Here is a 57,671-nt window from a genome sequence, read left to right on the forward strand (position 1 = left end):
GTCTCGCGAGCAGCTACCACCAGCTGGGGAGGATCGCGCAGGAACGGGGGGACTATGCGACGGCCGAGCGGTACTACCGGGACTCGCTGGCCATCAAGGAGGAGGTGGGTGACCGCGCCGGTCTCGCGAGCAGCTACCACCAGCTGGGGAGGATCGCGCAGGAACGGGGGGACTATGCGACGGCCGAGCGGTACTACCGGGACTCGCTGGCCATCGAGGAGGAGCTGGGTAACCGCGCCGGTCTCGCCAGTACATTGAGCCAGATCGGCATTCTACGCACTGAACAGGATCGTCCTGCAGAAGGCGTGACCTCCCAAGTGCAGGCACTCGCCCTGCGTCTCGACATCGGAGACCGAGTCCAGACTGACCTTTACTGGCTTCGCCAACAACGTGCCTTGCTGGGGGATGAGGCATTCCGGGCCATCCTCCGCGACATGCTTAGCGACGACGACAGTGTGGGCGTGATCATGGATGCCACTCAGCACCGAGGTGATGCCACACCTGAGTCTCCATCGCCAGACTCGGGCGGTCAGTGAAGCAAAGAGAGCCGTAGACCCTGGAAGAGAAACAAGACTGGCTGAAGGTGACGGCCAACCGTGGGCGTTCCAATGTGGTGAGTGGGAGGAGATCGGGCCGGGCAACTGCCGGCTGCTGATCCTCTGGGTAGGGTTAGCACCGTCCGCTGTGATCATGAAAGCGAGTGGAAGAGGTTCCGGAATGGTGCGCGCCCCGAAGAGCGTGGGTGTAAGACTGAATCTGCATGTGCTGGAGATCGCGGGCACCTGGGAGCCAAACGATGCGGAGCGCCGCGCCGCCTGGGAACTGTACGTGGAGCTGGTGACCCGGGTCTCGGTAGTGCCGCTACGCGCTGATGAGGGACTGCTCCGAGAGGCACTGACCAGCCTGTACTCGCTGTTCGCCACCACACGGGAGGTGCTGCGGAAGCATGGTCCAGACGTTGCAGAGCCGAAGCGCAACGGACAGTACAACTTCGGCTATCTCGCGGTGGCGATGCTGAACTTCGGCGTCCGGCCTCTACTCGCGCGCTGGCACCCGGCGCTGGAGGACTGGGAGAACCAGCGCCCCACCGACCGGTCCCGCCGCGATCACGAACAGGCATGGCCCCAGGCCGCCGAACTGCGTCAAGCCCTGCAGGATACCCGCAGCATCCTCAGCGCCTACGCCGACTTGCTCGCCAGCGCCTGCGGCGTGCCCAACCTCCTCGATGCCGTTCCCACTACCGACTAACAACTCGCTAGCCTGACCACACCGCATCCGCGCCCGGCGGGGTCACCGGACGTATCGGCAGCACATCGACCAGTGCGGGTGCTGGGTGGGGGATAGATGCATGTTCGAACATGCGTTCCGTTCTGTCCCTTTCGACTCTGGAGTGCCGATCAGCCAGGCGGCTGATCGGCACTCGGTGTGGCTTGGGTGGTGGCTGCGGCCTATCTGTGGCCAGATTCCGCATCCGATCCCGCCTCGGACGACGTCCGGGCAGGTCAGGGGGCAAATCCTTGAGGACTGCGCCAGTCACTTCTAAGCACCCGGTCTCCGGAGATGACTTTTTCGCTGCTGAATCAAGGCCCTGTGGTCGCTGTCGCTTCTGCGGGCGCGCAGGGCGGGCCCCCGGGAGCATGAAGCGGGAACCCCACAGTCGCGCCCCGGCGGGGTCTCGGGCTACGGGATGGCTGGCGCTTCCCGCGGAATGCTCAGCCGTTCGTGGTCGAGGGTGGATGGCACGGGGAAGGGGTGGGTAGCGGGCGCAATCATAGGACAACCCGTAGTGCCGCTGTAGCCCAGCGGGTCGGCGTTGCAGACCTTAGGTCAGGTCATGCAAATGCGAGTCACGATTAAGGTGACCATGAGACTATTTACGTGCACGAGGCGTTCACCAGAAGTTCCACCCATCGGGCTGCGGAGCAACTATGAATGATCACGATGATGCTGCTAGTCAACCTGGCTACATGCGTCTCTTTCCGTTTTACTCGGACCAGCGTCGAATAATCGAAACGATTGTGGCAACCCCGTCGCCGTGGGGGATACCTCTGGCAGTTGGAGTTGGTGGAAAGACCGATCAAGGTGCAGCCTTGCTTAGCATCATAGCGGAATCTCCCAGTACCTGGATTCGAACTGCGGTAAGCATTGACAAGCAAGAGTTGGAGCTGCTTCATCTCCAGCGTCTAGCGACAGATTGCAGGCTTGCGACAGGCGTAGAGATCTATGATGCCGTGTTTCCGGTTCCCCCGGGGCAGGATCCGCCGGATCTACATTCTCAGAAGGGCGACGAGAAGGTCGGCTGGGAGCTCACTGTATTGAGCGATGGAAAGCGTCGGCTCGCCTACGCGCTATTCGCTGAGGTTAATAGGAGGCTAGTCTTTCAACAAAGACATCGCATCAGTCACCTCGCTGGCTACCATGTGAACATGTGGTTTGGCCTAGCAAACGACCGCGCAGGCCTGCCGTTCAAGTCAACAAATGAAGCAGGGTACGATCAAATCATTGAAGCCCTAGTTGCCCATCGCCCCGACCCGAACCAGTTCGCGGCATCAAATGGCACCATTCCTCAGCAGCTAGAGGACTTCGGTCCCGTGCAGACGGTTGAGCAGGTGAGCTTTACTTCAGCTCCCCTCCTGAACGGCGTTGCAGACTCTCCCCTGTATGCCATGACAGGACTGACAACCGGACTTGCTTTCCAGTCTGATCATGTCGCGTCAGAGGAATGGGAAAGCGTTCAGAATATCGTTCAGCGTAAGGACAAGCCTGCGAATAATCGCCTACTTATCTCAGTTGGCGCCCCTGACGCTTCAGGTCGATGCCTGCCTAGCGAGGAGATGCTCGCGGAGTTCCTAATAGCCAACCCTGAACCAGTAACAGCCACTCACTTGTCGTCTGTTATAGTTCACTTCTGGAGTACGGGCAAAGCAGTAGAAATCCTTGGCGACTCGCCGCTCGAACTTTGGCCGCCTATTTACCAGGGGCGAGTTCCGTCGTGGCATCCATTCAATAGCCTCGCTCAATGAGGGTGTCAGGATAAATGTAGCTTTATTTTCTCTGGCGATCCATCTCTCTCGATTGAGAGTATGAGAGCTGAGGCGTGGTGTCGCATCGCGCCAATTCGCGCCAACAGGCCATTTTCAGCTTGGGTGCCCGGCACCCATGCGCGGTCTGACGCGGGTTCGCACACTCATGCCGTTGCCGGCTTGGGGGTCACAGTCCTTCAGTCGGGGGTGTGTCAGGGCCGTCTGTGGGCCGTCCGGAGGTACCCGAGGCCGACGAACAGCGACAGTCGCTAACCACTTTGTGCCAGGCCCGACGCTGTCTGTAACTCATTCGCCCAGGTGGCTCTAAGAGAAATCATTTCCTGCGCAACAAGCGGCAGGAGTGGGAGGAGTACCGCTCCGAGGTCACCGCCTTCGAGCTCCGCAAGAACCTCCCGGTGCTGTAATCGCAGGTCAGCAGTACGAACGGCCGGAGGCCGGCGGACACAGTCCGTCGGCCTCCGGCCGTATCGCCGCGCTGGCCACATCGCCGACGTGCTGAGGCAGTACCTGCCCCGTGCGGCGGAGCGCCCGTACCCGCGTTCCATCGGGATCCTGAGCAGTGCCCCAGAGGACCTGTCCGAGCGCGTTGACGACTACCTGGCGGAGGGCTTCGCGTCGTGGACACGGGGCCGTTGGTCGCCTTGGCGAACCCCAACGACCGTCACCACACCGCATGCCGTTCGACGAAGACGCTCACGGGGCTAATCCGCCGTGGCGTCGTCGATGGGCTCGTTGAGTACGTGCAGGCCGCTGGCGAAGTGCGTGCTGAGCGCGATGGCGGCCAGGATGCCGGCGAAGACGAGCATTGCCGCTGTCGGGCTGAAGGCCGAGGCCAGGGCTCCGGCACCGAGGGCGCCGAGCCATCGGATCGAGGCCGCCCCGAAGTTGATCGCGCTGGTCACCCGGCCCATCAGCGCGTCCGGGATCGTCCGTGCCTCGTAGGTGGCGAAGACGACGTTGATCGGCGCGATGAGGAACATCATCAGCGCGAGCAGGGTGCCGATCAACCACGCCTGCGACACCAGAGCGATCCCGATGAGTACCCCGGTCGTGGTCCAGGACACGACGATGACGAGCAGCCGTCCTGGCACGCGCTTGGCGATCCGACCCGAGAGGAACGAGCCGGCCAGCCCGCCCACAGCGCCGAGAGAGGTCGCCGCGCCGACCAGGGTGGCACTGCCGTGGCGGCTGTGGATCAGCACGATGACCAGGAGGAGCATCCCGGCGTTGCACGCGTTGGCGAGCGCGGCCCAGATGGTCAGGAACCTCAGGTAGGCGTTGCCGCGGATGAAGCGGAATCCGGCGCCGATGCTGGCGACCATCGATTCATGGGGCTCACGCTCATCGAGGTCAGGGCCGAGCGGCCGCCGAATGAGCAGTACTCCCAGCGCACTGGCCAGAAATGACACAGCGTCGCCGAAGAACGGTATCCACCGGGCGACGCCGAACAGGAAGCCGCCGGCGGACGGCCCGGCCAGCCTGATCGCCATGGTCCGGCCCTGCAACTGGGCGAACGCGGTGGGGAGTTGCTGTTCCGGAACGACGCGACGCAGCGCGGCGAACTCCGCTCCGCCCGCCAGACCGCTGACCAGGCCCTGGACGAATCCGACCGCCGCAATGTGGGCGACGTTGACATGGTCCGTCGCCACCGCGACCACGACCGTGGCCACCGCGACCGCTTGCACGAGTGGTCCGGCGGTCAGGATCGTCCGGCGCGATATCCGGTCCGCGAGCGCCCCGCCGATCAGCATGGTGACCAGCCCGCCGATGCTGACGGCGGCCGTGACTGCACCCGCACCCGACGCGGATCCGGTCACTCCGAGGATCAGCAGCGGATAGGCGACGACCGACAGCGCCCCGCCGAACTCCGAGACCGTCTCGCCGATCCACCAGCCGGTGTAGTCGCGGTTGCGGAACAGCAGCCGAGCCCGGCGTCCCGTCTCGTCGGATGTCTCGTCGGACGCGGCTTCGGTGGCGGTCACCTGCCAGATCTTAGTCGTGGCCGATCAACTGGATTGCGGATTAACGGAAGAGGGACCAGCCTTGTTCTGCCGACCCAGGTTCGTTGCCGCCCTCCGCCGTCCGCGGCTTGTTGCTGTTGCTCGGCTCCGCCTCGCTGGCCAACTGCGGGAGGGGGCGGCCTGGTTGGGCGCCGTAGGCCCGTGCGGCGGGGCGTGCGGGCTGGCCAGGGTCGCGCGGCGGTCGGCGTGGTCCGTTTTGGGGTCACTCAACCTACTTTGGGGTCACTGCCTCGACGTGCATATCGGACATACAGGGCGGGATCCATCGGACGAGTGACCCGAAAGTAGGTCAAGTGACCCCAAATGCGTAGGGAACCTACCTAACGAATCGTTTCTGCAGGCACCCCCGACTGACCCGCCGCCCGGCAACGGCGGCCGCCCCCACCCTCCCCGGCCTTGTCGCCGCGAGGCGGAGCCGAGCAACAGCAACAAGCCACGGGCGGCGGAGGGCGGCAACGGACCCGCCATGTAAGCCACCCACAGCTTCCGCCGACCAGCAACGGCGCCCCGCCTCCTCCGCCGTCACACCAGCACTGTCCCGCCGTCGACGACCACAACCGAGCCGGTGCTGTAGGCGCCGCGCATCAGGTAGAGGTAGGCCTCGGCGACGTCAGATGGTTCGCCGATGCGGCCGGTGGGGAGGGACTCGGCGGCGGACGCGAACAGCATGTCGCGCTCGGGCTCCGGCAGGTCGCGCCAGAGTTCGGTGCGGACGATGCCTGGGGCGACCGCGTTGACGCGGAGCGGGGCGAGTTCGAGGGCCAGGGCCCGGGTGAGGGACTCCATCGCGCCGCACAGGCTCGCCGCGACGGTCGTGCCCGGCAGCGGACGGCGTCCGGCGGTGCCGGTCGTCAGCACCACGGAGCCGCCCTCCCGGATCGACGGGGCCCCATACTTGACGGCCGTGTAGGCGCCCCAGAGGCGGGTGTCCAGGAAGCGGCGGGCCCGCGAGAGGTCCGACTCGGCGAGGCTCTCCAGCAGCAGCGAATCGCCCGCCGTGAAGACCAGGTGGTCGAAACCGCCGATCCGCTCGAAGAAGGCGGCGACGGCGGCCTCGTCGGTCGCGTCGAGGACGTGACCCTCGGCGCCCTCCGGCAGCTGCTTCAGCGCGTCGTCCACGCTCTCCCGCCGCCGCGAGGCGACGACCACTCCGGCGCCCTCCCGTGCGGCTGCCTCCGCGACCGCGAGCCCGATGCCCGCTGTGCCGCCGATGACGACGATCCGCTGTCCCTGCAGGTTCATGGCGCTTCCCTTCGCATGACCGGTTCTGACGTGATCCAGCCTGCGGCCGCGTCCGCCCCGCCGTCCAAGACCTCTCTTGGCGGTGGCGATACCCTGAAGGCATCGCCATCAAAGCCGGGGAAGGGGCGGGCATGGACCTCGACCTGCGGAAGGTCCGTTACTTCGTAGCCGTCGCCGAACTGCTGAACTTTGGGCGTGCGGCCGAGCGGCTGCACATCGCCCAGCCCGTGCTGAGCCGTCAGATCCGGGCCCTGGAGAAGGACCTGGAGGCGTCGCTGTTCGAACGGGACAGCCACGGCGTGACCCTGACGGCTGCCGGCCGCCAGCTCCTCGACGACGCGCGGCACCTGCTAGCCTCCGCCGACGCCACCCGCCGCAGGGTCCATCGGGCCGCCCGTGGTCCGCGCCGCCTCGTCGTCGGGTTCCGGGCCGGAGTCGTCGTCACCCGGGCGATTCGGGCCTTCGGCGCTGCCCACCCCGACGTGGAGGTCCAGGCCCGCCGCGTCGAATGGGACGACCAGGAGGACCTGCTCCTGGACGGGACCGTCGACGTCGCCTACCTGCGCAGGCCGATCTGGGAGCAGGGCCTGAAGCTGCTGCCGTTGTTCACCGAGGCGCGCGTGGCCATGCTTCCGGCGGAGCACCGGCTCGCGGGCAAGCAGGACCTCGCCATGGCCGACCTCGACGCCGAGCCGCGGCTGCGCTACGTCGACGCCGGACCGGACGATCTCCCGATCCGCACCATCGAGGAGAAGTTCGAACGCGTAGCGGGCGGCCATGGCATCACCCTCGTGCCGCAGTCCGTCGCCGAGCAGTACTCGCGCCCGGACATCACCTATGTACCCGTCCGCGACGCCGACCCTGACCAGGTGTTTCTCGCCTGGGAGGCCGGCCGCCGCTCGCCGCTGATCGCCGCCTTCGTGGCGGTCGCGCAGGGTTGAGGACGGACGCCACCGAAGGCGGAATGTGTTCGGCGAGTCACTGTGTGTCGTGATCGGATGGGCGTATCTGACAGGTACGACCCGAGAGGTTCCGATGAGTCGCAGCACCGCCGGGCATGCCGCCCGCACCCGCAAGACCGTCCTACTCCGCGCCGGTCACCGCCGAGGTGGGCCCGCTCACCGTTCCCAAGGCTGGGGCGCTGGCGGCGCGGCTCGGCTACGTCACCTACGGCGGTGACCGCACCTGCACCGGCGACACCGTCACGGTGAAGTCGACCCACGGGCCGAGGACGCTGCTCAGTGGCCGGACAACCGGGTTGACGACATCATGGACTCCACCATCACCGAGCAGCCCCCGGCCGACCGGTTCGTCCGCACTCCGGACTACGAGAACCAGATGGGCTACAACTCGGACCGGTTCGACATCTCCCGGGCCCGGCTCTCCGCGTCCGGTCCCCGGCCACTCCCTAACGGACCATCAGATCCGGCATCTGACGCTCCGTCGTGTTCGGATGAGATGATCCGCCAGTACGACCAGTACGAACCGAGAGGGCCCGATGCATCGCAGGACCGCAGTGACGACCCCCGACCGGCAGATCGCGTTCCGCTACCTCGCGCAGGACGACCACTCGTTCGACGACGACACCGCAGGCGGCCACGACGGATACAGCAGCTACCTCCATGCCTGACACAGGACCGGCCCCCGGCCCTTACGTGCATCGTGAGCCCGCGACGCTGGGCACATGCGTGGTGCGGTGTTCCGCGTAGTCGGGTGCGTGCCCGCCCCCGGGCCGTAGCAATAAGGGCAACCAGTACTGCCGACCAGGAGAACGACCCTGAAGAGCGCCGCTACCGCGACCTTGGCCGCTGTACTGCTGGTGATCGCCGCACTGGCCCCCGTGCTCGCCGTCGCAGCCGAGCACCGGTACCGGGCCGTGGGCCACCGCATGGCGGTCGTCTTCGACGCGCCCTACACCGACGCCTCGAACTGGACCCTGGGTCACACCTCGGCCTACCCGCCACCCGACACGCACCATCGCCAGTGCAACCGCGCCAACGGCAAACTCGACTGCATCAGCCCGGCCTGGTCCGCGCCCACCGGCAGCACCTTCACCGCCCACCGCACTAACTCCGGCTGCTGGCAGGCCGACGAGGCCAGCACCGAGTACAGCCCGCGGCACTTCCAAGTGCAGACCGGCGACGAGGTCCGCGCCCGCGTCACCCTGAACGCCGACTCCGGCGCCTGGGCCTCCCTGTGGACCTGGCCCCAGGAAGTCGACCTATTCGAATACCATGCCGCACACCCCACCAGACTCGAACTGGCCAACCACGCCAACCCCACCGGGTACCGGCCAAAAGGTTCCTACCGCCTGTACGACCACCTCATAAGACCCGGCACAGCCTTCACCCTGGACGTACGACTGCTCGCCGCCGGCGTGCAGTGGCGCGTCAACGACCGGCTGGTCTTCACCTCGGTCGCCCTGCCCAGCACATGGAAGTCGTACCTGATCGTCAACCTGTCCATCGACTCCGGCACCCGCGCCCCGACCAAGCACGCCGCCAAGGCAGCCTTCACCCTGGCCCACCTCACTGTCCTGCGCCCCATCTGAAGCGGTCAGCTCAACCCCGCCGACGCTACCACCGCAAATAAGGACATGAGGGGTGCCGGGATCGCGCACGTCTCAGGATCCGCCGTTGTGATCAGCGTGCTGTTGTCCCGCGAGTGCTGCCGGAGGCAGCGCGGCCCAGAAGCGCAGCCCGGTCAGCGAGGGCAGCCGGTCACGGTCCATGCCCAGGACAACGGTCGCCCCCGGGCAGGAGTCACGGCGCGAGTCCGCCGCCCACCGTAGGAGTCACGGCGCCGCACCGGGACTCCATCCCCCGGGGGCGACCCCCCGGTCCCCTGCGTTCACCCGAGTCGCCCACCGTAGGAGTCACGGTGCCGCACCGGGACTCCATCCTCCGGGGGGCGACCCCCCGGACCCCCGCGTTCACCCGAGTCGCCCACGGTAGGAGTCAGGGCGCCGCACCGGGACTCCATCCTCCGGGGGGCGACCCCCCGGTCCCCCGCGTTCACCCGAGTCGCCCACGGTAGGAGTCAGGGCGCCGCACCGGGACTCCATCCCCCCGGGGGGCGACCCCCCGGACCCCTGCGTTCACCCGAGTCGCCCACCGTAGGAGTCACGGTGCCGCACCGGGACTCCATCCTCCGGGGGGCGACCCCCCGGACCCCTGCGTTCACCCGAGTCGCCCACCGTAGGAGTCACGGTGCCGCACCGGGGAAGAACGGCTCAGTGGCACGTAGGCTCGGATCTTGGTTCGGTTGTTGTTCGATGTTCGACGGTTGATCGCATGGGAGGGGCAGCGCCTTGGAGCAGGCAGGCGGCGGTTTGAACGGCCCCACGGCCGGCGGTGACGGCTATGCGGCGTTCACGCCCGCGGAGCCACGGAGCGCGCGGCGGGTGAATCCGGCCGCACGGCTGGTGCGGCGCGGGTTCACCGATCCCGAGGCGGCCGTCAGGCGTCTCGCGGAGCCGGACCTCGCCGCGCACGCCAGCGACAGCGTGCTGCTCGACGCCCTCGCCGCCACCGCCGACCCCGACCTGGCCCTGCAGGGTCTGGCCAGACTCGCCGAGGCCTGCGCACCGGCCGAGCGCCGCACCCTGCTGGACACCGTCACCACGGCCAAGCCGCTGCGGGACCGGCTGCTCGGCGTCCTCGGCGCCAGCGCCGCCCTCGGCGACCACCTCGCCCGGCACCCCGAGGACTGGCACGCCCTGGTCACCTTCGAGCTCCACGACATCCACCCGGGTCCCGAGGAGTTCCTGCGCACCCTCTACCACCACATCTGGGACACCCACTCCCACCTGCCCCGCGCCGACGCCCTCCGCACCGGCTACCGCCGCTGCCTGCTGGGCATCGCCGCCCGTGACCTCACCGGCACCACCCAGATCAGCCAGACTGCCGCCGAGCTGGCCGACCTCGCCGGGGCCACGCTCCAGGCCGCGCTGGACATCGCCGCCGAGGAGGATCCCGCCTCCGCCGCGGCCTGCCGGCTGGCGGTCGTCGCCATGGGCAAGTGCGGCGGCCATGAGCTGAACTACGTCTCCGACGTCGACGTGATCTTCGTCGCCGAACCGCGCGAACCGCGCGAGCCGCGCGAACCGCACGAGGGCGGCGGGAGCGACGACGGCACCGCCGTCCGGGCCGCCACCCGCCTCGCCGCGCGGCTGATGCGGCTGTGCTCGGAGACCACCCGCGAGGGCGTGATCTGGCCGGTCGACGCCAACCTCCGCCCCGAGGGCAAGAACGGACCGCTGGTCCGCACCCTGGCCAGCCATCTCGCCTACTACCAGCGCTGGGCCAAGACCTGGGAGTTCCAGGCCCTGCTGAAGGCCCGCCCGGTGGCCGGCGACGACGAACTCGGCCGCGCCTACCTGGACGCCGTCACCCCGATGGTCTGGCAGGCCGCCGAACGCGAGAACTTCGTCCAGGACGTCCAGCAGATGCGCCGCCGGGTCGTCGACGCCATCCCGGCCGCGGAGGTCGACCGCGAGCTCAAGCTCGGCCCGGGCGGGCTGCGCGACGTGGAGTTCTCGGTCCAGCTGCTGCAACTGGTGCACGGCCGGGCCGATGTGACGCTGCACAGCTCCACCACCCTGGACGCCCTGGCCGCCCTCTCGGCCGGCGGCTACGTCGGCCGCGCCGACGCCGCCGCGCTGGACTCGGCGTACCGCTTCCTGCGGGCGATGGAGCACCGGATCCAGCTCTACCAGCTGCGCCGCACCCATCTGGTGCCGACCGGCGAGGACGACCTGCGCCGGCTGGGCCGGTCGCTGGGGATGCGGGCCGATCCGGTCCAGGAGCTGCGGCAGGAGTGGCGGCGGCACGCCCTGGAGGTCCGCAGGTTGCACGAGAAGCTGTTCTACCGCCCGCTGCTGGACGCGGTGGCCCGCCTCGACGCCGCCGAGGCCGGTCTGACGAAGGCTCTGGAGAACACAGCCGGCGGCGGTCTCAGCGCCTCCGCCGCGCAGGCGCGGCTGGCCGCCCTCGGCTACCGCGAGCCGGGCGACTCGCTGCGCCATCTGCGCGCCCTGGCCGGCGGGGTGAGCCGGCGGGCCGCGCTGCAGCGCACCCTGCTGCCGGTGATGCTGGGCTGGTTCGCCGACTCCGCCGACCCCGACTCCGGCCTGCTGAACTTCCGCAAGGTCTCCGACAGCCTGGGCTCCACCCCCTGGTACCTGCGGCTGCTGCGGGACGAGGGCATCGCGGCCGAGAGCCTGGCCCGGATCCTGTCCTCCGGACGGCTCGCCCCCGACCTGCTGCTGCGCGCCCCCGAGGCCGTCGCCCTGCTCGGTGACCGGGACGGGCTGCTGCCGCGCGGCCAGGAGGCGCTGGAGCGCGAGATCGACTCCGCCGTCGGGCGTGCGGCCGACGCCCCCGCCGCGGTGGCCGCAGCCCGATCCGTGCGGCGCCGGGAGCTGTTCCGTACCGCGGCCGCCGATGTGTTGGGCCGTTTGGGTGACACTCCGGGCGCGTCCGTCGAGTCCTCGGGTACGGCGCTCACCGGGATCACCACCGCCACCATCGCCGGCGCCCTGCGCGCCTGCACCGACGCGCTGGAGGCACGCACCGGCGAGCCGCTGCCGACCAGGATCGCGGTCATCGGCATGGGCCGGTACGGCGGCGGTGAGCTCGGCTACGGCAGCGACGCCGATGTCATGGTCGTCCACGATCCGCTCCCGGGCGCCGACGAGACCAAGGCGACCAACGCCGCCCGGCAGGTCTTCGAGGAGGTCCGCAGGCTGCTCCAGCTGCCCTCGACGGAGCCTCCGCTGCTGGTCGACACGGATCTGCGCCCCGAGGGCCGGCAGGGGCCGCTGGTGCGCACCCTGGCCTCCTACGCCGCGTACTACCGGCGCTGGTCGCGGACCTGGGAGAGCCAGGCGCTGTTGCGGGCCGCCCCGGTGGCCGGGGACGCCGACCTCGGCGCCGCCTTCGTCGAGCTCGTCGACCCGCTGCGCTACCCGTCGGCCGGGGTCAGCGAGACCGAGTTGCGCGAGATCCGGCGGATCAAGGCCCGGGTGGAGACCGAGCGGCTGCCGCGCGGGGCGGACCCCACCACCCACACCAAGCTGGGCCCGGGCGGGCTCGCCGACGTCGAGTGGACCGTCCAGCTGCTCCAGCTGCAGCACGGACACCGGGTGCCCGGGCTGCGTACGACCAGGACCAGGCAGGCTCTGGCCGCAGCGGTGGAAGCGGGTCTGGTGACGCCGGAACAGGCGGAGCGGCTGGACACCGCCTGGGTGCAGGCGACCCTGGTGCGGAACGCGGTGATGCTGGTGCGTGGCCGGGCCGGGGACAGCTTCCCCGGCGACTCGAACGAGCTGGCGGGTGTGGCCCGCTACCTCGGCTACGGGGCCGGGCACGCGGGGGTGATGCTGGACGACTACCGGCGCAGGGCCCGGCAGGCGCGGGTGGTGGTGGAAGACCTGTTCTACGGCTGAGGGCGCGCCGGGGAGCGCGCGCCGGTCAGCGGTTGGCTGCCACCGGGGCGCGCTCGGCCTGGCCGGAATCGGAATCCGAATCCGCGTCCGAATCAGCGTCCGAATTTGCGTTCGCGTCCGGCTTCGGGCCGGCTTCCCCGTCGTCCGGCGTCGGCCCGCTGCCGGGGGCGGCGCCGGTCAGGGTGGTCGGCTCGGCGCTGGTGCGCGGGAAGGCGAACACCCAGCGCCCGTACACCAGCCGGGAGCTCAGCAGCCCGGCGCCGGTGCAGGCCGCCCCGGCGACCGCGTCCATGAAGAAGTGGTTGGCGCTGGCCACGATGACCAGCAGGGTGACCAGCGGGTACAGCAGCGCGACCACGCGCACCCAGCGCCGGCGGGCCAGGAAGGCGATGGTCAGCCCGCACCAGAGGGACCAGCCGATGTGCATCGAGGGCATGGCGGCGAACTGGTTGGAGACGCTGGCCATGTCGCCGGAGGCCATCGAGCCCCAGGTGTGGTGCTTGGCCACGGTGTCGATGAAGTCGCCGTCGGTCATCAGCCGGGGCGGGGCCAACGGGTAGAAGTAGTAGCCGAACAGCGCGATCGCCGTGGTCACGAACAGCGAGAACCGCGCCGCCGCATAGCGCCCCGGCTGGGTGCGGAACAACCACACCAGCACGCCGATGGTCATGATGAAGTGCAGCGTGGCGTAGTAGTAGTTCATGCCGGTGATCAGCCAGGCCACCGAGTCGATCGAATGGTTGATCGACCGCTCCCAGGCGATGCCCAGGGTCTGCTCCAGGTGCCAGACGTCGAGGGCGTTCCGCTCGGCCCGGTTCTTCATCTCCGGGACGGCGTTGCGGACCATCGAGTAGATCCAGTAGCTGATGCCGATCAGCAGCAGCTCGAACCAGATCCGCGGGTGGCCGGGGGAGCGGAAGTGACCGCGCAGCGGGTGCCACGACCGCCGCCAGGCGCGCAGCGCCCGGCCCTGTGCTCCGTCGGTGCTCGTGATTCCGTCGGGGGCGACGGAACCGGACGGACGCACCGCTGTGGCGACGGGTGCGACGCCTTCGTGGTCCCGCTCAGGTTCCCCCATGGGGCAGTAGTCTGCCATGCGGCCTCCCGGGACCCGATCACCCTCTGGTTGGGGATTCGCTCGCTGATATCCCTCTGAAGTCCTACTCACGTCCTACGGCAGTACATCGCGGAGCCAGACGGCGGCTCCGAACACGCACGCGATCCTATCCGGCGTGGCGCAGTCGCGTTACTGGGGGCCATGTACATACCTGTGACCAGGGTGATTCGAATGAGTCGGTTGGAAATCGTTTCTGCATCTTGCTGAAACATCTTGCGAACAGTACGGTCCTGGCATTGCTGACGCCGCCTCAAGGGAGAGCCCGCGTGGCCATCAGGTCCCAACGCACCAGATCCCAACGCCGCAGATTCAACCCCGCCCGATCCGGGCTCGGCAGTTTCGTGACGACCGCAGCCCTGCTCGCGCCGGCGCTCGCCGTGGTCGCGCCAGTCCCGACGGCCGCCGCCCAGCCTCTGACGGCAGCCGCCACCGCAGCCACCGCCACCACCTCCAAGCCGCTGGCCGCCGCCCCCTCCGACGCGTCGCTCGCCGCCACCCCGGACCGGCACGACCTCACCAAGGAGCAGTACTACTTCGTCCTCCCGGACCGATTCGCCAACGGCGACACCGCCAACGACACCGGCGGCATCACCGGCAGCCGGATGGACAACGGCCTCGACCCCACCGACTCCGGCTTCTACCACGGTGGTGACCTCGCGGGCCTGATCGGCAAGCTCGACTACATCAAGCAACTCGGCACCACCGCGATCTGGATGGCGCCGATCTTCAAGAACAAGCCGGTGCAGGGCACCGGCTCGTCCGCCTCAGCCGCCTACCACGGCTACTGGATCACCGACTTCACCCAGGTCGATCCGCACTTCGGCACCAACGCGCAGCTCAAGGAGCTGATCCAGAAGGCCCATGCCATGGGCATGAAGGTCTTTTTCGACGTCATCACCAACCACACGGCTGACGTCATCGACTATGCGCAGAAGACCTACGACTACCGCTCCACCGGCGCCTACCCGACCCTGGACGCCAGCGGCCGTCCGGTCGACACCACGGCGACAGCCAACGCCAACGCGCTGAACGGCACTTCGCTCTATCCCAGGCTCACCACCAGCTCCTTCCCCTACACCCCGATCTTCAACTCGCCGGCCGACGTCAACGCCAAGTCGCCGTCCTGGCTCAACGACCCGACGCTCTACCACAATCGGGGCAACTCGACCTTCACCGGCGAGTCCGGTACCGAGGGCGACTTCTCCGGCCTGGACGACCTCGACACCCAGAACCCGCGGGTGGTCAAGGGTATGGAGAAGATCTACGAGGACTGGGTGAAGAACACCGGCGTCGACGGCTTCCGCATCGACACGGTCAAGAACGTCGACCTGGCCTTCTGGCAGCAGTGGGCCCCCGCGCTGAAGAAGTACGCCGCCGCGCAGGGCAACAAGAAGTTCTTCATGTTCGGCGAGGTCTACGACAGCGACACGTCCACCACCTCGTCCTATGTCACCCAGGGCAAGCTGCAGGCGACCCTGGACTTCCCGTTCCAGTCGGCCGCGCAGACCTATGTCGCCAACGGCGGCTCGGCCAAGGCGCTCTCCGCGGTCTACGGGAACGACTACAAGTACACGACGGCCGACACCAACGCCTACGAGCTGCCGACCTTCCTCGGCAACCACGACATGGGCCGGATCGGCTACTTCCTGCAGTCGGCCAACCCCGGCGACAGCAACGCCCAGCTGCTGAGGAAGGACCAACTGGCCCAGCAGCTCCAGTTCCTGACCCGTGGTCAGCCCGTCGTCTACTACGGCGACGAGCAGGGCTTCACCGGTTCCGGGGGCGACAAGGCGGCGCGGCAGGACATGTTCGCCTCGCAGACCGCCTCCTACAACACCGGCACGGTCATCGGCGGCGCCTCGGGCTCCGCCGCCCGCTACAGCACCAGCACCCCGCTGTACTCGACCATCGCCACCCTCGCCGCGCTGCGCAAGGCCAACCCGGCGCTGGAGAACGGCGCCCAGGTCGAGCGCTACGCCGCCGACGGGCCCGGGGTCTACGCCTTCTCCCGGATCGACGAGAAGCAGCAGGTCGAGTACCTGGTCGCGGTGAACAACGCGACCACCGCGCAGAGCGTCAGCGTCCCCACCTACTCGGCCGGGATGACCTTCGACCCGATCTACGGCGGCACCGTCGACGCGGCCACCACCGGCAGCGACAGCAAGCTGGCCGTCACCGTCCCGGCCGAGTCCGCCGTGGTCTACAAGGCGACCAAGCGACTCGCCGCGCCTGCCACCACCCCCGCCGTCACCCTGACCGCCCCTGCCGCGGGCTCGACCGGCACCGTCACCGTCGCCGCGACCGTCCCCGGCACCGGCTTCGACCGGGTGACCTTCGCCGCCGCCGTCGGCGACGGCGCCTGGCAGACCCTCGGCACCGCCGACCACGCCCCCTACCAGGTCACCGAGAGCCTGGCGAACGTCACCGCCGGCACCACCGTCCGCTACAAGGCCGTGGTCGAGGACAGCGCCGGGCACCTGGCCGACGCCACCGGCAGCACCACCGTGGGCACCGTCCCGCCGGTGGCCAAGCCCACCGCCACCTCCCGTACCTACGCGGTGGTCCACTACCACCGCGCGGACGGCGACTACAGCAACTGGAACCTCTACGCCTGGGGCGACATCGCCGACGGCGAGGGAACCACCTGGCCGGCCGGGCACCCCTTCATCGGCCGTGACGCCTTCGGCGCCTTCGCCTACGTCAAGCTCAAGGCCGGCGCTTCCAACGTCGGCTTCATCGTGGAGAACAACGGCACCAAGGACGGCGCCGCCGACCGCTCGATCAACCTCTCGTCGACCGGCGAGGTCTGGGTCGACTCCGGTGACAGCACGACCTATACCACCAACCCGGGCGCGACCTCGACCGTCCCGGCGGACACCGCGATCATCCACTACCACCGCACCGACGGGAACTACACCGGCTGGGGTCTGCACGACTGGACCGGCGCGGCCACGCCCACCGACTGGACCAGCCCGCTCAAGCCCTCCGGCACCGACGCCTTCGGCGACGTCTTCACCGTGCCGCTGGCGTCGGGGGCGACCGTCCTCGACTACATCATCCACAACGGCGACACCAAGGACCTGCCGGACAACCAGGAGCTCAACTTCGCGGTCAACGGCCGCGAGGTCTGGATCACCGACGGCACCCCCGGCTACATCCTGCCGCAGTCCACGGCCTCGGCCGCGGACCTCGACCTGACCCAGTCCAAGGCCCAGTGGCTCGACGCCGACACCGTCGCTGTCCCCGCCGCCTGGGGCTTCGGCCAGAACCTGCCCGCAGGCGCCTCCCCCGAACTGGTCTACTCGCCCACCGGCGCCCTCGCCGTCAAGGACGGCGACCTGACCGACCCCGGCTACTGGCTCCGGCTGCTGCCCGTCAGCACCGGTCTGACGGCGGCCCAGCTCGCCGCCCACCCCGAGCTCAAGGGCTACGCCGCCTTCGCGGTCGACCCGCGCGACACCAAACGGATCACCACCGCGCTGCGCGGCCAGCTGATCATGACGGAACGTGAGGCCAACGGCGCGCTGCTGGCGGCCACCGGGGTGCAGATCCCGGGCGTCCTGGACGCCGTCTACGCGACCAAGGCGGTCAACGCCACCCTCGGCCCGGTGGTCTCGCACACCTCGGCCAGACTCTCGGTCTGGGCCCCGACCGCGCAGTCGGTCAGCCTGGAGCTCTACGACAGCCCCAGCGCCACCACCCCCCGTACCGTCGCCATGCACCGGGACGACTCCACCGGCGTGTGGTCGGTGACCGGCCCGGCCTCCTGGAAGGGGAAGTACTACCTCTACCAGGTGACGGTCTGGGCCCCGAGCGTCCAGAAGGTGGTGACCAACCACGTCACCGACCCCTACTCGCTCGCCCTCTCCGCCGACTCCAAGCGCAGTGAGATCGTCGACCTCGGCGACCCGTCAACCGCCCCCGCCGGCTGGACCGGTGACCGGTCGCCGAAGGCGCTGACCGCCACCCAGCAGGAGATCCAGGAGCTGCACGTCAGCGACTTCTCCTCGGCCGACACCACCGTCCCGGCCGCCGACCGCGGCACCTACCTGGCCTTCAACGACCTCAACTCGGACGGCATGAAGCACCTCGCCGCCCTCGCCAAGTCCGGGGTCACCACCGTCCACCTGCTGCCGACCTTCGACTTCTCCTCCGTCCCCGAGCTCAAGTCCGAGCAGACCACCCCTGCCTGCGACCTGGCCTCCTACGCCCCCGACTCGCAGGCGCAGCAGGCCTGCGTCAGCGCGCAGGCGGCGACCGACGACTACAACTGGGGCTACGACCCGTACCACTTCACCGTCCCCGAGGGCTCCTACGCCACCGACGCCGACGGCACCGTCCGCACCCAGCAGTTCCGGCAGATGGTCGCCGCACTGCACCGGATCGGCCTGCGGGTGGTCATGGACGTGGTCTACAACCACACCGCCGCCTCCGGCGAGGCTGCGACCTCGGTGCTGGACCAGATCGTCCCGGGCTACTACCAGCGCCTCAGCGCGACCGGCGCGGTGACCACCGACAGCTGCTGCGCCGACACCGCCCCCGAGCACACCATGATGAACAAGCTGGTCGTGGACTCCACCCGGACCTGGGCCGACGAGTACCACGTCGACGGCTTCCGCTTCGACCTGATGGGGCTCGACCCCAAGCAGACCATGCTGGACGTCCAGGCCTCGCTCAAGAAGACCGGCCGCTCCGAGTTCCTCTACGGCGAGGGCTGGAACTTCGGCGTCGTCGCCAACAACGCCCGCTTCGTCCAGGCCACCCAGGCCAACATGGCCGGCACCGGCATCGCCACCTTCAACGACCGCCAGCGCGACGCGGTCCGCGGCGGCGGCCCGTTCGACACCGACCCGCGCATCCAGGGCTTCGCCTCCGGCCTCTACACCGACCCCAACGGCGCCGCGGTCAACGGCACCAGCGACCAGCAGAAGGCGAAACTGCTGCACGCCATGGACCAGCTCAAGGTCGGCCTGACCGGCAATCTGGCCGCGTACTCCTTCACCGACAGCAGCGGAAAGACCGTCAAGGGCTCGGAGGTCGACTACAACGGCTCACCGACCGGCTACACCGCAGCCCCCGGGGAGGCGATCACCTATGTGGACGCCCACGACAACCTGGACCTCTATGACGCGCTGATCTACAAACTGCCGACCGGCACCTCGATGGCGGACCGCGCGCGGATGCAGTCCCTCGCCCTCGCCACCACGGCCCTCTCCCAGGGCCCCGGCTTCGCCGTCGCAGGCAGCGATCTGCTCCGCTCCAAGTCACTCGACGCCAACTCCTACAACAGCGGCGACTGGTTCAACGCGATCCACTGGAACTGCACCCAGGGCAACGGTTTCGGGCACGGCCTGCCGCTCGCCGCCTCCAACCAGTCCTCCTGGACCTTCGCCCAACCCCTGCTGGCCCGGACCGACCTGGTCCCCGGCTGCGCCGCCGAACTCTCGGCCTCCGCGCAGTACCAGCAGTTCTTGCAGATCAAGAAGTCCACCCCGCTCTTCTCCCTGACCACCGCCGCCGACGTCCAGCAGCGCCTCAGCTACCCGCTCTCCGGCACCTCCGGTGAGACCCCGGGCGTGATCACCCTCCACCTCGATGGCGCCGGCCTGCGCACCTACAAGTCCGTCACCGTCGTCTTCAACGCGACCCCGACCACCCAGCAGCAGACCCTCACCACCCTGGCCGCCACCACCCAGCAACTCCACCCGGCCCAGGCCAACGGTTCGGACCCGGTCGTCAAAACCTCCACCTTCGACCCCACCACCGGCACCTTCACCATCCCGGCGAGGACCGTGGCGGTCTTCGTCCAGCAGTAACCGCAACGCCCGGCCCCGGATCGCCATCGATCCGGGGCCGGGCGTTGCGGTCGCCGCGACCAGCCTCAGCCGGTGGTCGTTGCTGCCGTCAGGTCGTAGACGGTGGTGCTGCCCACGGTGGTGGCCGTGTAGTGGGCCTTCACCCAGGCGGTGATCTGGGAGGCGGCGGTGGTTGTGGTGCTGCTGCTGCCGCCCTGGCCTCCGGTGGAGGCGGCGATGAAGTAGTGGATCTTCCCTTCCTTGACGTACTGCTCGAACTGGGCCAGGGTCGGCGAGTTGTCGGTGCCGTTGAAGCCACCGATCGGCATGACCGAGGACTGGGTGGCCAGCTGGTAGCTGGCGGCGTTCTGCGAGCCGACGACTGCGGCGGCCCAGGTGTAGCTGGAGGCGTTCTTCTCCAGCAGGGCGGTCATCGCGGAGCTGACGGTGGCTCCGTTGATCAGGCCGCCGGCGCCTCCGCCGCCCATGGCGCCGCGCTCGGCGCCGGTGCCGGACGGTGCGGTGCCGGTTCCGCCGGCGGTTGCGCCGCCAGGCATACCCGTCTGCGAGGTGCTGCCACCGGCAGCGCCCGTGCCCGTGCCCGCGCCGGTCGGAGGCGTTCCGCCGCCGCCCGCGCCGCCGAAGCCGCCGGCGCCCCGGGTGCCTCCGCCGGGCATCCCGCCGCCCATTCCCATCCCGCCGGTGCTCGGACCGGCCGAGGGGATGGAACCGGTGTGACCGGTGGAGACCGTGTCCGCCGCGTACGCGGCCTGGCCGGCCAGCACCGAGATCAGCGCAGCGAGCCCCGCAGCCACCATCAGCCGCTTACTCCAACTTGATACAGATCCTGCCCCAGCCGGCACGAAGGCGTTCGCCAGGAACAGTGCCGCCGCGCCCAGCCCCAGCAGCAGGACCAGCCAGCGCACCGCCGGGTAGAAGTCCGCGCTGCGGTTCAGCAGCACGAAGGCCCAGATCGCCGAGACGGCGATGGTCGCCGCGCCGACCGTGGCGACACCCGGACGCCTGCGTCCGCGCCAGACGGCCTCGGCGCCCATGCCGACCAGGGCGGCGATGGAGGGAGCCAGTGCCACCGTGTAGTACGGGTGGAAGATGCCGCTCATGAAGCTGAAGGTGACGGCGGTGAGGAGGAACGAGCCGCCCCAGACCAGGAACGCCGCCCGCGTCGTGTCGCTGCGCTTGGTCCTGCGGGTGACCCAGACGCCGAGCGCCAGCAGGATCAGTGCCGCCGGGATCAGCCAGGAGATCTGGCCGCCGATCTCCGAGTTGAACAGCCGGGTGATGCCGGTCGCGCCCCACTGCCCGGTGGAGCCGGTGCCGCCACCCCCGCCGCCCACGCTGCCGGTCTCATTGCCCGTCAGCCGTCCGAAGCCGTTGTAGCCGAAGGTCAGCGAGAGGAAGGAGTTGTCGGTGGAGCCGCCGATGTACGGGCGGTCCGCCGCCGGGACGAGCTGGACGACCGCGACCCACCAGCCGCCGGCGACCACCATCGCCAGGGTGCCCCAGGCCAGCTGTCCGACCCGCTTGAGCAGCCGGTGCGGGCCGAAGGCCAGGTAGACGGCGGCGAAGGCCGGCAGCACCAGGAAGGCCTGCAGGGTCTTGGTCAGGAAGGCGAAGCCGATCATCGCGCCGGCCAGCACCAACCAGCGGGTGCGGCCGTCCTCGTGGGCCCGCAGCATCGCGTAGGTGGCGATGGTGAGCAGCAGCGCCAGCAGCGCGTCCGGGTTGTTGAAGCGGAACATCAGCACGGCGACCGGGGTCAGCGCCAGCACCGCGCCCGCGATGAGCCCGGCCTGGGCACTGAAGCGGCGGCGTACCGCCGCGTACAGGGTGCCGACGGTGGCGACGCCCATCAGCGCCTGCGGGACCAGGATCGACCAGGAGCTGAGGCCGAAGATCCGCACCGACAGACCCATCACCCACAGCGCTGCCGGCGGCTTGTCGACGGTGATGGAGTTGCCCGCGTCCGAGGAGCCGAAGAAGAACGCCTCCCAGTTCTTGGAGCCGGCCTGGGCCGCCGCCGAGTAGAAGGAGTTGGCGTAGCCGGAGGCGCTGAGGTTCCACAGGTAGAGCACGGCCGTGCCGAACAGCAGCCCGAGCAGTGCCGGGCGGACCCAGGCGGCGTCCTCGGGCCTGCCGCGCCAGACCCGGCCCGGGAGGGTGCGGACCCGCTCCCCTGGCGGCAGCCGGGGTTTCTGCGGCGGCGGATCCCAGGTCGGGAAGAGCGGCTCCGGCCGCCCCCGGCCGTGGGACCGGGGAGCGGGCGGCTGGTCCGCGAGCGGGGCGGCCGTCTCGGGGGCGTGGATGGTCATGCGGAGTTCCTCTGCTCACTGCTACTGCTGTGCTTGCGGAAGACCCAGGTGCGCAGCAGGACGAAGCGCACCAGGGTGGCGGCGAGGTTCGCCGCGACGAGTACGGCCAGCTCCGTCGCATGGCCGGGGTTGGCGGAGAGGGCGTGCAGGAGCGCGAGTGAACCGCTGGTGAGCACCAGGCTCAGCAGGAACACGACCAGGCCCTGCGCCTGCTGCCGTCCCGCGCCCGCCCCGCTCACACCGAAGGTGTGCCGCCGGTTCGCGGCGGTGTTGGCGATCGCGCTGAGCAACAGCGCTGTGAAGTTGGCGGGTTGAGCACCCATCAGGGTGCTGGCGAGGCTGAACAGCACCAGGTAGAGCAGGGTGCTGGCGACGCCGACCGCGCCGAAGCGCAGCAGCTGCCCGCCGAGGCCGTTCGGGACGCCGGGGAGTTCCGGCTGCTCGGGCTCGGGCCGCCGGAGTTCGGCGAGCGAGATGCTGCCGCTGGCCAGGCCGCGGCCGACCCGCCAGCAGCCCTTGAGGTCGGCGGTGGCGGTGGCGACGATGTCCACGCTGCTGTTGGGGTCGTCGACCCAGTCGACCGGCACCTCGTGGATGCGCAGTCCGGCGCGTTCGGCCAGCACCAGCAGTTCGGTGTCGAAGAACCAGCCGGTGTCCTCGACCATCGGCAGCAGCCGTTCGGCGACGTCGGCCCGGATCGCCTTGAACCCGCACTGGGCGTCGCTGAAGCGCACCGACAGCGTCCTGCGCAGGATCTGGTTGTAGGCGCGGGAGATGAACTCGCGCTTGGGTCCGCGCACCACCTGCGAGCCGCGGGCCAGCCGGGAGCCGATCGCGATGTCGGAGTGGCCCGAGATCAGCGGGGCGACCAGCGGCAGCAGCGCGCTGAGGTCGGTGGAGAGGTCGACGTCCATGTAGGCGAGCACGGGTGCGTCGGAGGCGGCCCAGACGGTGTTGAGAGCGCGGCCGCGTCCCTTGAGCGGGAGTCGGCGGACGCACACCGCCGGCAGCTCGCGGGCCAGCTGCTCGGCCACGGCCGGGGTGCTGTCGGTGCTGGCGTTGTCGGCGATGGTGATGCGGAAGCCGTACGGGAACGCGCGGTCGAGGTAGGCGTGCAGGCGGTGCACGCTGGGGCCGAGGTCGTGCTCCTCGTTGTACACGGGGACCACGACGTCGAGCATGGGTGTTTCCAGCTCGGCGGGCAGCGGGTCACGGCGCGGCAGCGGCCGTGCCGTGACCCCCTGGGCCGGCGTCGAGGGTGCTGCGATGGTTGTGGACATGGAGCAACCGTCGCGGCCGGGTCTGAGAGGCTCCTGAGTCGCCGTTGAGATCGCGCTTCAGATCACGGAGCCGTCACGGCCCGAACATGAAGAGCCGTTCACCCGCGCCCCGACCGGTGACAGGCGACAGGGGCGCGGGGAACTGCACGACCCCGGCTGGGACGGCGGATCAGCCAGGCGTCGACGCTCAGCCGCTCTGGCCGTCGCCCTCCTGGCCGCCACCGGCGGCCATCGCCGCCAGCTCCAGGTCCACCAGCCGCTGGTGCTCCTCGGCGTCCTCGCGCGCCTTCTTCGGGCTCCAGCGTCCCGCCATCACGAACAGGAAGGGCAGGAACAGCACCTGCCCGGCGATGCAGACGAACCACCAGGTGCGCCAGTTGCCCGGGTTGTCCTTGGCGGCCTTCTGCACCGTGGTGCCGTACTGCTGCAGCACCGCGAGCTGGGGCTGGGCCTTCTGCACCGTGAGCAGGCCGGGCACGCCGACCTGCTGCACCGCCTGGGCCTGCAGCGCGGGCGGGACCGCCGTCGGCGGGTACTTCGCCAGCTCGGCGAAGAGCTGCGGATGGGCGTTCACGATGGCCAGCGCCGGACCGGCCTGGGCCTCCGCCGTCGCCACCGCCTGACCGTGCTCCACCAGCGGTGTCGCCGAGGTCACCACCACCGGCACGAACGCGGCGGAGACCGCGACCACGATCCGGATGATCCAGCCCCACACCGCGAGGCCGGTCGCCGTCGCGGCCGGGTTGTGCTTCTCCACGGTCTCGGTGAAGCTCGCCATCCACGGCGCGTAGGTGAGGCCGCCGAGCACGCCGATGCCGATGAACATCCAGGCGAAGGTGTAGTACCCGGTCCTGGCATGGGTCGCGCTCAGCGCGAAGATCAGCGTCACCACGATGCTGCCGACGGCGCCCACCAGCATGAACGGCTTGCGCACCTTCAGCCGGTCGGAGGCCAGCCCGGCGACCACCAGGGCGATGGCGTTGGCCGCCCAGTACCAGTTGGCCAGCGCGTTGACCCGCTGCTCCGAGTAGCCGAAGACGGTCGAGAAGTAGACCACGAAGTTGCCGACCGCGGCGAAGTACAGCAGCAGGAAGATGCTGATGGCGAAGGCCGAGCCGATCACGTCCAGGCGCATCATCTGGCGCCAGTGGTTGCCCGACTCGACCTCGGCGAGGTCCATGCCCTTGGCGCGGGCCTCGACCAGGGCCCGGTCGCGCAGGCTCACCATGATCTGGTCGCGCAGCCGGGGCGACAGCTCGCGCAGGGCGACCAGGGAGACCAGGAACACGATCAGCGTGGCGATGCCGGCGTAGTGCAGCTCGTCCTGCCAGCTGGAGGAGTTCAGGGTGCTGCTGGTCACGGTGGTGACCACCAGGCTGCCCAGCACCGGGCCCATGGTCCAGTAGCCCATGGCCGTGGCCCGGCCCAGCTGCGGGGAGAAGTCCCTGATCAGGGCCGGTGTCGCCACCAGGACAATGCCTTCGACGAAGCCGACCAGGGCGAACAGGATCAGGTAGGAGAGCTCACCGGAGGCGTTCGGCAGGCCGAACAGCACCAGCAGCCCGGTGACCAGCAGCCCGTACACCACCATGTTGGCCCGGCCCCAGCGGTCGGCCAGACCCGCGATCAGCGAGGCGAAGGCGCCGACGGCGTTGCCGACCACGGAGACCCAGATGAAGTAGCGGTAGGTCATGTGGAAGTGGGTGATGATCGAGGTCGCCACCGCGTACTGGATGTACAGGGCGTAGTACAGAACGATCGTGGTCAGCACCACGATGGCCAGGTAGGCGTAGCGGCGGCCGGTGTCCGGGTAGTGGGCCAGGTCGCGCTGCCACAGCCGGGTGAGCGCGCCGGGCGCGGGTCTGGAGACGGGCGTGTCTGCGTTGAACGGGGTGGTGGTCATGCTGCTCCTCGGGGCACCGGTGCGTACGGGGGTGGACGGACGGGACGGCGCGCGGTCGGGCCGGGACGCAGGCCCTCAAGGGCACGAGCCTCGGCGTCGAGGGCGTGAACGGAGGTTAGTACCGACTGGTCGGTACGGACCAGATGCGTGCATGCACCAGTTGCGGGAAGGGCGGCCCCAACGGATCCGGGGCCGCCCTCACGGTGTCCGGGGGTGCGTCAGTTCAGTTTCCTGGGCACCCGTACCGGGACCACCTCGCGGTTGAAGGTGCTGCTGGCGACCCCGGCGAAGGAGGTGTACCAGGCCAGCAGCCCGGTCAGCAGGCCGAGCCAGCCGCCGGCCTTGGTGATGTCGCCGTTCTTGGAGAACTCGCCGATGGCCAGCACCACGAAGGTGAGGGTCAGGGCGACGAAGACGCTGAGCACCGCGTGGTTCACGCGGATCGCGGCAATGGTCATGTAGCCGGTGAAGATGCCCCAGACCAGCAGGAACAGGCCCAGGGCGTTGTGGAAGTCGACCGAGGCGGCCAGCGTCGGCGCGACGTCCTTGACCAGCACGTAGTAGGCCAGCCAGAACGCCCCGAAGGAGCTGAAGGCGGTGGCGCCGAAGGTGTTGCCTCTGCGGAACTCCCACATACCGGCGAGGAGTTGGCCGAGACCGCCGTAGAAGAGGGCGAGCGGGAGCACCACGCCCTCGGCGGTCTTGTCGAAGAATCCGGCGTTGAAGCAGCTGAGAACCAGGGTGGTCATGGCGAACCCGGCCAGGCCCAGCGGGGCGGGGTCGGCGATCGCGGGGGGTGGGGTTGCCCGTGCTGTCTGCGGCTCGACTGCGGACATAGAAGATGTGCCCCTTCCGATCCGACAAGAAGCTGACACCGTCCAGTATGTGACGGTTCAACAGATAGAGCGCCGGAGCGGAACGAGTTGAAAATGTCATGTCTGCGAAAAGGCGGGAACGCCTCCGCTTCGCCCGGAGTTCCTCCGTCCAAGGGCAGGATCGTGCACGACTGGGGAGGGGCCTGGAATGGACGCGATGGACGCGGCAGGGATCATCGATCAACTCGCCCGCGCGGACGGACGCGTGGACCCCTATCCGCTGTACGCGCTCGCGCACGAGCTGGGCCCGGTGGCCAGCCTGGGCGAGGGCTGGGTGCTGGCCTGCGGCTACGACTCGGTCAACCGGGTGCTGCGCAATCCGGCCTTCGGAGTGGACAGCGACGAGCTGCGCCAGACGCGCTTCGGCGACGAGCCGAGGCGCGACTCGCTGGCCCTGCTGGGCCGTTCGATCCTGCAGAGCAATCCGCCGCAGCACACCCGGATGCGCGCACCCATTGCCTCGGTGTTCACGCCCCGGCGGGTGGCCGCGCTGGAACCCGCCGTCGTCGGCGTGGTCGAGCGGTTGCTCGACCGGCTACCGGAGTTGGACGCCGGGGACGGCACCGGCGTCGATTTCATGGAGGAGTTCGCCTACCAGCTGCCGGTCAGCGTGATCTGCGAGCTGCTCGGCGTCCCGGAGCAGGACCGGGGGCCGTTCCGGTCGCTGATCCACGACCTCACCCTGGTCCTGGAGTTCATGGGCGACCAGACCGACCTGACCGCGGCGGACGCGGCTGCCCGCGAGCTCAGCACCACCTTCGCGGCCCTCGCCGACCTGCGCCGCGCCGAACCGCGCGACGACCTGATCACCGCCCTGGTCCAGCTGGTCGACGCCGAGGACGCCCGGCTCGACGCCGCCGAGCTGCTCGGGAATCTCGCGCTGCTGCTGCTCGCCGGCTTCGAGACCACCACCAATCTGCTCGGCAACGGCCTGGCCCTGCTCTTCGGGCACCCCGCGGTACGCGCGGCCCTGGTCCAGCAGGCCCTGCCGGTCGCCGACTTCGTCGAGGAGGTGCTGCGCTACGACTCGCCGGTCCAACTCACCTCCAGGACGGCGCTGTTCCGCGGCCTGGAGATCGACGGCGTGCCGCTGGAGCAGTACGGCGAGGTGGTGCTGCTGCTCGGCGCCGCCAACCGCGATCCGGCCCGCTTCCACGACCCCGACCACTTCGACCCCTGGCGGGCCGACAACCAGCCGCTGAGCTTCGGCGCCGGCATGCACTACTGCCTGGGCGCGATGCTGGCCCGGCTGGAGGCGAGGATCGCCTTCACCGCCCTGCTGCGACGCTTCCCGGCGATCGCCCCCGCGAAGGGCGCGGAGCCGGTGCGGCAGGACCGGCTGCTGCTGCGGGGGTACGCGAGCCTACCGGTCGAGTTGGGCTGAACCCGTGTCGAGGGCGGCGTAACCGCGGGTGACGGCTTGCGCCAACTTGCTTGCGGGGTAAGGCCATCCGCTCGTATCCAGCGCATCCTCGGCGGAGACCCCGGCCGCGTGCAGGGCCGTGATGCGCGCGGCGAGAGCCGCGAGGGCATCGCGCTGCTCGCGGACGAACGCCGCGCCGACCGGGGCGCCGTGGCCGGGGACGACGACGGTGGCCGGGCCGATGGCGGCGAGCAGCGCGTCCAGGGTGTCCGGCCAGTCGAGCGGGAAGCTGTCCGAGCCCAGGGCGGGCGGCCCCGACTCCTCGACCAGGTCCCCGGCGAGGAGGGCGTCCGCGTCCGGGATGTGGATGAGCAGGTCGCCGTCGGTGTGGCCGCGTCCGGGGTGGACCAGCCGGACGAGGCGGTCGCCCAGGTCGAGGACGTGGGCACGGTCCACCAGGCGGTCCGGGACGACGGTGGAGACCGGGACGGCCGGATCGCCCTCGCCCTCGGGGTCGTCCTGTTCGGCGCTCAGCGCCGCGGCCATGGCCCGGTGGCCCCACAGCTCGGCGGGCGGGATCTGCCGGGGCGCGACGAACTCGGCGTTCCCGCCGACATGGTCGAAGTGGACGTGGGTGTTCACGACCCAGCGGACCGGGGCGGGGGAGAGCCTGCGCAGGTGCTCGCGGAGCTCGCCGGCCTCGGCGAGGTTGCAGCGGGTGTCGACGACGGCGAGCCCGTCGCTGCCGAGGATCGCGCTGACGGTGACATCCCAGGGCTGGTAGCGGCGCTGGAACACCCGGTCGGCGACTTCGTGCCAGAGTGAGGTCGACATCCCTTGATCATGACAGGTCGGGCTGATGAGCGTACGAGGGGCCGGGGCGGCGATACTGGTCACGTCCGATCCGAGGAAGGAAGCCACCATGCCCGAAGAGGTTCTCGTGCAGCGCGCGGACCAGGAAGCGGCCCAGGGCCGCCACGCCGCCGCACTGGAGTTGTACGCGAGGGCGTGGGAGAGCCGGCACGACGAGACCGCCGACAAGCTGCTCGACCTGGTCGAGGAGTGGGGCGATGTGGAGGCCTCGCTGGAGGTGCTGCGGAGCACCGCGGAGAGCGGGGTGTCCGGGGCCTACGAGGCGCTCGCGGCGCTGCTCATCGAGGTCGAGGAGCCGGAGGAGGCGCTGGAGGCGCTGGCGCGGGCCCATGCGGCCGGTCGCGAGGTCACCCTGTGGACCGCCGCGGTGCTCGCGGACGAGCTGGGTGAGCGCGACCGCGCCGAGGAGTGGTACCGCAAGGCCATCAGCGCGGAGGAGCCCGGGGCGCTCAACGACTTCGGCGTGTTCCTGAGCGACGACCAGGACCGGCTGGTCGAGGCCGAGGAGGTGCTGACGCTGGCGGTGGAGCGCGGCGACCCGATGGCGCTGGGGAACCTGGGCCGGATGCACCTGGAGGCCGAGCGGGTGGACCAGGCGCTGGAGTGGCTGGGCCGCGGGCTGGACGCCGGGGTGCGCTCGGTGCTGGTGCCGATGGCCGAGGCCGAGCAGCAGCTGGGCCGCTTCGACGAGGCCCGGGCCCACCTCACGGCGGCGCTGGACGAGGACATCGAGGGCGCCCAGCTGGCCTGGGCGAACTTCTGCGCCGAGCACGGCACCGCCGACGAGAAGGCGTCCGCCGAGGGCGAGTTCCTGACGGCGCTTCAGCAGGACGAGTACGGGGCGCACTTCGACTACGCCATCTTCCTGGCCGAGCAGGACCGGATGGACGAGGCGGTCAAGCAGTACGAGGCAGCGGCCGCCGAGGGCGAGTCCAACGCCTGGCTGAACCTGGCCCTCATCTACGAGGACCGCAAGGACCGCCGCACGGCCGAGGACTGCTACCGCAGCGGCATCGAAGCCGGCGACCTCCAGGCCCTGCTCGCCTACGCGGAGTTCCTCCGCCAGTGGGGCCGCCAGAAGGACATCCCCGACCTCTATCCCACTGCCGAAGCCCTCGGGGCCGACGAATCCGAGACAGCCCAGCTCCACACCCTCGCCGGCAACGGCTGACCACCCCCCCATGCGCACGACGGGCCGGCGCGGAGTTCTCTCCGCACCGGCCCGTCCTGCGTGGCCGAAATCGGTGCTGACCTGCTGCTGGCTCCGGGGCGGGCGTGCAGCGGATAGGTTGGGGGCACGATGAATCGACTGATCGCCGCTCAAGGCTCGTACGACCTCGCCCGCTTTCCGGCTGACCCGCGTGACACGCTTCGGGCGTGGGACGCCTCCGACGAGTACCTGCTGCGGCAGCTCGACGGCAGCGCCGCCCTGGACGGGACGACGGCTCCGCCGGTCGATCTCGCCGGTGAGGTCGTGGTGCTCGGGGACCGGTGGGGGGCACTGGCCACCGCGTTGGCCGGGCACCGGCCCGTGCAGATCAGCGACTCCTACCTGGCCCAGCAGGCCACCCGGGCCAACCTGACCCGCAACGGCATCGACCGGGATGCCGTCCGGCAGCTGTCCTCCCAGGACGAGCCGTCGGCCCGGATCGACGTGCTGCTGGTGCGGGTGCCGAAGAGCCTCGCGCTGCTGGAGGACCAGCTGCACCGGCTCGCGCCCGCCGTCCACCCGGACACCGTCGTCATCGGCACCGGGATGACCACCGAGATCCACACCTCCACCCTCAAGCTCTTCGAGCGGATCATCGGCCCGACCCGCACCTCCCTGGCGGTCCGCAAGGCCCGGCTGATCCACTGCACCCCGGACCCGGCGCTGAAGCCCACCCCCAGCCCCTGGCCGCACAGCTACGAGCTGCCCTCGGACATCGCGACCGGCGCCGCCGGACTGACCGTCACCAACCACGCCGGTGTCTTCTCGGCCGAACGCCTCGACGTCGGCACCCGGCTGCTGCTGCAGCACCTCCCGTCGCTCCCGGGGCCGACCAGGGTCGTGGACCTGGGCTGCGGCAACGGCGTGGTCGGTACGGCGGTCGCGGCGCTGGCGGCGGAGGCGGAGGTCACCTTCGTCGACGAGTCCCACCAGGCGATCGCCTCCGCCCGGGCCACCTTCGCCGCCTTCGCCGCGACCACCGACCCGGCGCCGAAAGCCGAGTTCCTCCTCGGCGACGGTCTCTCCGACGTACCTGCCGGCTCGGTCGACCTGGTGCTCAACAACCCGCCGTTCCACTCCCACCAGGCCACCACGGACGCCATCGCCCGCCGCATGTTCGCCGGAGCCCGCGCCGCGCTGCGCCCCGGCGGCGAGCTCCGCGTCGTGGGCAACCGCCACCTCGGCTACCACGCCACCCTGCGCCGGATGTTCGGCAACTGCACCACGGTGGCGAGCAGCCCCAAGTTCGTGGTCCTCAGCGCCACCAAGCGTTAGCGGCAGAGAAGCTACTTCAGCAGCCGGGACATCCGGCGGTCGGCGAGGATCCGGCCGCCGGTCTGGCAGGTCGGGCAGTACTGCGTGGACCAGTCGCTGAAGGAGACCTCGCGGACGGTGTCCCCGCAGACCGGACAGGCCTCGCCGGTACGCCCGTGGACCCGCAGGCCGCTCTTCTTCTCGGCCTTGAGGTCCTGCAGGGCGAGCCCGCGGGCCCGTTCGACGGCCTCGGCGAGAGTGGTCACGACGGTGTCGTGGAGCAGCGCCGACTCCTCCGCGGAGAGGTTCGCGGCCGGCTTGAACGGGGACATCCGGGCCGCGTGCAGGATCTCGTCCGCGTAGGCGTTGCCGATGCCGGCGATCACGCCCTGATCGCGGAGGACCCCCTTGACCTGGCGGTGCTCGTCCTTCATCAGCCGGGTGAAGGCGGCCGCGGTGAAGTCGGGGGAGAGCGGGTCCGGTCCGAGCCGTTGGATCCCCGGCACCTCCTGCGGGTCCCTGACCAGGTAGACCGCGAGCCGCTTCCGGGTGCCGGCCTCGGTCACGTCGAAGCCCGCCGCGTCCGCTCCGGCCAGCCGGACCCGCAGCGCCAGCGGCCCCTTGCCGGGCCTGGGCGGCGCATCGGGCAGGCCCTCCTTCCAGCGCACCCAGCCCGCCCTGGCCAGATGGATCACCAGATGCAGCCCACCGGCGTCCAGGTCGAGGAACTTCCCGTGCCGGGTCGCACCGGCGAAGCTCCCGCCCTCCAGCGCGGTGAACGGCGGGTCGTACGTCTTCAGCGCCTGCACGGCCAGCGGGTACACCCGCTCGACGGTACGGCCGACCAGGTGCTCGGCCAGGAAACGGCTGAGGGACTCGACCTCCGGAAGTTCGGGCATACGGCAAGTCTGCGCCCTGACCCGCACCTGGCACGTACCTCGACACGGCCGGGTACGATGCCGACGAACATTGTTACTGGCCGGTAGCAGCCGGTGCGGCTGCCAGATCGAGAGAAGGAACAGCCATGCCCACGCTCGACCGCCAGGACGACGTCTTCGTCCTCGACATCGGAGACACCGAGAACCGCTTCCACCCCGACTGGCTCGCGTCGGTCGACTCCCTGCTGGACCAGGTGGAGCAGGCCGAGGGCCCGAAGGCGCTGGTCACCACGGCGACCGGGAAGTTCTTCTCCAACGGGCTGGACCTGGACTGGCTCTTCGCCCATGCCGACCAGGCGGGCGAGTACGTCGCCGGGGTGCAGGAGCTGCTGGCGCGGGTGCTGTCGCTGCCCCTGGTCACCGTGGCGGCGCTGCAGGGGCACACCTTCGCGGCGGGCGCCATGTTCTCGCTGGCCCACGACTTCCGGGTGATGCGCGCCGACCGCGGCTTCTGGTGCCTGCCCGAGGCCGAGATCAACATCCCGTTCAGCGTGGGCATGTCCGCGCTCATCCAGTCCCGGCTGACCCCGCAGACGGCGCACGAGGCCATGGTCACCGCCCGCCGCTACGGCGGTCACGACGCCCTGGCCGCCGGACTGGTCGACCGCACTGCGGACGAGGGCTCCGTCCGCACGGCCGCGGTCGAGATCGCCCGCGCCCACGCGGCCAAGGCCGGCCCGACCGTGGGGACGATCAAGGCTCGGATGTACGCCGCGGTCCTGGACGCGCTGCGGGAGAAGGACATCCCGCTCGCGCTCGGCTGAGCCAAGAGCAGAAAAGCAGGACCCCCGGTGCTCGCCGTCAAGGAGAGCACCGGGGGCTCGGCCGGGTCCGCCCGTCCGGTCGCTGCGGTTGGACGGTCGGCCGCTCAGGCCGCGTCGAGGCGGTCGAACTCCTCGGTGGACAGCTCCAGGTCCGCCGCCGCGACGGAGTCGCGGATCGTCTCGGGACGCGAGGAGCCTGGGATCGGGATCACCACCGGCGCCTTGGCGAGCATCCAGGCCAGGCAGACCTGCTGCGGGCTCACCCCGTGCACCTGCGCGACCTGCTCGAACACGTCGAACCGCGAACCCAGCCGGCCCGCGTTGGTGATGCCGCCGAGCGGGCTCCAGGGCAGGAAGGCGATCCCCAGCTCCGCGCACAGTTCCAGTTCCGGCTCGCTGGAGCGGAACGCCGGCGAGAACTGGTTCTGCACGCTGACCAGGCGCCCGCCCAGGATCTCGTTGGCCTGCCGGATCTGCTCGGGGTTGGCGTTCGAGATGCCCGCCTGCCGGATCTTCCCGGCTTCCAGCAGGTCGCGGATCGCGCCCACCGAGTCCGCGTAGGGGACCCTCGGGTCCGGGCGGTGGAACTGGTAGAGGCCGATCGCCTCGACGCCGAGCCGCTTCAGCGAGGCGTCACAGGCCCGCTTCAGATACTCGGGCGAACCGTTCTGGGTCCAGGAGCCGTCGCCGGGGCGCAGGTGGCCGCCCTTGGTGGCGATCAGCACCTCCGAGGTGTCGCCGCCGTAGCCGGCCACCGCGCGGGCGATCAGGGTCTCGTTGTGGCCGACGTCGGTCGCGGTGAGGTGGTAGGCGTCGGCGGTGTCGATCAGGGTGACGCCGGCGTCGAGGGCGGCCTGGATCGTCGCCACCGAACGCGCCTCGTCGGGCCGTCCCTCGATCGACATCGGCATCCCGCCGAGGCCGATCGCGCCGACCTGGACGTCACCGATGCTGCGAGCCTGCATGGAGGATCCTCCTGCGATCTTTCGTACTGTCTGGTCGTGCACCCATGCTGTACGTGCACCCATGTGCAGCACCAGCCTGCGCCTCTGCCATTAAGCTGTCCAACAGAAGTTGATGATCCCTTTGAGCACTGCGGGTGATGAATCATGGAACTGCGGCAGCTCGAGTACTTCGTGGCCGTCGCCGAGGAGCGCCACTTCACCCGGGCGGCCAAGCGCCTGCAGGTGGCCCAGTCCGGGCTGTCGGCCTCGATCCGCACGCTGGAACGCGAGTTGGGCGCCGCGCTGTTCCTCCGCAGCACCCGTTCGGTCGAGGTGACGCCGGCCGGGCAGGCCCTGCTGGTCGAGGCCAGGCGTGCGCTGTCGGCGACCCACGCCGCCAAGGACGCGGTCGCCGCGGTGCAGGGCCTGCTGCGCGGCAGCCTCTCCATCGGTTCGCTGCAGTGCCTGCACGCGGTGCACCTGCCGGCCGTCCTCGCCAGGTTCGCCGCCGCCTACCCGGGGCTGGAGATCCGGCTGCGGCAGGGGGGATCCAATGAGCTGACCGAGCAGGTCCGCACCGGACGGCTGGACATCGCCTTCGTGTCGCGCCCGGCCGGCAGCCCCGACAGCGTGCTGGTGGAACCGCTCGCCGACGAGCCGCTGGTGCTGGCCTGCGGCCCCAGGCACCCCTTCGCCGCCCGCACCGCCGTCGAGCCGGCCGAGCTGGGGCAGGAGCAGTTCGTCGACTTCCACCAGGACTGGGGCACCCGGGACCTGGTCGACCAGGTCCTCGGTGCGGCGGGGGTCGAGCGCCGGGTCGCCCTGGAGGTGACCGATGTGCACTCGCTGCTCGACCTGGTCGCGTTCGGCCTGGGCGTAGCCCTGGTCCCGCAGTCCTTCGCGGCCAAGACCGATCAGGTCCGCTTCCTCCCGCTGGCCGGACCGCTGCCGCACTGGCAGACCGTCACCGTCACCGGCGATCCGACCAGCCCGGCCGCGGCGGCGTTGCTGCGCGAGATCCGGCACGCCCGCGGCGCCCGCTGAGACCGCTCAGCGGGCGCCATTCCATGGGCTGCTACCGGGAGTTGATCAAGGAGCGATGGTCCACTGCTGGCAGGTGTTGTCGAGCTGGGCCCACTGGCGGACGACGACGCCGTTGGCCGTGCCGCAGTTCTTCACGTCCATGACCATGCCGTTGCCGACGTTGGAGATGGTGTAGTTGCTGCCGACCTTCGTGACGTTCCACTCCTGGCAGAGGTTGCTGAGCGAGGCCCAGAGGTCGAGCGAAGTGCCGTTGGAGGAGCCGCAGTTGACCGAGTCCAGGACGGTGCCGCTGTTGACGTTGGTGATGGTGTAGCGGTTGCTGCCCAGGCTGGTGAACTTCCACTGCTGGCAGGTGTTCCCCAGCGACGTCCACTGGTCGATCGAAGTCCCGTTGGCGGTACCGCAGTTCACCGCGTCGAGGACCTTGCCGCTGTTGGTGTTCGTGAGCCGGTAGGCGGTTCCGGCGACCGGGAAGCTGCTGCTCGGGGTGGTGTAGCCGACCGAGACGATGTTGGCCTGGACGGCGTTGTCGGCCGCGTCGGTCGGGTAGCCGGAGGTCATCACGCCCTCGAAGAAGGAGCCGTCGGACCCGTTGCTGTCGTCGCCGCCGGTGCCCAGCACGATGGCGCCTTCCTGGCTCATCGGCGTGTAGCCGCCGATGTTGGGCAGGGCGCCGTTGTACCAGGTGGTCAGGGAGCCGGACTGGGAGTTGCCGCCCTTGATGGCGTAGGTGGTGGTCCCGTTGTTCTTCAGCAGCGCGGTGACGAAGGCGCTGGAGTTGCCCGCGTTGCTGGTGTCGGAGCCGTTGCCGCCGGCGAACAGGCCGTTCTCCAGGTCCGCCTGGACCCAGGGGCCGGAACCCGTGCAGGGCGAGAACCAGCACTCGGTACCGAAGTTGATCGCGTCCATGTGGCCGTTGCCGGTGTCGTTGCTGGAGGTCTCGGCATTGCCGTAGTCGAAGCAGCAGCGCGCGTTCACGTGGGTGCCGCTGGTCACCATGTAGGCGCCCTGCGCGGTGCTGCCGGTGGGGACGCCGGTGGTGCTGTTGTTGCGGTAGCCGACCCCGGCCGAGACGAAGACGCCGTAGACCGAGTGGCCGCCGACCGTCACCGGCAGCGCGTTGGCGATGGCGCCGACGTCCGCCCCGCCGTTGCCGCCGGCGCCCTCGACGGTGAGGTTGTTGTGCTCGGAGGTCTGGTCGTAGATCTCGGTGATGACGCAGGTGGTGTTGGCGCAGAAGGTGTCCTGGGCCGCGGCGTTGGCGTAACCGCCCGCGGTCAGCGTGCCGATGTTGTCGGTGGTGGCGTCCGAGGCCCGCTTGACCTGGTAGAGCGAGCCGCTGTAGGCGGCGAAGAGCGCGCGCACGGTGCTGTGCGCGGCGACGCAGGGCGTTCCCGCGGCGGCGTAGATGTCACAGGGGAGGGACGTGGCGGCCTGCGCCGTCCCGGCCGTGCCGATGGCGCCGACGAGCATGGCGAGGAGGATCGCCGTCGCGGTGCCTGCTGACAGTAGTGCCTTCCGCAGGCGCCGAAGTCGCATCCGAGCGTACAAGGTGGACCACTCTCCGTTCCGGTGGGCCGTACTGGGTGGGGGTGGTGCGGGGGTTGGGCAGGGGTGGGCTCGCGCCGACGTACCGGATCGCCGTGGGCGACCGGGAATGTTAGCGTTAACAATTTGCCTCGTGGGCATGGGTCGGCGGCTCTGGGGGATGTAGTGCGCATGGCAGTCAGCGCGATGGCCATCACTATGGATCGGGGGCATGGTTGCGTCAAGGTTTCCGGCAGAATAAATGTGAGCGCTCACATCTGCCCTGACATCGCGCCAGGTAGGACGTCAACGCAGCTGGAACCCAAACAGAGCACAGCAGCTGACGGCCCGTGATGGTTCAGCCGGCGGCGGTGCCCGCTGCCAGAACCACGGCCTGTTCGCGGTAGCGCAGCGCGACGGAGCCTCCGGCGGGTTCCGCGGTCGCCTCGGCCGAGAGCGCCCACAGCGCTGCGGCGGCCCCGGACTGATCCACCGTCAGCATCCAGGAGGCCGACGCCGAACCTCCTGGGGCGATGGTGCTCGTCGTTGTGTCGCCCTGCCGGACCAGGGTGACGCCTGCCGGGCCGGTGAGCGAGAGGCCGGCCTGCAGCAGCTCGCCGCTGGTGCCGTTGCTGAGGACGACCGTGACGAGGGCGGACTGCCCCGGAGCGAGCCGCTTCGGGGCCGCGACCGAGAGGCCGTAGCCGACGCGCGGGTAGAACGGCGTCCAGTCGGCGTCGAGGGCGGCGGTCAGTTCGGACACCAGCTGGGGATGCTTGCCGGCGAGGTCGTTGCGCTCACCGGGGTCGGTCGCCAGATCGAACAGCTGTACGGTCGGGTAGCCGGTCTTTCCATGGGGACGGTCGTGACCCGCGGCGATCCGGACCAGCTTCCAGTCGCCCCGGCGGATCGCCTCGGCCGCGCGGGTCACGCTCCCGTGCTCGGCGGCGTCGGCCCGCCTGGTGTTGAACGGGTCGCGGCGGTACCAGTAGAAGTGGTCCCGGTGCGGGAGGGTGTCGGAGGTTCCGGTGAGCACCCCGGCGAAGGAGACGCCGTCGACGTCCTTGGGGCCCTCCGTCCCGGCCAGCGCGGCGAAGGTGGGGACCAGGTCGACATGGCCGGCGGCGCGGTCGGTGGTGCCGACCGGCACCCGCCCCGGACCCCAGGCGATCATGGGCACCCTGATGCCGCCCTCGTACAGGTTCCGCTTGTAGCCGCGCAGCGGGCCGTTGGAGTCGAAGAAGTCCGGATTGACGCCGCCCTCCTCGTGCGGCCCGTGGTCGCCGGTGATCATGATCAGGGTGTTGTCGGACAGCCCGGCCTGTTCGACGGTGTCCACGATCTCGCCGATGTGCTTGTCCAGCAGGGCGACCTGGGCCGCGTGGCCCCGGTCGGCGGCGGTCCAGCGCGGGTCGGTGTAGACGCCCGTGTCGGGGACGTCGCTGGGGGCGTGCGGCAGATTGGGGGCCAGGTAGACCAGGAAGGGCTGCCCGGCGTTGTCCTTGACGAACTGGATCGCGCGCTCGGCGAACAGCGGCGGGGCGTAGGTCCGCCCGTCCATGGCGATCCGCTCCGCGTTGTGCCACAGGTGGTTCGGGTAGTAGTGGTGCGCCTCCTCGTGCGAGATGTAGCCGAAGAACTCGTCGAACCCCCGGTTGTTGGGATGGCTCGGCTGATCCCCGTGCAGCGGGCCGAAACCCCACTTGCCGAACAGGCCGGTGCGGTAGCCCCGCGACCACAGCACCTGGGCGAAGGTGGTGTCGGTGCTGACGAACGATCCGGCGCTGCCGGCCTCCGGGTTCTGACGGACGGTCGCATGGCCGAGGTGCAGCCCGGTCAACGCGACGCTCCGGGACGGGGCGCAGACGCAGCCGCCGCCGTAGTACTGGGTGAAGCGCAGCCCCTGCGCGGCGACCCGGTCGATCGAGGGGGTGGCGATGGTCTTCTGCCCGTACGGCCCGGTCTCGCCCCAGCCGAGGTCGTCGTGGAGGATCAGGATGATGTTGGGACGGTCGGTACGGGCAGCCGTCGACGGCTGCTTGCTGCTGCCGACGCCGGTCGCGCGGACCGGGTCGTCCGCGTCTGTGTCCCCGCTGTGGGCGGAGCCGGAGAAGTGCTCGGCCAGAACCGCCGCACCGCCCGCCGTACCGACGGCAGCAGCGGCGCCTGCGAGGAACTGACGGCGTGAGGCCATGTGCTGTAGCTCCGCATGGGCTGTGTTGGTGGAGGAACCGGACCGGTGATAGGGAGGCTATATGTCATTTCTTGGTTCCTGTTGCGCGGTACCCCGCTCGGCTGTTCCGCAGCCCGGTCCGGTGTCCGGCGCCACGGAGCCGCCTTCTGCGGCGAGTGCCGATGCTCCTGTCCGCCGCGACGGCATGGTGCTGCTGCCCGGCGGGACCTTCCTGATGGGCAACGAGGACGCGGCGGCCCGACCGGGCGACGGCGAGGGGCCGGTCCGGGAGGTGACCGTGGCCCCGTTCAGGATCGACGTCTGCGCTGTGACGAACGCCGCATTCGCCGACTTCGTCGCGGCCACCGACCACCGCACCGAGGCCGAGCGCTTCGGCTGGTCCTTCGTCTTCGCCGGATTCCTCACCCCGGCCCAGGTGCACGCCACCGCCTTCCCCGCCGAGACTCCCTGGTGGCGCGCGGTCGAGGGCGCCGACTGGCGCTCGCCGGAAGGCCCCGGCAGCGATGTGGCCGATAGGCAGGACCACCCGGTGGTCCACGTCGGCTGGACGGACGCGAACGCCTACGCCCGGTGGGCCGGGGTCCGGCTGCCGAGCGAGGCCGAATGGGAGTACGCCGCCCGCGGCGGCCTCGACCAGGCCCGGTATCCGTGGGGCGACGAGTTCGCGCCGGGCGGCGAACTGCGCTGCAACATCTGGCACGGGGACTTCCCCGTGGTCAACACCAGCGAGGACGGCTGGATCGGCACCGCCCCGGTGACCACCTACACCCCCAACGCCTACGGCCTGTACAACACGGTCGGCAACGTCTGGGAGTGGTGCACGGACCCCTTCGATGCCGACGGCGATCCCCGCACCGGCCCGCGCACCATCCGCGGCGGCTCCTACCTCTGCCACGACTCCTACTGCAACCGCTACCGCGTCGCCGGCCGCACCGGCACGACCCCTGACTCCACCTCAGGTCACGTCGGCTTCCGCTGCGCCGCCTCCGCCGCCTCCGCTTAGGGCCAGCAGCTCGCGTGCAGCCCGGACGCAGCGGCGGGCCCGTTCCTCGGTCGGCTCCCCGGCTTGGGCCCGGGAGAGCATGGGCACTTCGAGGCCGATCACGACGTCCGGGGGCAGTACGCTGAGGATCTCCCGCAGCGGGAGCTCGCCCTCGCCCGGCACCATCCGGTCGATCGAGTCCTCCCGGTAGACCGAGCCCCGCTGCCGCACGGTGTTGTCGCTGAGCTGGACGTAGCCGATGAGTGCGGGATCGATCGCCGCCAGGTCCGCGGCGGTGCTCCCGGCACGGACCAGGTGCATGGTGTCGATGAGCAGGCGGAAGTCCGGCCGTGCGACATGGCGTACCGCCGCCAGCGCGGCGTCGAGATCCGTGATGGTCAACGACGGGGCGAACTCGACCGTCGTCTCCATCCCCCGCGCGCCGGCCATCTCGGCGAGCAGTCCGAACTCGTCCAGGCTTCGGCCGAGGTCCGGATCCAGACTCACGGTGTTGATCCGCGTCACGCCGAGCCCGGCCATGGTGTCCAGGTCGGCGGCGGCGCTGCGGATGTCGCTGCCGGGACGCACGTTGAATCCCTCGCCGAGCGAGATCGAGACCCCGCGGTCCCGCAGCGCAGCCGCCGTCCGACGCCGGAGCGCGGCGTCGTCCCGCAGCGAGTACGCCTCGTAGCCGTGCGGGTTGTACGGGCCCCCGGTCAGCGCGACGGCGATGTGTCCGCAGCCCAGGTCGGCCGCCAGGTTCACGAACTCCACCGGCGGCAGCCCGAAGACGGTCTGGTGCTCTATCCCCAACCGGTCCATGTCCATCAGCCTGGTCAACCGCGCTGCACCGCGGTGACGAAGTGACGCGCCACGTCGACGAGTTCGCTCCCGGGAGCGTCGTCGAGCAGGCCCGCCATCAGTTCGACGTCCTTGGTGAGCGTCACCCCGGCCGTCGACCCGGCAAGAGCGGCCATCGAGCCGGCCCGCAGCCGCACTCCGGAGGCGACGCAGGCCGAGCTGCCCGTCCCCAGGACGGCCGCGAGGCCGGCCGGGTCGACTCCCAGTGACTCGCCGGCCTTCATCGCCCCGTCCGCCAGCGCGATCTGCGCGGCGAACAGGGTGTTGTTGATGAGCTTCGCGTGCGACCCCGCTCCGATCCCGCCGAGATGCACGACCTGGTTGGAGAGCGTCGACAGCAGGTCGGCGACATCGGCAAGAGCCTCGGCCGCACCGCCGACCATGATCGTCAGTTCGCCGGCCAGCGCCCGTGGGCTGCCGCCGCTCACCGGCGCGTCCAGGACGCGGAGGCCGAACTCGGCTGCCCGCCGGGCGATCTGCCGCACCTGCTCGGGCGAGACGGTGCTGTGCACCAGTACGACGGTTCCCGGCCTCAGCGTGTTGACCAGGCCGTCCGGTCCGAACATGACCTCTTCGACGCCTGCCGCGTCGAAGACGCAGATCCCCACTGCCTGGACCGCCGCACCCAGGTCGGCCGGAGTCGCCGCGATGGTGACCTCCGTGCCCGCGAACGGCGCCAGCGAGGCCGGTCGGCGGGCGTAGAGGGTGAGCTCATGGCCCTCCGACCGGATCCGCTGCACCATCGGCAGGCCCATGCTGCCGAGCCCGATGAATCCGACCTTCACCGTGATTCCTTCCGCTTGAGTACCTTCTCCTCGACCGCGTCCGACGACAGGACCGTCCCGAGGATCCCGAGGTCCACTCCCGCGCCGCGGGCGACCTCGCGCACCACGGTGACGTCCTTGAGCATCAGGTCCGCCAGCCGGTCGGCGACCGCTTCCACCGAGCCGCCGCGGGCCACCACGTCCAGGGCGCGGCTGGCGCCGCTGCCGTGCTGCAGGGCGGCCAGGATCGCCTTCTCCTCGATCCCCAGCGAGCCGGCGAGGCGCACCGCGTCGATCGCCAGACCCACCTGGGCCACGAACAGCGCGTTGTTCACCAGCTTGACCCGCTGGCCGCTGCCGGCCGGTCCCACCGGCATGACCGGCGAGGCGTATGCCTCCAGCAGCGGGCGGGTCTGCTCCAGCAGGGCCTCGTCGCCGCCCACCCACAGGGTGAGCCTGCCTGCGGCGATGTCGTGCGGGCCGCCCGAGAGCGCGGCGTCGAGCACCCCGATCCCGCGCTCCGTCCCCGCCTCGGCGAGCAACTGCGCGGTCGCGGGAGCGGAGGTGGTGTGCTGGACGAGTACCGCGCCCGGCTTCATGGCCGCCAGAGCGCCGTCCGGGCCGAGGCACACCGAGCGCACCTGCTCGTCCGTCAAGACGACGACGATCACCGCGTCGGCTTCGCACACCGTCTCCGCGACCGTTCCGGCCCAGGTCAGCGCGTCGGCCTCGGCTGCCGCCCGGGTCTCCTGACGGCGTGCCAGGACGGTGACGTCGTGGCCTCCGGCCGCCAGCCGGTCGAGTATCGGTCGGCCCATCCGGCCGGCCCCGACGAGTCCGATCTTCACTTCTCCTCCGGGGGCAGTGGGTTGGCGGGTGGAGCCAGCATCGTTCGGTGTTCGGCGGTGCCGTCGAGGTTGGCGTTGATCCGCTCTGCGATGCGCCAGCCCTGCGGGGTGCGCACCCAGCGCCAGGTGTTCGCGGACACCCGGGCCACCCAGAACCGGTCGGCCCCGGCGTCCCAGCGGATGTTGAGCGCGTAGCTGCGCCCGGTCGCCCGGTCGCCGTCCACCACGATATGAGGCACCGTCAGCACATGGCCGCAGCCGTCGTGGATCAGGCTCTGATGGCCGTTGCCGTGGACCATGCCGACGATGTCGTCCCGGCCCCGCATCTTCAGGTGGGGGACGGCGTCGAAGCTGCCGTCGTCGGTCCAGAGGGCCGCCGTGGCCTCGCCCGAACCGCTGTCTACGGCGGGACCGTACTGGGCGACGAGTTGCATGATCTCGACCTGGTCCTCCAGGGCGTGGACCTTGGCCGCCAGCGCCGCGACGGTGGTGCGAAGTTCGTCGATCTCGCTCATGTGGCTCTCCTCCGCTCAGGGCACGACGACGATGCGGGTCGGCCCGTTGGCGTCGCGTGCGGCGTCGAGCGCGGCGGACACCTCGTCGAGCCCCACGGTCCGGCCCAGCATCGGGCCGACGTCGAGACTGCCCGAGCAGACCGCCTCGAACGCCTCGTCCCAGTGGGTCATCGACGGGCCGCCGCCGAACTGGATGTTGAGGCCCTTCCGCTTGGCGGTCAGGGTGTGCAGGTGGTCGCCCTCCGGCGGACCGCCGACGGAGAAGATGCGGGTGCCGCGCTCGCAGCCCTTGATGATCGAGTCCAGGACGCCCGGGACGCCGACGCACTCGAACACGACACAACCGGGCAGGCCGGCCATCGCCAGCATGGACTTCATCGACTCGGCCGAGCCCTGGGCCACCTCGCGCCACGCCTGGTAGGGCGTGGTCTCGGCGGGATCGATGACCACGTCGGCCCCCATCGCCAGCGCGGTCGCACGCCGCGAGGCCACGAAGTCGACGGCTACGATCGGGCCCACCCCGAGGCGCCTGAGCGTGGCGATCGCCGAGAGGCCGATCGCGCCGCAGCCGATGACCAGCGGCACCTCTCCCGTCGTCACCTGGGCGCGCGACGCGGTCGACCAGCCGACCGAGATCGCGTCGGCGACGCAGACGATCTCGCTCGGGAGGTCCGAGACCACGACCCGGGTGATGGCCTCGGTCAGCAGCAGGCACTCGCCGAAGCCCCCGGGCGAATCGGGGTTCTGGCCGATGATCCTGCGGCCGCCGGCGGTGGCCAGCACGGGCAGCGAACTCACCCGCGTGCCCACGGGGATCCTGCGCTCGGTGCCGGGGCCGTAGTCGACGACTTCGGCGCAGTACTCGTGGCCCATGACGATGTCGACGTCCTGGTCGTAGGTCGACATCCCGCTGTCGTCGTCGGCGCCGGCCTCCGGATGGTCCATGAAGTGCAGGTCCGAGGCGCAGATCCCGCACGCCAGCGATCGGACCAGGAGCTGACCCGGTCCGGGAACGGGATCGTCGATGGTCCGCGCCCGGACCGCCCCGCCCCGCAGCACAGCAGCACGCATGAGCTCCTCCTCCTGGCGGACACCGGATGCGTCCCCGTCCTCGGACTGTAGCGACGCCACCGGAGTTATAGAAGACTCTCTCCTAAAATTGGAAGGTCACTACGATTGACGCCATGGCAGAGCCGCGCCGCCTCCCGGGCCGTCCACGGGACACGACCATCAATGAACGGGCCCTCGCCTCGACGCGCGAGCTGCTCGTCCAACGCGGTTTCGACGCGACGACGATCCAGGCCGTCGCGGACCACTCCGGCGTGCACGCCTCCGCCATCTACCGTCGCTGGCCGTCGCGGATCGAGCTGATCGAGGAGGCGACGTTCCCCGGGCTCAGCCCCGTGAGTGTCGAACCGACCGGTGACCTCCGCCGCGATCTGCGCCGATTCGTCCGCGCCTACCTGGCGGCGTTCAACGCGCCCGCGGCGCGCGCGGCCGCGGCCGGTCTCCTCGCCCACCAGCAGACCTCGAAGCGTCCGCGCCCGCCGGAGCTCTACCTTCGGGTGTCGGCGCGACCGCAGTTCCAGGACATCCTGCGCGCCGCACCGCCCGGAAGCATCGACCCCGCGGTGGACCCGGACGACGTCTTCGACATGCTCCTCGGCGCGATCCTGACCCGCACCCTGCTCTTCAACGCCCTGGCGCGGCGCCGTCCGATGGAGCGCACCGTCGAGATGATCCTCAGGATGCTGCGGCCGTAGCCGCGCCCGGCGGCGCACCGCAGCGCCCGCTTCCTTGCCATCCCGGCGACCCGGTGGGAGAGTGCTGATCTCATGCACGAGAATGGCATTGCCGCTCAAGGAGGCTTGCATGGCGGGTCCTGATCTCGCACCCGGGGCGGTCGGCCTCGACGCCGCCTTCGCCGACCGCTACGGCCCGTGGGCCCTGGTGGCCGGGGCGTCGGAGGGGGTGGGCGCGGCCTATGCCCGTGCGATGGCCGAGCGGGGCGTCAACGTCGTGCTCCTGTCCCGGCGGCAGGCCGCTCTCGACGAGCTTGCCGCGGCGATCCGCGCGGACACGGGTGTCGACACCCGGACCGTCGCCGTGGACCTCACCCACCACGACTCGCTGGAGACGATCGTGGCGGCCACCGCCGGGCTGGACATCGGGACGGTGATGTACTGCGCCGGCGCGGATCCGAACTTCGAGCCGTTCCTGGCCAATCCGGTGGAGACCGCGCTGGCCATGGTGGAGCGGAACTGCGTGATGCCCATGCGGATCTGCCACCACTTCGCCGCGCCGATGCAGGACCGCGGCACGGGCGCCATCGTGCTGGTCTCCTCGGCCGCGGGGCTCTACGGCTCCGCCAACATGGTGGCCTACGGCGCCACCAAGGCCTTCGACACGGTGATGGCCGAGGCACTGTGGGCGGAGCTGCACGGCAAGGGCGTCGACGTGCTGGCACTGGTGCTGGGGGCCACCGACACCCCGGCCCTGCGCCGGCTGCTGGTCAGCCGCGGGAGCCTGGGCGGCCCGGACGATGCGACGCCGATCCCCGGCGCCATGACTCCGGAGGAGGTCGTGGCGGAGGCGATCGCCAACCTGTCGAACGGCCCGACCTGGTTCGCGGGCGGCCGGCTGCGGGAGAGCGCCCGCCAGTTGGGCGCGCTGACCCGCAGCGACGCCGTCAAGGCCATGCTCCGCCACAGCAGCGGCGGGGTCATGGCCGAGGGGCCCCGGCAGGAGGCGGCCCGATGACGAACCCGATCACGACCTCGTCCACCGACCGGGAGCTGCGCCAGGATGTGGCCGAGGTGCTGGTGCGCTACGCCACCGGCATCGACCGGCGGGACTGGGAACTGTTCCGCAGTTGCTTCACCGACGACTGCGAGGCCGACTACGGGGACATCGGCGTCTGGCGCGACGCCGACTCCTTCACCGCATGGATGGACCAGGCCCACGTGCGGGGCGGCCGCTCGCTGCACCGTGTCACCAATCAGGACGTCACCCCGCGCGGCGACGGTGCGACCGCCCGCTGCTACCTCGACGCCATCGTGATGACGGCGGACGACCAGACGGCCGTACGAACGGTCGGCTACTGCGACGACGAACTGGTGCTCACCGACACAGGCTGGCGGATCGCCCGCCGCCGCTACGTCAGGGTGCACTGCCAGACGGAGCGCAACCTGGGCCGGCCGGGTCAGTAGCAGGCCGGGTCAGTGGAGCGCGTCACGGTCACCGAGCTGGGATTGCTCACAGTGACGGAAGGGGCTCGCTGGACAACTCCGCCGCCATGAGGATCGATCTGCAGCCGCGATCCGCGGTCGCGACCACCTCACGGAAACAGATCCTCCATGGCTGCACACCTGCTCAAGCGCATGGGCACCTCCCTGGCCGTGCCCGCCCTCATCGTCGGCGCCTTCGCACTCGCCGCCCCTCCCGGCACCACAGCACCCTCCGTCAACCAGGGACGAGTGGAACTCGCCGCCCTCAGTTCCAACGCGGTCTTCCACGAGATGATCTGGGACGTCGACGCCGGCCAGCAGGGGTACAGCAACTTCATCAAGCAACTGCGGCAGCTCATGGTGCTGGCCACCACAGGGCACCGCGGCACGTACGGCACCGGCAGGCAGACCGCCACCGTCGACACGCTCAACAACCGGGCGACGAACATCTTCGTCGACATCGACGTCCAGACCGCGGGAGCGGCGATCCACCTCGTGGTCCGCCTGAGCGATCTGTACGTGGTGGGTTTCCACACCCAGGTGAACCCCAGCGAGTGGAGGGGATTCAACCATGTGTACATCCCCATCGCCGACGACTTCCCGGAACTCACGACAGGCCTGGTGGGCGGCGACTACACCACCGACACGGACTGGGTGGGCAGGGAGAACTACAACACCCTCGCCCGGTTGGCGAACACCAGGCTGACCGATGTCACGGTCGGCGAGTACTCACTTCAGGACGCCATCCACGCCCTGCGCAATCCGCACCTGTCCAACACTCCGAACATCGCCCGCGGCCTGCTGCGCATGATCATGGCCGTCTCGGAGGCCACCCGCTTCCGGACCATCGCCACGGGCGTCACCACCCACTTCTCCGGCAGCCAGTACCGGATCTCCAACACCAACGTCAGCATGATCCGCAACTGGCAGGGCCTCAGCAGTGTGTTCCACCACTACGCCGACCCGAACGCCGCCGGCTCCTCCACCCGCAGCGTGGACATCCCCGGGTACGGCGTCGTCAACAACCTCCAGGCGGCGGTCAGGCTGCTCATGGTCGCGCTGGCCTCAGGGGACAACCCCAACACCAAGGACGAGCTGTGAGCCCGGCCGCCTCCTCGCGCTGCTCTCCCGTACTCCGGAACTCCCCAGAAAGTGACACTCCATGACACCCCGTCTGAAGAAGAGGCTCACCGCCCTCGCCGCCGCGCTCTCGCTCTGCACCGGCATCGGCATCGCCGCCTCGCCGTCGGCGGGCGCGGCCGTCAAGGGTGAGTTCAACCTCGGCGTCGAAAGCGGCAGCCCGCTCGTCGGCCACCTTCTGCCGCGCATCTGCGACAACGGCTTCAGCGACGAGAGCGTCTGGTTCATCAACAACGAGACCGGGCAGATCTACGACCACTCCATGGACGGCCAGTGGCCGGTCTACACGAATGTCGGCGGCAACCGCTACCTCAGTCCGCACTGGTTCAGGATGACCGGCCACTGCTTCTACCCGGTCTCGTCGAGCTGGGCCCTGTGGGGCGGCGCGCGGCGGATCTCCAACTACGCGACCAACTGCACCCGGGGCACCGAGAACCTCAGTGTGCAGGAGTCCTACAGCACCTCCTCCAGCACCACGAAGACCGTGGGCACCAGCGTCTCCGTCGGCGGCGAGATGCCGTGGATCCCCCTGAAGATCGAGGCCAGTGTCGACCTGAGCCGGTCCTGGTCGTACGGCAAGGACCACACCTGGGGCCAGACGATCAACATCGGCGTGGCGCCCGGCCGCACCGCCTGGGTCGACGCGAGGGCCCTGAAGCGCCAGGTGCGCATCAACCCCCACTTCTGGGTCGACTCCTACGAGTGGAACTGGGACCAGACCGCCGGCGGCAGCGTGGTCACCCACGGCTGGGCCGGCAACCCCAGCTACACCTCGATCGTCGACCACGGCTACTACTACGACGCCAAGTCGGAGATCATCGGCAGCGACGGCAACCCCATCTTCAACTTCGTCGCGCGCGACACCCCGGCCAGCGTCTGCTGACGGCGCTCACACCGGAATTCCGGAGGGCCGGGACCGTTCCCGGCCCTCCGCCTGTGCGTGGCCTGTGTGTGTTCATCCTTGCGTTACCTCTGGGACTGCTTCGTGTCACCTCTATGGGGTCCTTTGGTGCCCGGAGGTGATCGAATGGGCCGTCCGGAGAAGCCGCTCGACCCGGACGCGGGTCCGGTTCAGCGGCTCGCCCACGAGTTGCGGCAGTTGCGTGCGTCGGCCGGAGGCCTGACGTACCGGGCCATGGCGTGCCGGGCGCACTACTCCGCCACCGCGCTGGCGCAGGCCGCGGCCGGGGACCGGCTGCCCTCGCTCGCGGTGGTGCTCGCCTACGCGCGGGTCTGCGGCGCGGATCCCACGGTGTGGGAGGACCGCTGGCGGGAGGCGGACGAGGCGGCCACGCCGCACGACCACGACCACGCCTCGGCGCCGTACCGGGGGATGGCACGCTTCGAGCCCGAGCACCAGCACCTGTTCTTCGGCCGGGACCGGGTCGTGGACGACCTGCTGCAGGTGGCGCGCGAGCACCGCTTCGCCGCACTGGTCGGCCCCTCCGGCAGCGGCAAGTCCTCGCTGCTGCGCGCGGGTCTCCTCCCCGCTCTCCGGGAGGCCGCGCGCCACGCACGCCACCCGGTCGACATCCGGCTGATCACTCTCGGACAGGACCCGCCCTCCGACCCTGCCCGGCTGCTGGAGCCCCGGGGCGCAGACACGGAGACCTGGGTGGTCGTCGACCAGACACAGCACGCGGCCCAGCAGTACACGGACCTCCACGAGCGGGCCCAGTTCGGGATGCGGCTGTTCGCGAGCCGGCAACCGGAGTCCCGACTGCGGGTGATCGTCAGCATCAGGCCCGACTTCCAGTGGCTGGCTCCCTCCTACCGGCCCTGGATCGACGGCTGGATCGCCGCGATGCAGCGCCACACCGTCGTGATGCCCGCCATGGGCTCGACCGAACTTCGCGAGGCCATCGTGCGCCCGGCGATCGCGACGGGCCTGATCGTGGAACGGGAGCTGACGGCGCGTCTGATCGACGACGTCCTCGGCCGGCCCAATGCGCTGCCGATGCTCTCCCACGCCCTGCTGGAGACCTGGCGCCGCCGCCGCGGCCGTGTCCTCACCCTGGCCGACTACCAGGCGGTCGGCGGAGCACACGGCGCCATCGCCGCCACCGCCGAGCAGGTCTACGGCCGGTTGACCGACGCCCAGGCCCGTACCGCCCGGCAGGTCCTGCTGCGCCTGATCGCCCCCGGTGACGGCACGCCCGACACACGCCGCCCCGTACACCCCGACGAACTCCGTCTCTTCGAACTGCCCGACACCCGTGCCGTCCTCGACGCCCTGGTCGAGGCCCGGCTCGTCATCATGGACGGCGAGCGTCTGGAACTGGCCCATGAGGCACTGATCACCCAGTGGCCCCGGCTCGGCGGCTGGCTGGAGCAGGAGCGGGAACGGCTGCTGCACCGCCGCCACCTCACCGAGACCGCCCGCGCCTGGCAGCGACTCGGCCACGACCACGGCGACTTCTACCGGGGCAAGCGCCTCTCCCTCGCCGCCCAGCTCTTCCCGCCGCACGCCGAGGATGACGAACTCACCCCAGTCGAACGGGCCTTCCTCAACGCCTCTCTCGCCGCCCACGCGGCGACCGCGCCACCTGGGCCGACCGGGGGGTGACCGGCCGGCCCGGTGCGGCGGACGCGGGCGTCAGGGCAGCGGGGTCGGTGCGGCCAGGTAGGACTGGGTCCGGGTGACCCAGTAGTCGTAGTCGCTGGGGGCGCTCTGGTAGCTGCCCACCATCTCCGGCACCCCGTAGGTCCCGGAGCCGGTGCCGGCCCCGAAGAGGATGGCCACCACGCCGTCCGCCGCCGCCTCCGGGAGGTGCGAGCCCCAGGTGACGGTGGATCCGCTGACGGTCACCTTGGGGTCGGCTCCGGGGTTGCTGCTGTAGAAGGCGAGGTTGTTGCCGCTGCTGGTGAAGGAGTCCCCGTAGAAGAAGGTGGCCGCCGAGTCCTCGTCGCGGTTGGCCGAGACGTCGTCCAGGTTGGGGAACTTCCCGGAGGCATTCCAGTAGGTCGGGCTGGCGGTGAGGGTCGAGTTGAGGTGACCGGTCGGCAGCTGCCACAGCACGGCCGGCAGGCCGAGGGACTGGCGGATGGTCTTCACATAGAGCAGGTAGTTGCTCCAGTGCGCGGCGTTCAGGTAGCGGATGTCGCCCGCCGGGTTCGGGTCGTTCAGGATGCCGAAGTCCTGTCCCCACTGGTCGAATGCCGCGAAGTCGGCGTCGTAGCCGATCCCCGCCGTCTTCGCGAAGTTCGCCACCTGGGTCGCGTTGGTGACCACCGACTGCTGACCCGCCGTCCAGCCCAGGGTGTCGGTGTCCTTGAGGGCGTCGCGGACGCCCCAGGTGTTGATCTGCCAGCCGACGAAGGCGGTCGGGTCGTACTTCTTGACGGCGTAGTTGATCGCCTGGACCAGGCCCTTGAGGTTGTTGCCGAAGGCCGGGTCGGTGCCGCTGGCCAGCACACCCGAGGAGTACGCGGCGTTGGTGGCGGCCGGGAACTGGGCGGCGTCGTTGTTGTACTGGGCCGCGTAGTTCTGCTGCAGGTAGCCGAGCATGTCCGGCTCGATCACCCAGCCCACCGGCTTGCCCGGTGCGGCGGCCTGCGCCGCCTGGGCGGCGGACTTGAGCGACTGGAAGTAGGTCGTCAGCCAGCTCGCGTTCTGCATGTTGGTGTAGTCGACGCTGGTGCCGTCGATGTTGCCGTTCATGCCGTAGTCGACCAGGACCGGGGTCATCCCGAACTGCTCGGAGTGGGTGACCATGGTCGTCGTGGTGGCGGCCCAGTTGGCGAAGTCGCCGCCGATCAGGTACTCGTAGCCGTAGTTCGGCAGCTTGCCGTGCGACTTGAGCGTGGTGAAGAACGAGTCGACGGTGCTCCCGGGCGTGTAGACCGACCCGATCGACAGGTAGTTGGGGTGCCAGGCGGCGGTGCCGCCGGTGGCGGTAGGCGTCGGGGTCGTACTCGGCGTGGCGCTGGCACTCGCGCTGGCGCTTGCACTGCTACTGGGCGTCGGCGTCGGGGTCGGGGTCGATCCGCCGCCGGGACCGGTGAGCACCACGTCGTCGGCCTGGTAGCTGCCCTGCCCGTACCAGCCGTGCAGGTAGACGGTGATCGAGGTGGTGGACGCGCCGGTGGTGAACGTCGTGCTCAGCTGCTGCCAACTCGTCGCGGACGGCGTCCAGGTGGAGCTTCCGCCGTTGGCGCCGAGGTAGACGTAGGGGCCCTCGACGTAGGCCGACAGCGTGTAGGTCGAGTTGGGCAGCACCGCGACGGTCTGGGTGCACTGGGCGTCCGCCGACCCGGTCGGCAGTGCGGACAGCGCGTGCGTTCCCGAGTGCACCGGAGAGGTGACCACCGAGGCGGTACCGGCGTCGCAGCTCCAGCCGGACAGCGTCCCGGTCTCGAACCCCGCATTGGTGATCAGGTTGGTGGTGGCAGCACCGGCACTGCGGCCCAGCAGACCGAGACCGAGCGGGACGAGAGCGACTGCTACCAGCGCGGCAAGCGCTCGGTTTCTGCTGCGTCGATGCACTGTGGTGCCTCCTGACGGGGCGACAAGACGATCGGGACAGCACCGCGCCGCCACTGCGCGGGCGGTGTCGGCTGTGCACCTGACAATGCAGGGCATTTCCCGAACACTGGCCTAGACCTGTCAGTGCGTCAAGGGTCTAGACCACGCCATGAGTTGGCGCTAGGACTCCCTTAAGCCGGAGCCGGGCTGATCGCCGACGGCCGAGAACAACGAATCGGTGCCGGCGAGGACTCTCCTCGCCGGCACCGATGTGCACGCCCCGATCGGGACCTAATCCAAGTCGTCCGGCAGCAGTCGGAAGGCGGGGTGGTCGGTGAGGGGGCGGACGGCCCGGAAGTGGCGGCGGTCGACGGTGAAGATTGCATTCGTGCGGAACTCCGCAGCGAGGGCGACGTTGACCGCGTAGGTGAGGCCGATATTGAGATCCCGGTACCGTTTGAGCACGACGCGTGCGGCAGGCAGGCGCGGACCGACCTCTGGGATTTCGAACCGCCCCACCGCCTGGCGGTCGATGATGTCGTCGAGCACAGCCATCGCGGCCTCGGGGCCCACTCCGGTGGATGCCAGGTAGTCCAACTCGGCCAGGACCAACGGCGAGATGACCAGATGGCCCACGGTCTTCAGGGCGATTCGGCAGGCTGCATGGGCCGGCTCATCGCCGAAGTAGTAGGCCAGCAGTGCCCCGGTGTCACCGACGACGGCGACCTCGCTCACTGCCCGAATCCCCTCATCAGTTCGTCCCGGTCCGCGACAAGCCGTCCTCCGCCGCCCGAGAGAACCGGGGCGTCGTCGAGCTCGTCGCCCATCGGGTCCGTGCGGAAGGTGTAGCGAGGCGGGGCCAGAGACGGCGGGACAAGGGTCGCGACATGGCGGCCGTCCTTGGTGACCGTCACGGTCTCCCCCCGCTCGACCGCCCCTATGACCCGGGCTGTCTGCTGGTTCAGTTCGCGCATGGTGGTCTCCACGCAGCAAGGGTACTACACGGTACTACCTCGAGGACCGACCACTGGTACGGGCGTCACCGGTTCGGACCCCAGCGGATGCCGATGCGCGGGCGGGTGTGGTGCGCTGGTTCGAGGACGACCAGCGAGGATGTGCGATGGCATTGCCGGTCAGACCCCCGATCGAGCCGATGCTCGCCAAGTCCGCGGCGGCCGTGCCGACCGGCGGATACCTGTACGAACCCAAGTGGGACGGCTTCCGCTGCCTGGTGTTCCGCGACGGTGACGACATCGAGCTGGGCAGCCGCGGCGGCAAGCCGCTCACGCGCTACTTCCCGGAACTGATCGCCTCCCTGGCCGAGGCGCTGCCGCCGCGGTGCGTGCTGGACGGGGAGATCGTGGTGGTCCAGGGCAGCCGGCTCGACTTCGACCGGCTCTCCGACCGCATCCATCCGGCCGAGTCGCGGATCCGGCTGCTGGCCGAACAGACGCCGGCGACGTTCGTGGCCTTCGATGTGCTCGCGCTCGACGACGAGGATCTGACGGGCCGCCCGCTGGCCCAGCGGCACGAGGTGCTGACGCGGCTGTTCGCACCGCACCCGCAGGTGCGGGTGTCCCGTGCCACCCAGGACGTCGACCTCGCCAGGACCTGGTTCGAGACCTTCGAGGGCGCCGGCCTCGACGGCGTGGTCGCCAAGCGGCTGGACGACGCGTATCGACCCGGCGAGCGCGCCATGGTGAAGGTCAAGCACGAGCGCACGGCCGATGTCGTGGTGGCCGGGTACCGGCTGCACAAGAGCGGGCCGGTGGTCGGATCGCTGATGCTGGGTCTGTATCTGGACGGGGGCGTCCTCAACTACGTCGGCGGTGCGAGCGCGTTCACCATGGCCCGGCGCGCCGCGCTCGTCGACGAACTCGCGCCGCTGGTGCTGCGCGAGGGGGAGGAGCACCCCTGGACCGGCAAGGACGACGGCGGGCATCGGCGCCCGGGTGCGCTCAACCGGTGGAACGCGGGCAAGGACAGGTCCTTCGTGGCGCTGCGGCCGGAGCGGGTGTGCGAGGTGCGCTACGACCAGTTGCAGGCGGACCGGTTCCGGCACAGCGCCCGGTTCCTGCGGTGGCGGCCCGATCGGCAGCCCGAGTCCTGCGGCTACGACCAGCTGGACGTGCCGGCCGCCTACGACCTCGCCGAGGTGCTCGGCCCGGACGCTCCCTAGTCCGCTTCAATCCGCTTCGTGACGGGCCTTGGAGGGCTGGACGCGCTTGGGTTCGCCCGGCATCTTCGGGAACTCGGGCGGATAGGGAAGGTCGCCGAGGCCGCGGTCGCGCGTGTCCCGCTCGGCCATCTCCAGCAGCGCGTCCAGGGTGGCGGGCGCCTCGTCGATGGACTCGTGCGCGTCACCGCGTGAGGCCAGCAGCGCCGGGACGGTGCGCACGGTGAAGTCGTCCGGGGCGACGTCGGGGAGGTCCGTCCAGCGCACCGGCATCGAGACCCGGGCGTTCGGCTCGGCGCGGGTGGAGTAGGCGGCGGCGAGCATCCGGTCGCGGGCCATCTGGTTGAAGTCGGCGAAGATCCGCGCGCCGCGCTCCTCCTTCCACCAGGAGGTGGTGAACAGCTCGGGGCGGCGGCGTTCGAGTTCGCGCGCGAGTGCGATGACCGCGCGCCGGGTGTCGATGAACGACCAGCGCGGTTCGATCCGCACCAGCAGGTGCAGCCCGCGTCCGCCCGAGGTCTTCACGAACGGCGCCATGCCCAGTTCCGTGAGCAGCGCCCGGGCCTCGGTGGCGGCCTCGACCGCCTCGGCGAAGCCGGTGCCGGGCTGCGGGTCGAGATCCAGGCGCAGCTCGTCCGGGTGGTCGGTGTCCTCGCGGCGCACCGGCCACGGATGCAGTTCCAGGGCGTTCATCTGCACCGCCCACAACGCCGTCGCCGGCTCGGTCACGCACACCTCGCGGCCGGTGCGCCCGCTCGGAAAGGTCACCTCCGCCGTCTGCACCCAGTCGGGCAGGCCCTTGGGCGCGTGCTTGGTGTAGAACGAGCTGCCGCCGTCGAGGCCGCCCGGGAAGCGGTGCAGCGCGATCGGGCGTCCAGCGAGTCCCCGCAACAGCCCTTCGGCGACGGCGGCGTAGTACTCGGCGAGTTCGAGCTTGGTGACCCCGACGGCCGGATAGCAGACCTTCTCCGGCGAGGAGATGCGTACCCGACGCCCGGCGACCGTGACGAAGGCCTCGCTGCTGCTCATGGTCGTAGGCTAAGCGCCCGCTCCGGGAGCCGCATGCCGAGCCCGCCCGCGCATCGCGGGCGGGCCCGGCCGGCCGCTCGGGGTCAGCCCAGGGTGATGGTGGCGGGCCTGTGCACCCCCTGCCGGGGCAGGGTGACGGACAGGGTGTGGGTGGTGCTGTCGAAGTGGTAGTCGTCGGGGGACAGCCGGACACCGTCGGCCCTGACGCTGCCCGGTGCGGTGACGCCGACCAGCGAGACGGTCCACTGCCGTGACTGCACCTGGCCGGGGAACGATCCGGATGTCGGGCTGATGGTCACCGTGCGCGTGGATCCGCTCTCCTGGTACCGGATCGTGGTCGTGGCGCCGTGGCCGGGTGCGGTGGTGCTGCCGTTGTCCTCGTAGAGGGTGTACGAGCCGGAGGCGCCCGCGGCGACGGTGAGGGTGACCTTCGTCAGCGGGGCCTGGTCGTTGCTGGTGACATTGTCGGTGCGGGTGGGGACGATCGCACCGGCCCTGACGAAGACGGGCATGGTGTCCAGGCCGGTGGTGACGGACTGGGTGCTGCCGCCGGTGTAGGCCTGTCCGGTGAAGTAGTCGGTCCACTGGCCGGGCGGGAACCACACCGGGGTCGTGGCCGTGGTGCCGGGCGTGGTGACCGGTGCGACCAGCAGGTCGGGACCGTAGAAGTACTCGCTGCCGGCCGTGGCGTAGGCCTGGGGCTCGTCGGGGTACTCCAGGTAGGTCGGGCGGGTCACCGGGACGCCGGTGGCGTTGGCCTGCTGGGCGAGCGAGTAGGTGTACGGCACCAGCTTCTCGCGCAGGTTGAGGAACGTGTCGGCCGAGGCACGGGCGGCGGAACCGTACTGCCAGGGCAGCCGGTCGCTGTGGTTGCTGTGCAGCCGGTCGATCGGCTGGAAGGTGCCGAGCTGGACCCAGCGGGCGTACATGTCGTCGGGGAGTTTGTGGGTGGTGAGGGTCTGCCCTCCGGAGGTGTAGGTCTCCGAACCGGTCAGCCCGGTGGTGTCGTTGTGGCCGCCGATGTCGTGGCTGATCGCCGACATGCCGGTGGCGGCCGCCTCGCCGGGGGTGTAGCCGACCTCGGCCTTGATGGTGCCCCAGGTGGAGGAGGTGTCGCCGGTGAAGTGGACGGTGCTGCGCTTGTCGGCCCACGGCCCGGTCGGCAGAGCGGCGTTGCCGCCGGACTGCAGCGAGCCGTAGGCACGGGAGAGGACGAAGCCGCGGCCGATGTTCTTGTCCGCGTCGGTGGCGTACTGCTGGTTGATCCAGGCGTCGGGGGTGACACCGGGTATCGAGGACTGCGAGGCGTCGCAGCACCAGTCGAGCCACCAGAAGTCGTTGCCCTGCTGGTCCATGGTCTGGTGCAGGTCCATGTACGCCTTGAGCTGGTCGGGGTCGCCGAAGTCGAAGGTGTAGCAGACTCCGGCGCCGCTGCTGGCGGCCGGTGCGCAACCGCCCTGGTGCAGTTTGCCCTTGGCGGTCGCCTGGGCCTGGGCGAACTGCGGGTCGGAGCTGAGGATGCTCGGGTGGATGTTGAGCGTGTTGTGCAGGCCCTGGGAGGCGGACCAGTCGAAGAACGCCTTCGGGTCGGGGAACTTGGCCGGGTCGATCTCCCAACCGCTCCAGGTGTTGGGGGACTTGAAGTCGGTGTCGGTCACCAGGACGTCCAACGGCACGCCCTCGGACCGGAAGGCGGGCAGGATCGTGTTCTCGTAGGCGGCGGCGGTGCGGTCGATGTACTCCGAGTACCAGACCCCGTAGGCCCATTCGGGGAGCAGCTCGGGCGGGCCGGTCAGGGTGGCCAGGTCGGTCAGGGCCTGCTGGTAGCCGTGGCCGTAGCCGAAGACATAGCCGTCCTGGTACGGCGTGCCGCTGTGCGCGGAGCGCTGGGTGACCTGGTGGGTGCTGGTGTCGTAGAGGGCGGAGGTGGTGTCGTCGAGCAGGTACCAGCCGTCCTTGTACAGCAGGCCGGGCGTGGTCGCGGGGGCGCCGTTGTCGCCGTTGACGCCGTCGAGGCTGCGGCGGTAGCCGCCGAGCGCCAGGTGCGGCTGCGGGGCGGCCGCGCCGGCCGCGGTGACGGCCACCGTGTCGAGGTTGACATGGCAGCTGGTGGCGTCGGGGCAGCCGATGGTGACGTCGTCGGCGCCGGCCTTGAGCGCGATCGGCACCGAGGCGGTCTGCCAGCTGTCCCAGCCGCCGGTGACCGGCAGCGACAGGGTCTGTGACGTGCCGCCGGAGGAGACGGTGGCGCTGCGGGTCTGGTTGAGACCGTCACCACCGGTGCTGTTGGCGTAGCGCACCTGCAGCGCGTAGCTGCCGTCGGCCGGTACCCCGACCAGATGGGCCGACACGCTCGACCCCTGGTTGAGCTCCGCGACGAACCCGCTGCCGGCGTAGCCGGCGTGGTCGGTGGCCACGACGGCCGAGCCGGCGATACGGGCGGCCTCCGCCTCGCAGCTCACGCCGAACCGGCAGTCCGTGATCGCGGTCGTGGAGACCGGCGGATAGGCGCCTCCCGGGTCCACCAGGGCGACGCTGTCGACGTTGACATTGCCGGAGTCGGTGGCGGTCCTGGCCAGCGTGACCGTGTGGTGACCCGCGCTGAGCTGCACCGCGGTGGTCACCACGCTCCAGGAGTCCCAGTTCGCGGTGGTCGGCAGACTCAGCGTCCGGCTCGCGCCGCCGTCCACCGACAGGGTCAGCGTGCGCGTGGTGGCCTGGCCGTCGCCACCGACGGAGTTGGCGTAGCGGGTGTCGAACTGGTAGGTCCCGGACGCGGCGACGTCGACGTCTGCCGACAGCGAGTTGCCCGTCCCCTGGAAACCGGCCAGGAAGCCGGAACCGGTGTAGCCGGAGTGGTCCGTGGCGGTGCCGAGCCCGCGGTACGACAGGCGCTCGGCCTCGCACAGGGCGCCGAGGGTGCAGGTCAGCCGCTGCCACGGGGTGGCGCTGACCGGCGCCCCGCCGGCCGACAGCTGCACGGTGAGGTTCTGCGCGCTGAACGGTCCCGAACCCACCTGGTACCGCAGGGTGAGCGCGCTGGTGCTGACGGTCAGCCAGCCGTTGGACGTGCTCGTGGTGTAGGCGGTCGGCGCGAACGCGGTGCGGCCGATCGCATTGAAGGTCGCACTGTCGGTGAACGTCCCGTCCCCCGCGTACTCGGTACGGATCACGGTGGGTGACAGCACCTGGAAGCGCGCGTCACCGGAGGTCACCGACGCGATCCGGGGGCTCGCGCTCGCTCCCGTCCGCGCCGCCGGTCCGGCGCCGACCGTCGTCATGGCCGCCAGGCCGACGACGAGTCCGACGACAGCGGCACGCTGTCGCGGTAAGCGCATCGCTCGCCAAGCTGATCTTCTGCTCACGGCAGACTCCGTCCTGCGGCAGGCGCAGCGGCCGCCTGCCGCACTCATTCCATCGTTGGAATCTATGTACGTGACATGACATCACGCCCTCCGGCCGGTGTCCATGTCCAGCGCCAGGTCGCTGCTCGTCCCT

The 57,671-nt window shown here is 70.2% G+C and carries 42 protein-coding genes and 1 pseudogene; 21 read left to right on the forward strand and 22 right to left on the reverse strand.

Annotation, left to right across the window (positions count from 1 at the left end; genetic code table 11):
- The 4 genes and pseudogenes from ABH941_RS05215 to ABH941_RS05230 all read left to right on the forward strand — a co-directional run.
- A partial coding sequence (locus ABH941_RS05215; RefSeq protein WP_370127388.1) for a tetratricopeptide repeat protein occupies positions 1-536 on the forward strand: 536 nt, incomplete at its 5' end.
- Between the two features lie 181 nt (positions 537-717).
- Positions 718-1,248: a hypothetical protein gene (locus ABH941_RS05220; RefSeq protein ID WP_370127389.1), complete on the forward strand. Its 531-nt coding sequence runs from the start codon at positions 718-720 to the stop codon at positions 1,246-1,248.
- A gap of 719 nt (positions 1,249-1,967) precedes the next feature.
- Positions 1,968-3,023: a hypothetical protein gene (locus tag ABH941_RS05225; RefSeq protein ID WP_370127390.1), complete on the forward strand. Its 1,056-nt coding sequence runs from the start codon at positions 1,968-1,970 to the stop codon at positions 3,021-3,023.
- A gap of 338 nt (positions 3,024-3,361) precedes the next feature.
- Positions 3,362-3,448, forward strand: a pseudogene (locus tag ABH941_RS05230) (glutamine synthetase); the annotation flags it as partial.
- Positions 3,449-3,745: 297 nt separating this feature from the next.
- Here the strand turns inward: ABH941_RS05230 and ABH941_RS05235 are convergent.
- Positions 3,746-5,026: an MFS transporter gene (locus tag ABH941_RS05235; RefSeq protein WP_370127391.1), complete on the reverse strand. Its 1,281-nt coding sequence runs from the start codon at positions 5,024-5,026 to the stop codon at positions 3,746-3,748.
- A gap of 561 nt (positions 5,027-5,587) precedes the next feature.
- Complete coding sequence (locus ABH941_RS05240; RefSeq protein WP_370127392.1) at positions 5,588-6,307, reverse strand: SDR family oxidoreductase; 720 nt, start codon at positions 6,305-6,307, stop codon at positions 5,588-5,590.
- Between the two features lie 131 nt (positions 6,308-6,438).
- Between ABH941_RS05240 and ABH941_RS05245 the strand changes: the two genes are divergently transcribed.
- From ABH941_RS05245 to ABH941_RS05255, 3 genes are all read left to right on the forward strand, one after another.
- On the forward strand, positions 6,439-7,248 hold the full coding sequence (locus tag ABH941_RS05245) for a LysR family transcriptional regulator (RefSeq protein ID WP_370127393.1): 810 nt from the start codon (positions 6,439-6,441) through the stop codon (positions 7,246-7,248).
- 860 nt (positions 7,249-8,108) lie between these two features.
- A complete protein-coding gene (locus tag ABH941_RS05250) occupies positions 8,109-8,858 on the forward strand; it encodes a hypothetical protein (RefSeq protein ID WP_370127394.1) in 750 nt (249 codons plus the stop codon).
- 852 nt (positions 8,859-9,710) lie between these two features.
- Positions 9,711-12,755: a bifunctional [glutamine synthetase] adenylyltransferase/[glutamine synthetase]-adenylyl-L-tyrosine phosphorylase gene (locus tag ABH941_RS05255; protein WP_370127746.1), complete on the forward strand. Its 3,045-nt coding sequence runs from the start codon at positions 9,711-9,713 to the stop codon at positions 12,753-12,755.
- Positions 12,756-12,780: 25 nt separating this feature from the next.
- On the opposite strand, the gene ABH941_RS05260 is transcribed toward ABH941_RS05255, so the two are convergent.
- The gene (locus tag ABH941_RS05260; RefSeq protein WP_370127395.1) at positions 12,781-13,833 is read right to left on the reverse strand and encodes a phosphatase PAP2 family protein; all 1,053 of its coding nucleotides are present in this window, start codon (positions 13,831-13,833) and stop codon (positions 12,781-12,783) included.
- A gap of 380 nt (positions 13,834-14,213) precedes the next feature.
- On the opposite strand from ABH941_RS05260, the gene pulA reads away from it, so the two are divergent.
- Complete coding sequence (pulA, locus tag ABH941_RS05265; protein ID WP_370127396.1) at positions 14,214-19,688, forward strand: pullulanase-type alpha-1,6-glucosidase; 5,475 nt, start codon at positions 14,214-14,216, stop codon at positions 19,686-19,688.
- 65 nt (positions 19,689-19,753) lie between these two features.
- On the opposite strand, the gene ABH941_RS05270 is transcribed toward pulA, so the two are convergent.
- From ABH941_RS05270 to ABH941_RS05285, 4 genes are all read right to left on the reverse strand, one after another.
- Positions 19,754-21,997, reverse strand: coding sequence for an ArnT family glycosyltransferase (locus tag ABH941_RS05270; protein WP_370127397.1), 2,244 nt, complete (start codon positions 21,995-21,997; stop codon positions 19,754-19,756).
- The gene (locus ABH941_RS05275) at positions 21,994-23,277 is read right to left on the reverse strand and encodes a glycosyltransferase (RefSeq protein ID WP_370127398.1); all 1,284 of its coding nucleotides are present in this window, start codon (positions 23,275-23,277) and stop codon (positions 21,994-21,996) included. Before ABH941_RS05275 ends, ABH941_RS05270 begins: the two co-directional genes overlap by 4 nt.
- Positions 23,278-23,464: 187 nt before the next feature.
- Entirely contained in the window at positions 23,465-25,180 is a 1,716-nt protein-coding gene (locus ABH941_RS05280) for an MFS transporter (RefSeq protein ID WP_370127399.1), read from the reverse strand.
- A gap of 218 nt (positions 25,181-25,398) precedes the next feature.
- Positions 25,399-26,016, reverse strand: a complete 618-nt coding sequence (locus ABH941_RS05285; protein WP_370127400.1) for an acetate uptake transporter — start codon at positions 26,014-26,016, stop codon at positions 25,399-25,401.
- 187 nt (positions 26,017-26,203) lie between these two features.
- On the opposite strand from ABH941_RS05285, the gene ABH941_RS05290 reads away from it, so the two are divergent.
- Positions 26,204-27,439, forward strand: a complete 1,236-nt coding sequence (locus ABH941_RS05290) for a cytochrome P450 (protein ID WP_370127401.1) — start codon at positions 26,204-26,206, stop codon at positions 27,437-27,439.
- Here the strand turns inward: ABH941_RS05290 and ABH941_RS05295 are convergent.
- On the reverse strand, positions 27,419-28,252 hold the full coding sequence (locus ABH941_RS05295) for an MBL fold metallo-hydrolase (protein WP_370127402.1): 834 nt from the start codon (positions 28,250-28,252) through the stop codon (positions 27,419-27,421). The genes ABH941_RS05290 and ABH941_RS05295 overlap by 21 nt on opposite strands.
- 88 nt (positions 28,253-28,340) lie before the next feature.
- Here ABH941_RS05295 and ABH941_RS05300 point away from each other — a divergent pair, with 88 nt between their 5' ends.
- Together ABH941_RS05300 and ABH941_RS05305 are read left to right on the forward strand one after the other, a co-directional pair.
- Positions 28,341-29,462: a hypothetical protein gene (locus tag ABH941_RS05300; RefSeq protein WP_370127403.1), complete on the forward strand. Its 1,122-nt coding sequence runs from the start codon at positions 28,341-28,343 to the stop codon at positions 29,460-29,462.
- A gap of 129 nt (positions 29,463-29,591) precedes the next feature.
- The gene (locus tag ABH941_RS05305; protein ID WP_370127404.1) at positions 29,592-30,776 is read left to right on the forward strand and encodes a methyltransferase; all 1,185 of its coding nucleotides are present in this window, start codon (positions 29,592-29,594) and stop codon (positions 30,774-30,776) included.
- Between the two features lie 11 nt (positions 30,777-30,787).
- On the opposite strand, the gene ABH941_RS05310 is transcribed toward ABH941_RS05305, so the two are convergent.
- Positions 30,788-31,654, reverse strand: a complete 867-nt coding sequence (locus tag ABH941_RS05310) for an Fpg/Nei family DNA glycosylase (protein ID WP_370127405.1) — start codon at positions 31,652-31,654, stop codon at positions 30,788-30,790.
- Positions 31,655-31,779: 125 nt separating this feature from the next.
- Between ABH941_RS05310 and ABH941_RS05315 the strand changes: the two genes are divergently transcribed.
- Positions 31,780-32,457, forward strand: coding sequence for an enoyl-CoA hydratase-related protein (locus tag ABH941_RS05315; RefSeq protein ID WP_370127406.1), 678 nt, complete (start codon positions 31,780-31,782; stop codon positions 32,455-32,457).
- 104 nt (positions 32,458-32,561) lie between these two features.
- Here the strand turns inward: ABH941_RS05315 and ABH941_RS05320 are convergent, their stop codons facing one another.
- Entirely contained in the window at positions 32,562-33,422 is an 861-nt protein-coding gene (locus ABH941_RS05320) for an aldo/keto reductase (RefSeq protein WP_370127407.1), read from the reverse strand.
- A gap of 144 nt (positions 33,423-33,566) precedes the next feature.
- On the opposite strand from ABH941_RS05320, the gene ABH941_RS05325 reads away from it, so the two are divergent.
- Positions 33,567-34,445 carry a LysR family transcriptional regulator gene (locus ABH941_RS05325; RefSeq protein WP_370127408.1) on the forward strand — a complete coding sequence of 293 codons (879 nt, stop codon included), beginning with the start codon at positions 33,567-33,569 and terminating at the stop codon, positions 34,443-34,445.
- A 45-nt stretch (positions 34,446-34,490) separates the two neighbouring features.
- On the opposite strand, the gene ABH941_RS05330 is transcribed toward ABH941_RS05325, so the two are convergent.
- Complete coding sequence (locus ABH941_RS05330) at positions 34,491-35,984, reverse strand: arabinofuranosidase catalytic domain-containing protein (protein WP_370127409.1); 1,494 nt, start codon at positions 35,982-35,984, stop codon at positions 34,491-34,493.
- Between the two features lie 346 nt (positions 35,985-36,330).
- A complete protein-coding gene (locus ABH941_RS05335; RefSeq protein ID WP_370127410.1) occupies positions 36,331-38,166 on the reverse strand; it encodes a sulfatase-like hydrolase/transferase in 1,836 nt (611 codons plus the stop codon).
- 61 nt (positions 38,167-38,227) lie between these two features.
- Between ABH941_RS05335 and ABH941_RS05340 the strand changes: the two genes are divergently transcribed.
- On the forward strand, positions 38,228-39,169 hold the full coding sequence (locus tag ABH941_RS05340) for a formylglycine-generating enzyme family protein (protein ID WP_370127411.1): 942 nt from the start codon (positions 38,228-38,230) through the stop codon (positions 39,167-39,169).
- On the opposite strand, the gene ABH941_RS05345 is transcribed toward ABH941_RS05340, so the two are convergent.
- From ABH941_RS05345 to ABH941_RS05365, 5 genes are read right to left on the reverse strand one after another with little or no spacing between them, the layout of a single operon-like run.
- A complete protein-coding gene (locus ABH941_RS05345; RefSeq protein WP_370127412.1) occupies positions 39,122-39,970 on the reverse strand; it encodes a sugar phosphate isomerase/epimerase family protein in 849 nt (282 codons plus the stop codon). The genes ABH941_RS05340 and ABH941_RS05345 overlap by 48 nt on opposite strands.
- Before the next feature lie 14 nt (positions 39,971-39,984).
- Complete coding sequence (locus ABH941_RS05350; RefSeq protein ID WP_370127413.1) at positions 39,985-40,794, reverse strand: NAD(P)-dependent oxidoreductase; 810 nt, start codon at positions 40,792-40,794, stop codon at positions 39,985-39,987.
- The gene (locus tag ABH941_RS05355; protein ID WP_370127414.1) at positions 40,791-41,621 is read right to left on the reverse strand and encodes an NAD(P)-dependent oxidoreductase; all 831 of its coding nucleotides are present in this window, start codon (positions 41,619-41,621) and stop codon (positions 40,791-40,793) included. Before ABH941_RS05355 ends, ABH941_RS05350 begins: the two co-directional genes overlap by 4 nt.
- Positions 41,618-42,136 (reverse strand): nuclear transport factor 2 family protein, encoded by a 519-nt coding sequence (locus tag ABH941_RS05360; RefSeq protein ID WP_370127415.1) that lies wholly within the window; start codon positions 42,134-42,136, stop codon positions 41,618-41,620. The genes ABH941_RS05355 and ABH941_RS05360 overlap by 4 nt, the downstream gene beginning before the upstream one ends.
- 15 nt (positions 42,137-42,151) lie before the next feature.
- Complete coding sequence (locus ABH941_RS05365) at positions 42,152-43,207, reverse strand: zinc-binding dehydrogenase (RefSeq protein WP_370127416.1); 1,056 nt, start codon at positions 43,205-43,207, stop codon at positions 42,152-42,154.
- A gap of 113 nt (positions 43,208-43,320) precedes the next feature.
- Here ABH941_RS05365 and ABH941_RS05370 point away from each other — a divergent pair, with 113 nt between their 5' ends.
- The 6 genes from ABH941_RS05370 (at position 43,321) to ABH941_RS05395 (ending at position 49,069) form a co-directional block, all read left to right on the forward strand.
- Complete coding sequence (locus ABH941_RS05370; protein ID WP_370127417.1) at positions 43,321-43,899, forward strand: TetR/AcrR family transcriptional regulator; 579 nt, start codon at positions 43,321-43,323, stop codon at positions 43,897-43,899.
- A gap of 109 nt (positions 43,900-44,008) precedes the next feature.
- Positions 44,009-44,896, forward strand: a complete 888-nt coding sequence (locus ABH941_RS05375; protein WP_370127418.1) for an SDR family NAD(P)-dependent oxidoreductase — start codon at positions 44,009-44,011, stop codon at positions 44,894-44,896.
- Positions 44,893-45,345, forward strand: a complete 453-nt coding sequence (locus ABH941_RS05380; RefSeq protein ID WP_370127419.1) for a nuclear transport factor 2 family protein — start codon at positions 44,893-44,895, stop codon at positions 45,343-45,345. The genes ABH941_RS05375 and ABH941_RS05380 overlap by 4 nt, the downstream gene beginning before the upstream one ends.
- A gap of 147 nt (positions 45,346-45,492) precedes the next feature.
- A complete protein-coding gene (locus ABH941_RS05385; protein ID WP_370127420.1) occupies positions 45,493-46,464 on the forward strand; it encodes a ribosome-inactivating family protein in 972 nt (323 codons plus the stop codon).
- Between the two features lie 61 nt (positions 46,465-46,525).
- Positions 46,526-47,386, forward strand: a complete 861-nt coding sequence (locus tag ABH941_RS05390; RefSeq protein WP_370127421.1) for a hypothetical protein — start codon at positions 46,526-46,528, stop codon at positions 47,384-47,386.
- 144 nt (positions 47,387-47,530) lie between these two features.
- Positions 47,531-49,069 (forward strand): helix-turn-helix domain-containing protein, encoded by a 1,539-nt coding sequence (locus ABH941_RS05395; protein ID WP_370127422.1) that lies wholly within the window; start codon positions 47,531-47,533, stop codon positions 49,067-49,069.
- A gap of 30 nt (positions 49,070-49,099) precedes the next feature.
- Here the strand turns inward: ABH941_RS05395 and ABH941_RS05400 are convergent, their stop codons facing one another.
- The 3 genes from ABH941_RS05400 to ABH941_RS05410 form a co-directional block, all read right to left on the reverse strand.
- Complete coding sequence (locus tag ABH941_RS05400; protein ID WP_370127423.1) at positions 49,100-50,989, reverse strand: carbohydrate binding domain-containing protein; 1,890 nt, start codon at positions 50,987-50,989, stop codon at positions 49,100-49,102.
- A gap of 270 nt (positions 50,990-51,259) precedes the next feature.
- Positions 51,260-51,703, reverse strand: coding sequence for a PIN domain-containing protein (locus tag ABH941_RS05405; protein ID WP_370127424.1), 444 nt, complete (start codon positions 51,701-51,703; stop codon positions 51,260-51,262).
- The gene (locus ABH941_RS05410) at positions 51,700-51,954 is read right to left on the reverse strand and encodes a type II toxin-antitoxin system Phd/YefM family antitoxin (protein ID WP_370127426.1); all 255 of its coding nucleotides are present in this window, start codon (positions 51,952-51,954) and stop codon (positions 51,700-51,702) included. The genes ABH941_RS05405 and ABH941_RS05410 overlap by 4 nt, the downstream gene beginning before the upstream one ends.
- A 134-nt stretch (positions 51,955-52,088) precedes the next feature.
- Between ABH941_RS05410 and ABH941_RS05415 the strand changes: the two genes are divergently transcribed.
- Complete coding sequence (locus ABH941_RS05415; protein WP_370127428.1) at positions 52,089-53,147, forward strand: ATP-dependent DNA ligase; 1,059 nt, start codon at positions 52,089-52,091, stop codon at positions 53,145-53,147.
- 6 nt (positions 53,148-53,153) lie between these two features.
- Here the strand turns inward: ABH941_RS05415 and ligD are convergent, their stop codons facing one another.
- Both ligD and ABH941_RS05425 read right to left on the reverse strand, forming a co-directional pair.
- On the reverse strand, positions 53,154-54,173 hold the full coding sequence (gene ligD / locus ABH941_RS05420; protein WP_370127429.1) for a non-homologous end-joining DNA ligase: 1,020 nt from the start codon (positions 54,171-54,173) through the stop codon (positions 53,154-53,156).
- Between the two features lie 83 nt (positions 54,174-54,256).
- Positions 54,257-57,454 (reverse strand): TIM-barrel domain-containing protein, encoded by a 3,198-nt coding sequence (locus ABH941_RS05425; protein ID WP_370127747.1) that lies wholly within the window; start codon positions 57,452-57,454, stop codon positions 54,257-54,259.
- Positions 57,455-57,671: the final 217 nt, after the last annotated feature.

The organism is Streptacidiphilus sp. EB103A (genome assembly GCF_041261405.1).
Classification (GTDB): domain Bacteria; phylum Actinomycetota; class Actinomycetes; order Streptomycetales; family Streptomycetaceae; genus Streptacidiphilus.

Excerpts from the sequence above, each read along its gene's own strand:
- ABH941_RS05220 (WP_370127389.1), top strand. The coding sequence starts at position 718 with ATGGTGCGCGCCCCGAAGAGCGTGGGTGTAAGACTGAATCTGCATGTG.
- ABH941_RS05225 (WP_370127390.1), top strand. The coding sequence starts at position 1,968 with ATGCGTCTCTTTCCGTTTTACTCGGACCAGCGTCGAATAATCGAAACG.
- ABH941_RS05240 (WP_370127392.1), bottom strand. The coding sequence starts at position 6,307 with ATGAACCTGCAGGGACAGCGGATCGTCGTCATCGGCGGCACAGCGGGC.
- ABH941_RS05245 (WP_370127393.1), top strand. The coding sequence starts at position 6,439 with ATGGACCTCGACCTGCGGAAGGTCCGTTACTTCGTAGCCGTCGCCGAA.
- ABH941_RS05260 (WP_370127395.1), bottom strand. The coding sequence starts at position 13,833 with ATGGGGGAACCTGAGCGGGACCACGAAGGCGTCGCACCCGTCGCCACA.
- ABH941_RS05270 (WP_370127397.1), bottom strand. The coding sequence starts at position 21,997 with ATGACCATCCACGCCCCCGAGACGGCCGCCCCGCTCGCGGACCAGCCG.
- ABH941_RS05275 (WP_370127398.1), bottom strand. The coding sequence starts at position 23,277 with ATGTCCACAACCATCGCAGCACCCTCGACGCCGGCCCAGGGGGTCACG.
- ABH941_RS05280 (WP_370127399.1), bottom strand. The coding sequence starts at position 25,180 with ATGACCACCACCCCGTTCAACGCAGACACGCCCGTCTCCAGACCCGCG.
- ABH941_RS05285 (WP_370127400.1), bottom strand. The coding sequence starts at position 26,016 with ATGTCCGCAGTCGAGCCGCAGACAGCACGGGCAACCCCACCCCCCGCG.
- ABH941_RS05290 (WP_370127401.1), top strand. The coding sequence starts at position 26,204 with ATGGACGCGATGGACGCGGCAGGGATCATCGATCAACTCGCCCGCGCG.
- ABH941_RS05295 (WP_370127402.1), bottom strand. The coding sequence starts at position 28,252 with ATGTCGACCTCACTCTGGCACGAAGTCGCCGACCGGGTGTTCCAGCGC.
- ABH941_RS05300 (WP_370127403.1), top strand. The coding sequence starts at position 28,341 with ATGCCCGAAGAGGTTCTCGTGCAGCGCGCGGACCAGGAAGCGGCCCAG.
- ABH941_RS05305 (WP_370127404.1), top strand. The coding sequence starts at position 29,592 with ATGAATCGACTGATCGCCGCTCAAGGCTCGTACGACCTCGCCCGCTTT.
- ABH941_RS05310 (WP_370127405.1), bottom strand. The coding sequence starts at position 31,654 with ATGCCCGAACTTCCGGAGGTCGAGTCCCTCAGCCGTTTCCTGGCCGAG.
- ABH941_RS05315 (WP_370127406.1), top strand. The coding sequence starts at position 31,780 with ATGCCCACGCTCGACCGCCAGGACGACGTCTTCGTCCTCGACATCGGA.
- ABH941_RS05320 (WP_370127407.1), bottom strand. The coding sequence starts at position 33,422 with ATGCAGGCTCGCAGCATCGGTGACGTCCAGGTCGGCGCGATCGGCCTC.
- ABH941_RS05325 (WP_370127408.1), top strand. The coding sequence starts at position 33,567 with ATGGAACTGCGGCAGCTCGAGTACTTCGTGGCCGTCGCCGAGGAGCGC.
- ABH941_RS05330 (WP_370127409.1), bottom strand. The coding sequence starts at position 35,984 with ATGCGACTTCGGCGCCTGCGGAAGGCACTACTGTCAGCAGGCACCGCG.
- ABH941_RS05335 (WP_370127410.1), bottom strand. The coding sequence starts at position 38,166 with ATGGCCTCACGCCGTCAGTTCCTCGCAGGCGCCGCTGCTGCCGTCGGT.
- ABH941_RS05340 (WP_370127411.1), top strand. The coding sequence starts at position 38,228 with ATGTCATTTCTTGGTTCCTGTTGCGCGGTACCCCGCTCGGCTGTTCCG.
- ABH941_RS05345 (WP_370127412.1), bottom strand. The coding sequence starts at position 39,970 with ATGGACCGGTTGGGGATAGAGCACCAGACCGTCTTCGGGCTGCCGCCG.
- ABH941_RS05360 (WP_370127415.1), bottom strand. The coding sequence starts at position 42,136 with ATGAGCGAGATCGACGAACTTCGCACCACCGTCGCGGCGCTGGCGGCC.
- ABH941_RS05365 (WP_370127416.1), bottom strand. The coding sequence starts at position 43,207 with ATGCGTGCTGCTGTGCTGCGGGGCGGGGCGGTCCGGGCGCGGACCATC.
- ABH941_RS05370 (WP_370127417.1), top strand. The coding sequence starts at position 43,321 with ATGGCAGAGCCGCGCCGCCTCCCGGGCCGTCCACGGGACACGACCATC.
- ABH941_RS05375 (WP_370127418.1), top strand. The coding sequence starts at position 44,009 with ATGGCGGGTCCTGATCTCGCACCCGGGGCGGTCGGCCTCGACGCCGCC.
- ABH941_RS05380 (WP_370127419.1), top strand. The coding sequence starts at position 44,893 with ATGACGAACCCGATCACGACCTCGTCCACCGACCGGGAGCTGCGCCAG.
- ABH941_RS05385 (WP_370127420.1), top strand. The coding sequence starts at position 45,493 with ATGGCTGCACACCTGCTCAAGCGCATGGGCACCTCCCTGGCCGTGCCC.
- ABH941_RS05390 (WP_370127421.1), top strand. The coding sequence starts at position 46,526 with ATGACACCCCGTCTGAAGAAGAGGCTCACCGCCCTCGCCGCCGCGCTC.
- ABH941_RS05395 (WP_370127422.1), top strand. The coding sequence starts at position 47,531 with ATGGGCCGTCCGGAGAAGCCGCTCGACCCGGACGCGGGTCCGGTTCAG.
- ABH941_RS05415 (WP_370127428.1), top strand. The coding sequence starts at position 52,089 with ATGGCATTGCCGGTCAGACCCCCGATCGAGCCGATGCTCGCCAAGTCC.
- ligD (WP_370127429.1), bottom strand. The coding sequence starts at position 54,173 with ATGAGCAGCAGCGAGGCCTTCGTCACGGTCGCCGGGCGTCGGGTACGC.
- ABH941_RS05425 (WP_370127747.1), bottom strand. The coding sequence starts at position 57,454 with ATGACGACGGTCGGCGCCGGACCGGCGGCGCGGACGGGAGCGAGCGCG.